Annotated in this window: 45 protein-coding genes (1 of these 45 only partly in view); 24 read left to right on the top strand and 21 right to left on the bottom strand. The window is 70.5% G+C overall.

What is annotated here, in order from left to right; translation table 11 throughout:
• The 3 genes in view from ACGFI2_RS25810 to ACGFI2_RS25800 are tightly spaced (each overlapping or abutting the next) and all read left to right on the top strand, a layout consistent with a single transcriptional unit that may run on beyond the window.
• Positions 1-578, top strand: partial view of a helix-turn-helix transcriptional regulator gene (locus ACGFI2_RS25810; RefSeq protein ID WP_393521557.1) — the 3' portion only. It extends 55 nt beyond the left edge of the window; only the last 578 of its 633 coding nucleotides appear in the window; the start codon falls outside the window, past its left edge; it ends in the stop codon at positions 576-578.
• Positions 578-916 carry a cupin domain-containing protein gene (locus ACGFI2_RS25805; RefSeq protein WP_393521555.1) on the top strand — a complete coding sequence of 113 codons (339 nt, stop codon included), beginning with the start codon at positions 578-580 and terminating at the stop codon, positions 914-916. Before ACGFI2_RS25810 ends, ACGFI2_RS25805 begins: the two co-directional genes overlap by 1 nt.
• On the top strand, positions 913-1,479 hold the full coding sequence (locus ACGFI2_RS25800; RefSeq protein ID WP_393521553.1) for a hypothetical protein: 567 nt from the start codon (positions 913-915) through the stop codon (positions 1,477-1,479). Before ACGFI2_RS25805 ends, ACGFI2_RS25800 begins: the two co-directional genes overlap by 4 nt.
• 143 nt (positions 1,480-1,622) lie before the next feature.
• Here the strand turns inward: ACGFI2_RS25800 and aceE are convergent, their stop codons facing one another.
• From aceE to ACGFI2_RS25785, 3 genes are read right to left on the bottom strand one after another with little or no spacing between them, the layout of a single operon-like run.
• The gene (gene aceE / locus ACGFI2_RS25795) at positions 1,623-4,376 is read right to left on the bottom strand and encodes a pyruvate dehydrogenase (acetyl-transferring), homodimeric type (RefSeq protein ID WP_393521551.1); all 2,754 of its coding nucleotides are present in this window, start codon (positions 4,374-4,376) and stop codon (positions 1,623-1,625) included.
• A gap of 46 nt (positions 4,377-4,422) precedes the next feature.
• The gene (locus ACGFI2_RS25790) at positions 4,423-4,857 is read right to left on the bottom strand and encodes a hypothetical protein (protein WP_393521549.1); all 435 of its coding nucleotides are present in this window, start codon (positions 4,855-4,857) and stop codon (positions 4,423-4,425) included.
• Between the two features lie 17 nt (positions 4,858-4,874).
• Complete coding sequence (locus ACGFI2_RS25785; RefSeq protein ID WP_393521547.1) at positions 4,875-5,612, bottom strand: helix-turn-helix transcriptional regulator; 738 nt, start codon at positions 5,610-5,612, stop codon at positions 4,875-4,877.
• 76 nt (positions 5,613-5,688) lie between these two features.
• Between ACGFI2_RS25785 and fdxA the strand changes: the two genes are divergently transcribed.
• Entirely contained in the window at positions 5,689-6,030 is a 342-nt protein-coding gene (gene fdxA, locus ACGFI2_RS25780; RefSeq protein ID WP_393521545.1) for a ferredoxin, read from the top strand.
• Between the two features lie 197 nt (positions 6,031-6,227).
• On the top strand, positions 6,228-7,511 hold the full coding sequence (locus ACGFI2_RS25775) for a PucR family transcriptional regulator (protein ID WP_393521543.1): 1,284 nt from the start codon (positions 6,228-6,230) through the stop codon (positions 7,509-7,511).
• A gap of 183 nt (positions 7,512-7,694) precedes the next feature.
• Here the strand turns inward: ACGFI2_RS25775 and ACGFI2_RS25770 are convergent, their stop codons facing one another.
• From ACGFI2_RS25770 to ACGFI2_RS25755, 4 genes are all read right to left on the bottom strand, one after another.
• Complete coding sequence (locus ACGFI2_RS25770; RefSeq protein WP_393521541.1) at positions 7,695-7,853, bottom strand: hypothetical protein; 159 nt, start codon at positions 7,851-7,853, stop codon at positions 7,695-7,697.
• Positions 7,854-7,993: 140 nt separating this feature from the next.
• Positions 7,994-8,797 carry a hypothetical protein gene (locus ACGFI2_RS25765; RefSeq protein WP_393521539.1) on the bottom strand — a complete coding sequence of 268 codons (804 nt, stop codon included), beginning with the start codon at positions 8,795-8,797 and terminating at the stop codon, positions 7,994-7,996.
• Between the two features lie 19 nt (positions 8,798-8,816).
• Positions 8,817-10,112 carry a homoserine dehydrogenase gene (locus ACGFI2_RS25760; RefSeq protein ID WP_393521537.1) on the bottom strand — a complete coding sequence of 432 codons (1,296 nt, stop codon included), beginning with the start codon at positions 10,110-10,112 and terminating at the stop codon, positions 8,817-8,819.
• An 835-nt stretch (positions 10,113-10,947) separates the two neighbouring features.
• Positions 10,948-11,913 (bottom strand): LysR family transcriptional regulator, encoded by a 966-nt coding sequence (locus ACGFI2_RS25755; protein WP_393521535.1) that lies wholly within the window; start codon positions 11,911-11,913, stop codon positions 10,948-10,950.
• Positions 11,914-12,015: 102 nt separating this feature from the next.
• Here ACGFI2_RS25755 and ACGFI2_RS25750 point away from each other — a divergent pair, with 102 nt between their 5' ends.
• Positions 12,016-12,972, top strand: coding sequence for an EamA family transporter (locus ACGFI2_RS25750; protein ID WP_393521533.1), 957 nt, complete (start codon positions 12,016-12,018; stop codon positions 12,970-12,972).
• Between the two features lie 8 nt (positions 12,973-12,980).
• Here ACGFI2_RS25750 and ACGFI2_RS25745 read toward each other — a convergent pair whose 3' ends face one another.
• A complete protein-coding gene (locus ACGFI2_RS25745; protein ID WP_393521531.1) occupies positions 12,981-13,550 on the bottom strand; it encodes a YbaK/EbsC family protein in 570 nt (189 codons plus the stop codon).
• A gap of 310 nt (positions 13,551-13,860) precedes the next feature.
• A complete protein-coding gene (locus tag ACGFI2_RS25740) occupies positions 13,861-16,317 on the bottom strand; it encodes a glycoside hydrolase family 3 N-terminal domain-containing protein (protein ID WP_393521529.1) in 2,457 nt (818 codons plus the stop codon).
• Positions 16,318-16,598: 281 nt separating this feature from the next.
• On the opposite strand from ACGFI2_RS25740, the gene ACGFI2_RS25735 reads away from it, so the two are divergent.
• The 4 genes from ACGFI2_RS25735 to ACGFI2_RS25720 all read left to right on the top strand — a co-directional run bounded on the left by ACGFI2_RS25735 (position 16,599) and on the right by ACGFI2_RS25720 (position 21,776).
• Positions 16,599-18,251, top strand: coding sequence for an Ig-like domain-containing protein (locus tag ACGFI2_RS25735; protein WP_393521527.1), 1,653 nt, complete (start codon positions 16,599-16,601; stop codon positions 18,249-18,251).
• Between the two features lie 377 nt (positions 18,252-18,628).
• Positions 18,629-19,885 (top strand): ABC transporter substrate-binding protein, encoded by a 1,257-nt coding sequence (locus tag ACGFI2_RS25730; protein ID WP_393521525.1) that lies wholly within the window; start codon positions 18,629-18,631, stop codon positions 19,883-19,885.
• Between the two features lie 71 nt (positions 19,886-19,956).
• Entirely contained in the window at positions 19,957-20,910 is a 954-nt protein-coding gene (locus tag ACGFI2_RS25725) for a carbohydrate ABC transporter permease (protein WP_393521565.1), read from the top strand.
• Positions 20,907-21,776, top strand: coding sequence for a carbohydrate ABC transporter permease (locus tag ACGFI2_RS25720; protein ID WP_393521523.1), 870 nt, complete (start codon positions 20,907-20,909; stop codon positions 21,774-21,776). Before ACGFI2_RS25725 ends, ACGFI2_RS25720 begins: the two co-directional genes overlap by 4 nt.
• Before the next feature lie 17 nt (positions 21,777-21,793).
• On the opposite strand, the gene ACGFI2_RS25715 is transcribed toward ACGFI2_RS25720, so the two are convergent.
• On the bottom strand, positions 21,794-23,332 hold the full coding sequence (locus ACGFI2_RS25715) for a glycoside hydrolase family 43 protein (RefSeq protein ID WP_393521521.1): 1,539 nt from the start codon (positions 23,330-23,332) through the stop codon (positions 21,794-21,796).
• Positions 23,333-23,448: 116 nt separating this feature from the next.
• Between ACGFI2_RS25715 and ACGFI2_RS25710 the strand changes: the two genes are divergently transcribed.
• The 3 genes from ACGFI2_RS25710 (at position 23,449) to ACGFI2_RS25700 (ending at position 27,861) form a co-directional block, all read left to right on the top strand.
• The gene (locus ACGFI2_RS25710) at positions 23,449-25,122 is read left to right on the top strand and encodes a CocE/NonD family hydrolase (protein WP_393521519.1); all 1,674 of its coding nucleotides are present in this window, start codon (positions 23,449-23,451) and stop codon (positions 25,120-25,122) included.
• 45 nt (positions 25,123-25,167) lie between these two features.
• Complete coding sequence (locus tag ACGFI2_RS25705) at positions 25,168-27,132, top strand: right-handed parallel beta-helix repeat-containing protein (RefSeq protein WP_393521517.1); 1,965 nt, start codon at positions 25,168-25,170, stop codon at positions 27,130-27,132.
• A gap of 63 nt (positions 27,133-27,195) precedes the next feature.
• Positions 27,196-27,861 carry a Type 1 glutamine amidotransferase-like domain-containing protein gene (locus tag ACGFI2_RS25700; protein WP_393521515.1) on the top strand — a complete coding sequence of 222 codons (666 nt, stop codon included), beginning with the start codon at positions 27,196-27,198 and terminating at the stop codon, positions 27,859-27,861.
• A gap of 46 nt (positions 27,862-27,907) precedes the next feature.
• Here the strand turns inward: ACGFI2_RS25700 and ACGFI2_RS25695 are convergent, their stop codons facing one another.
• Positions 27,908-28,297, bottom strand: a complete 390-nt coding sequence (locus tag ACGFI2_RS25695; RefSeq protein WP_393521513.1) for a hypothetical protein — start codon at positions 28,295-28,297, stop codon at positions 27,908-27,910.
• Between the two features lie 292 nt (positions 28,298-28,589).
• On the opposite strand from ACGFI2_RS25695, the gene ACGFI2_RS25690 reads away from it, so the two are divergent.
• Positions 28,590-30,089: a family 43 glycosylhydrolase gene (locus ACGFI2_RS25690; protein ID WP_393521511.1), complete on the top strand. Its 1,500-nt coding sequence runs from the start codon at positions 28,590-28,592 to the stop codon at positions 30,087-30,089.
• A 284-nt stretch (positions 30,090-30,373) separates the two neighbouring features.
• Positions 30,374-31,201, top strand: coding sequence for an SAM-dependent methyltransferase (locus ACGFI2_RS25685; RefSeq protein WP_393521509.1), 828 nt, complete (start codon positions 30,374-30,376; stop codon positions 31,199-31,201).
• Between the two features lie 189 nt (positions 31,202-31,390).
• Here ACGFI2_RS25685 and ACGFI2_RS25680 read toward each other — a convergent pair whose 3' ends face one another.
• The 3 genes from ACGFI2_RS25680 to ACGFI2_RS25670 form a co-directional block, all read right to left on the bottom strand.
• Positions 31,391-33,223, bottom strand: coding sequence for a VWD domain-containing protein (locus ACGFI2_RS25680; RefSeq protein WP_393521507.1), 1,833 nt, complete (start codon positions 33,221-33,223; stop codon positions 31,391-31,393).
• A gap of 232 nt (positions 33,224-33,455) precedes the next feature.
• Positions 33,456-34,535 (bottom strand): hypothetical protein, encoded by a 1,080-nt coding sequence (locus tag ACGFI2_RS25675; protein WP_393521505.1) that lies wholly within the window; start codon positions 34,533-34,535, stop codon positions 33,456-33,458.
• Positions 34,532-35,860, bottom strand: coding sequence for a toll/interleukin-1 receptor domain-containing protein (locus ACGFI2_RS25670; protein ID WP_393521503.1), 1,329 nt, complete (start codon positions 35,858-35,860; stop codon positions 34,532-34,534). The genes ACGFI2_RS25675 and ACGFI2_RS25670 overlap by 4 nt, the downstream gene beginning before the upstream one ends.
• A 243-nt stretch (positions 35,861-36,103) precedes the next feature.
• Between ACGFI2_RS25670 and ACGFI2_RS25665 the strand changes: the two genes are divergently transcribed.
• The 4 genes from ACGFI2_RS25665 to ACGFI2_RS25650 all read left to right on the top strand — a co-directional run bounded on the left by ACGFI2_RS25665 (position 36,104) and on the right by ACGFI2_RS25650 (position 40,784).
• Positions 36,104-36,820: an SCO2525 family SAM-dependent methyltransferase gene (locus ACGFI2_RS25665; protein WP_393521501.1), complete on the top strand. Its 717-nt coding sequence runs from the start codon at positions 36,104-36,106 to the stop codon at positions 36,818-36,820.
• Positions 36,821-37,051: 231 nt separating this feature from the next.
• Positions 37,052-38,893 (top strand): SCO2524 family protein, encoded by a 1,842-nt coding sequence (locus tag ACGFI2_RS25660; RefSeq protein WP_393521499.1) that lies wholly within the window; start codon positions 37,052-37,054, stop codon positions 38,891-38,893.
• Positions 38,893-39,822: an SCO2523 family variant P-loop protein gene (locus ACGFI2_RS25655; RefSeq protein ID WP_393521497.1), complete on the top strand. Its 930-nt coding sequence runs from the start codon at positions 38,893-38,895 to the stop codon at positions 39,820-39,822. Before ACGFI2_RS25660 ends, ACGFI2_RS25655 begins: the two co-directional genes overlap by 1 nt.
• Positions 39,807-40,784, top strand: a complete 978-nt coding sequence (locus ACGFI2_RS25650; protein WP_393521495.1) for an SCO2522 family protein — start codon at positions 39,807-39,809, stop codon at positions 40,782-40,784. Before ACGFI2_RS25655 ends, ACGFI2_RS25650 begins: the two co-directional genes overlap by 16 nt.
• Before the next feature lie 6 nt (positions 40,785-40,790).
• Here the strand turns inward: ACGFI2_RS25650 and ACGFI2_RS25645 are convergent, their stop codons facing one another.
• On the bottom strand, positions 40,791-41,774 hold the full coding sequence (locus tag ACGFI2_RS25645; protein ID WP_393521493.1) for an SCO2521 family protein: 984 nt from the start codon (positions 41,772-41,774) through the stop codon (positions 40,791-40,793).
• A 266-nt stretch (positions 41,775-42,040) separates the two neighbouring features.
• Between ACGFI2_RS25645 and ACGFI2_RS25640 the strand changes: the two genes are divergently transcribed.
• From ACGFI2_RS25640 to ACGFI2_RS25625, 4 genes are all read left to right on the top strand, one after another.
• Positions 42,041-46,255, top strand: coding sequence for a HEAT repeat domain-containing protein (locus ACGFI2_RS25640; RefSeq protein ID WP_393521491.1), 4,215 nt, complete (start codon positions 42,041-42,043; stop codon positions 46,253-46,255).
• 43 nt (positions 46,256-46,298) lie between these two features.
• Positions 46,299-48,083 carry a RyR domain-containing protein gene (locus tag ACGFI2_RS25635; protein WP_393521489.1) on the top strand — a complete coding sequence of 595 codons (1,785 nt, stop codon included), beginning with the start codon at positions 46,299-46,301 and terminating at the stop codon, positions 48,081-48,083.
• The gene (locus ACGFI2_RS25630; protein ID WP_393521487.1) at positions 48,073-48,585 is read left to right on the top strand and encodes a hypothetical protein; all 513 of its coding nucleotides are present in this window, start codon (positions 48,073-48,075) and stop codon (positions 48,583-48,585) included. Before ACGFI2_RS25635 ends, ACGFI2_RS25630 begins: the two co-directional genes overlap by 11 nt.
• Positions 48,586-48,931: 346 nt before the next feature.
• On the top strand, positions 48,932-50,413 hold the full coding sequence (locus ACGFI2_RS25625) for an endo-1,4-beta-xylanase (protein ID WP_393521486.1): 1,482 nt from the start codon (positions 48,932-48,934) through the stop codon (positions 50,411-50,413).
• A gap of 109 nt (positions 50,414-50,522) precedes the next feature.
• Here ACGFI2_RS25625 and ACGFI2_RS25620 read toward each other — a convergent pair whose 3' ends face one another.
• The 3 genes from ACGFI2_RS25620 to ACGFI2_RS25610 are packed head-to-tail and all read right to left on the bottom strand — an operon-like array spanning position 50,523 to position 53,409.
• Positions 50,523-51,515, bottom strand: a complete 993-nt coding sequence (locus ACGFI2_RS25620) for a TIGR01777 family oxidoreductase (protein ID WP_393521484.1) — start codon at positions 51,513-51,515, stop codon at positions 50,523-50,525.
• A gap of 32 nt (positions 51,516-51,547) precedes the next feature.
• Entirely contained in the window at positions 51,548-52,141 is a 594-nt protein-coding gene (locus tag ACGFI2_RS25615) for a hypothetical protein (RefSeq protein WP_393521483.1), read from the bottom strand.
• A 35-nt stretch (positions 52,142-52,176) separates the two neighbouring features.
• Complete coding sequence (locus ACGFI2_RS25610) at positions 52,177-53,409, bottom strand: RNA-guided endonuclease InsQ/TnpB family protein (RefSeq protein ID WP_393521482.1); 1,233 nt, start codon at positions 53,407-53,409, stop codon at positions 52,177-52,179.
• Between the two features lie 25 nt (positions 53,410-53,434).
• On the opposite strand from ACGFI2_RS25610, the gene tnpA reads away from it, so the two are divergent.
• Positions 53,435-53,902, top strand: coding sequence for an IS200/IS605 family transposase (tnpA, locus tag ACGFI2_RS25605; protein WP_393521563.1), 468 nt, complete (start codon positions 53,435-53,437; stop codon positions 53,900-53,902).
• Here the strand turns inward: tnpA and ACGFI2_RS25600 are convergent.
• From ACGFI2_RS25600 to ACGFI2_RS25590, 3 genes are all read right to left on the bottom strand, one after another.
• Positions 53,888-54,055 (bottom strand): hypothetical protein, encoded by a 168-nt coding sequence (locus ACGFI2_RS25600; RefSeq protein ID WP_393521480.1) that lies wholly within the window; start codon positions 54,053-54,055, stop codon positions 53,888-53,890. The two genes, tnpA and ACGFI2_RS25600, sit on opposite strands and share 15 nt — an antisense overlap.
• Positions 54,056-54,121: 66 nt before the next feature.
• On the bottom strand, positions 54,122-55,531 hold the full coding sequence (locus ACGFI2_RS25595; protein WP_393521478.1) for an FAD-dependent oxidoreductase: 1,410 nt from the start codon (positions 55,529-55,531) through the stop codon (positions 54,122-54,124).
• A 50-nt stretch (positions 55,532-55,581) separates the two neighbouring features.
• On the bottom strand, positions 55,582-57,594 hold the full coding sequence (locus ACGFI2_RS25590) for an ATP-binding protein (RefSeq protein ID WP_393521476.1): 2,013 nt from the start codon (positions 57,592-57,594) through the stop codon (positions 55,582-55,584).
• Positions 57,595-57,671 lie beyond the last annotated feature (77 nt).

Genomic DNA, 57,671 nt, shown 5'->3' with positions numbered 1-57,671 from the left:
AACGGCTCGACATCCACGTCAACACCGCGCGTTTTCATCTCGAGAGCCTGGTCAGCAACGGTCAGGTCGAACGCACGACTGCCGACCCCGGCAGCCCGGGACGTCCACCGCAGCTGTTCCAAGCGGTACGGGGCATGGACCCGATGGGTACGCGGCACTTTCGGGTGCTCGCCGAGGTGCTGGCCGAGGCGATCGCCGCCGATCCTGATCCGAGCGGCCGAGCCTTGGAGGCCGGTCGCTCCTGGGGACGTCACCAGGCGTCCCCCGTCACCGACGCCACCGAACCGGCTGAAGCACCCGAGCCCGGTGAATCCGTCGAGCGGCTGATGCACATGCTCGACGAGTTGGGTTTCGCGCCCGAGCGGGCCCCCGGTAGCGATCGGCCACAGATCGACCTGCGGCAGTGCCCGTTCCTGGAGCTCGCGGTCAGCCGGTCCGACGTGGTGTGTCCGGTCCACCTCGGCCTGATGCAGGGCGCGATGCAGTCGTGGGGCTCGCCCGTCACGGTGGAGCGACTCGACCCCTTTGTTCAACCAGATCTGTGCGTAGCGCACCTCACCTCGATTGGAGCGTCGTGATGGATGTCTTGTCGTTGACCGCCCTGGCCGTTGAGCAGATCGCCGCGGCTCGTGCCTCGTCGGCGGGCCGTAGTGCCCGTACCATCCAAGGCCAACAGACACATGCGCTGCGCCAGACTGTGCTCGCCCTGGCGGCGGGCCGAGCGCTCGGCGAGCACGAAAGCCCCGGTGAGGCAACGCTGCTGGTGCTGGCGGGGCGGGTCCGGCTGAGTGCCGGCGACGACTCCTGGGAAGCGGCCACCGGTGACTATCTGGTCATCCCGCCGGCCCGTCACGATCTGGCCGCGATCGAGGATTCCGCGGTGTTGCTCAGCGTTGTCACGGCCGCCCGAGGATGACCGCCTCGTCCGGACCGGCCGACCCGGACGAGGCGCCGACGCAGAAGTGGAGCGCGACGGCGCCGCCCGGCTCGCGGCGCGGTGCACATCCGAGCCCGGCAACCGTCCTGGCCGCGACCGGCGTCTGTTCCGTCGTGCTCGGTGGCCTGGTCGCCGCGGTCACCGGACCCCTCGAGCTGGCTCACGGCAGCTGGCTCGCGGCCTATCTGGTGCTGGTCGGTGGCGTAGCACAGTGCGCCATGGGCCAGGCCCGGTCCCGGCGCCCCGACGTGATGCGGGCACGCGGCGGCTGGGTGCAGGTCGGTTGCTGGAATCTGGGCAGTGCCGTGGTGATCGGCGCAACCCTGGCCGGTCAACCCGTGGCGGTCGACCTCGGCTCGGCCCTGCTGGTCATCGCGTTGGCGATCGCGTTCCGCGCCACACGCCCCGGTGCTGGTACGGCTGCTCGCCCGGCCACCGGCGGGATGTCACCGCTGACCAACCTTGCCTACCGGACGCTGCTGCTCGTGCTGGCGCTCAGCATCCCGGTCGGCATGGCGCTGTCACAAGTGCGGCACTCCTGAACGCCACCGGTTGCTCTTGAGCAGCGTCTCAGGCGCCGGACACCGAGGCGACACCGAGCGGGCCACGCAGAACACGCAGACCTCCGCCGACCGAGGCGCCCTGGTGAACCCGCCGGTGAACTGCAGGTGGGCCGCCCTCCTCTCTACTCGGCGAAGTGTTCGGTGTCGACAGCGCTGGAAGCGGCGTCGATCTCGGTCAGCCGGTACAGCGCGATTGCCTTGTTCGGCGCGGAGTCGTCGATTTCCGCACGGTCGGCGAGTTGGGTGAGTACCCGTAGCACGATCGAGGGCGCGTCGACGTGGAAGTGGCGGCGCAGTGCCCCGCGGGTGTCGGAGTGCCCGAAACCGTCGGTGCCCAGAGAGGACCACGGGCCGGGGACGAACGGTGCGATCTGGTCGGGGACGGCCCGCATCCAGTCGGACACGGCGATGACCGGGCCGGGCGCCGCGGTCAGGCGGTCGGTGACGTACGGGATTCTGCGGGGTTGGCCGGGGTGGGTGAGGTTCCAGGCATCGGCGGCGAGGGCGTCGCGACGCAGTTCGGTCCAAGAGGTCACCGACCAGACGTCGGCGGCGACGCCCCAGTCGTCGCGCAGCAGGAGCTGCGCCTGCAGCGCCCACTGCATCGCGATGCCGGAGGCGAGGATCTGCGCGCGCGGCCCGTCAACGTCGCCGGCGGGGCGGTAGCGGTGCATGCCGGCCAGGATGCCGTCGACGTCCACGTCGGCCGGCTCGGCGGGTTGGCTGATGGGTTCGTTGTAGAGGGTGAGGTAGTAGAAGACGTCGGGGTCTTCCCCGTCGCGGGTTTCGCCGTACATGCGGCGCAGTCCGTCGCGGGTGATGTGGCCGAGTTCGAACGCGAAGGCGGCATCGTAGGCGACACAGGCCGGGTTGGTGGCGGCCAGCAGCAGCGAATGCCCGTCCTCGTGTTGCAGGCCCTCACCGTTGAGCGTGGTCCGGCCGGCGGTGGCGCCGAGCAGGAAGCCGCGGGTCATCTGGTCGGCGGCCGCCCACAGGCCGTCGCCGGTGCGTTGGAACCCGAACATGGAGTAGAAGATGTAGAGCGGGATCATCGGCTCGCCGTGGGTGGCATACGAGGTGCCGGCCGCGGTCCAGGACGCCGTGGCGCCGGCTTCGGTGATGCCTTCATGCAACAGGACGCCCGTGGTGTCCTCCTGGTAGCTGAGCATGAGTTCCCGGTCCACCGACAGATAGTGCTGTCCGTGCGGGGAGTAGATCTTCTTGGACCGGAACAGGGCGTCCAAGCCGAACGTGCGGGCCTCGTCCGGAATGATCGGCACCAACCGGTGACCGATGTGCGGGTCTTTCATCAGGTCTTTGAGCAGCCGCACAATCGCCATCGTCGTGGCGACCTGCTGCCGTCCGGAACCGCGGGCGGCTACCGCGTACGCCGCGGTGGCCGGCAGTGCGAGCGGCCGACTCGGCACGGTCCGCGCCGGCAGGTATCCGCCGAGGGCGCTACGCCGTTCGTGCAGGTACTCCAGCTCCGGGGACCGCTCGGGCAGCCGCTGGTAGGGCGGCAGGGTCTCGTCGAGAGCTGAATCCGGGATGTCCAGATGCAGGCGGTCCCGGAAGCCCTTGAGGTCCTCGAGGGTGAGCTTCTTCATCTGGTGGGTGGCGTTGCGTCCCTCGAAATGCGACCCGAGGGTCCATCCCTTGATCGTTTTGGCGAGGATGACGGTCGGCTGGCCGGTGTGGTTCACGGCGGCCCGGTACGCCGCGTACAGCTTGCGGTAGTCGTGGCCGCCGCGGCTGAGCCCCCAGATCTGCTCGTCCGACAGGTCCGCGACCAGGGCGGCGGTGCGTGGGTCGCGGCCGAAGAAGTTTTCCCGCACGAACGCGCCAGATTCGGCCTTGTAGGTCTGGTAGTCGCCGTCCGGGGTGACGTTCATGAGGTTGACCAGCGCACCGTCGGTGTCGGCGGCGAGCAGCGGGTCCCACTGCCGGCCCCAGACCACCTTGATGACGTTCCAGCCGGCGCCGCGGAAGAACGCCTCCAACTCCTGGATGATCTTGCCGTTGCCGCGGACCGGACCGTCGAGGCGCTGAAGGTTGCAGTTGATGACGAAGGTGAGGTTGTCCAGCTCCTCACGGGCGGCCACGCCGATCGCCCCGAGCGCTTCGATCTCGTCCATCTCGCCGTCGCCGAGGAACGCCCACACCCGCTGCGCGCTGGTGTCCTTGATGCCGCGGTGGTGCAGGTAGCGGTTGAACCGGGCCTGGTAGATGGCGTTGAGCGCGCCGAGGCCCATCGAGACGGTCGGGAACTGCCAGAAGTTGCGCATCAGCCGCGGGTGCGGGTAGGACGGCAGACCACCGCCGGGATGCGACAGTTCCTGGCGGAACCCGTCGAGTTGGTGTTCGGTCAGCCGGCCCTCGAGGAAGGCCCGCGCGTAGATGCCCGGGGAGGCGTGGCCCTGGAAGTAGATCTGGTCGCCGCCGCCCTCGGCGGCGCGGCCGTGGAAGAAGTGGTTGAAACCGACTTCGTACAGCGATGCGGCCGAGGCGTAGGTGGAGATGTGTCCGCCGACCCCGATCCCGGGCCGCTGCGCCCGGTGCACCATGATCGCGGCGTTCCATCTGATGTGGGCGCGAATGCGCCGCTCGATGTCCTCGTCGCCGGGAAACGGCGGTTCCAGAGCGGGCGGGATGGTGTTGAGGTAGTCGGTGCTGTGCAGGCTGGGCACGCCGACGTGCTGTTCGCGGGCTCGTTGCAGCGTGCTGAGCATCAGATACCGGGCCCGGTTGGCTCCGGCGTGCTCCACGACCGCGTCTAGTGACTCCCGCCATTCCTGAGTCTCGGCGGGGTCCACATCGTGAAGCTGGCTGGGCAGTCCGTCGCTGATCAGCGGCTGTCGGTGGGTTTCTGCGGTCATGGCGTGGGACCCTTTCTCACCGCGTTGCGGGCGTCGGGTGGCGGGCTCAGGGCACCAGTCGCAGCGCGAGCACGATCCCGAACGTGGGCAGGAGCAGGACTTTGGCGCACTCGGCGGCGATGTAGGCGAGGTGCAGGTGCGATCGTGGTGGCTCATGCCCTTGGACGAGTTGTCGGGCACGCCGGTCCAGCCGGGGACGCACCACCGCTACCTGGACGACCAACAGCGTCCAGAGGGCGATCAGCATCGTCGTCGGGACGCCTTCGACGCTGGATCTGCCGGCCGTGCTCGTGAGCACGGTCAGCGTCAAGGTGGCGGCGAGAACGAGTTCCGCGGCGTTGAGTACCCGAAAGACCAGCCGGCCGATGCCGAGCCCGAGCGGCACCGTGATGCCGGGCGCGCGGAATTTCAACGGGGTCTCCAAGAAGGAGATCGCCAGGACCATGCCCAGCCAGACGAACGGGACGGCGATGATCACCACGGCAGCAGGTCGCGCGGTCACGGCTTGCCCCCGACACCCGGCGACGGCGGAGCCTGCAGTCCTTCGACCGGCGCTGTCGCGGGAGAGATCTGGGCCAGGCACAGATGCGGCTCGACGAACGGTCGCAGGCTGACGGCCGCGGGTGGGGCGTCGACGTCGGCGAGAGTCCGCCGAAGCAGACCAAGATGCACCGAGCAGACGACATCCGGGTGCGTGGCGGCGACCGCGCGAAACGGGCAGGCATGCAGCCGGATCTGGAGGTTGTCACCGTCGCGGGCGAGGTCTGGGTCGAAGCCCAACTCGGCGAACACCGCGTTCACGTGCACCGCGGCCTCGGTCAGCGTCGCCGCGGCGGCCGCCGGACCGGGTCTGCGTTGTCCGCCCCAGTCCCAGCCGGCCCGTTCGGCGCGCCGCGCGCGTTGGTCACCGTCCCCGGCGGCCCACTGGGAGGCGAGGATCCCGGACAGCAGCTGGTAACCGGAGGAACCGTCGGCGGCGTGACTGGCCGGCAGGTAGAGCCGACGGGGACGCCCCCGCGTGCCGGACCGGTCGGCCCGGCTGATCACCAGACCGGCGTCGGTGAGCACATCCAGGTGGAACCGGATCGTCGTGACGTGCAACCCGCACGCCGCGGCGAGTTCGCGCACGTCCAACGGCCGCTCGCTGGCGCGCAAGGCGTCCAGCAGCCGCAGCCGGCTCGCGACGGCAAGCGCCCCGTGCGTCTGGCTGCGCTCACCTGCTCGGTCGTCGTTCACCCTTCCACCATAATAGAAATGATGCTGATAGTCTAAAATAGGCGAGCGGACACCCGCCGAAGAAGGGGAGGCCGACATGACGTACGTGATCGCGGAGCCCTGCATCGACGTCGTCGACCGGGCCTGCGTCGAGGAATGCCCCGTCGACTGCATCTACGAGGGGAACCGGGCGCTGTACATCCACCCGGACGAGTGCGTGGACTGCGGCGCCTGCGAGCCGGTCTGCCCGGTCGAGGCGATCTTCTACGAGGACGACCTGCCCGCCCAGTGGTCGGTATTCGCCGACGACAACGCCCGGTTCTTCACCGAACCGCTGCCCGGGGCAGCGACGGCCCTGGACTCACCCGGCGGTGCCGCCAAACTCGGCCGAGTGGGAGTGGACACCTCGCTCGTCGGCGGCCACCCGCCTCCCGCCTGACTCCGCTTCCTCGGCCGGCGTTTATCGGCCGCGCGACAGCGGCGCGTGGGTGTCGTTGCCGGTCGGTGTCCCGAACCGTCGTGCCTCGCGCGGTGACGCGGGTCGCTGATCCGGTGGTATCCGTACGCGGAGGACAGCTGAACCGTCCTCCGCGTCGAGGGCGGTGGTGCGATTGCCTACGCCGGGCACCGCAACGGGTGGCCGTGGCAACGGCGGTTGGGGAAGGCGAGGCAGAGATGATCGACAGTACGCGGCGGCGCGGCGGGAGCCGGCCGGCCACAGCCGGACCGGACGACGCATGGCTGGTCGAGGTCGCCGAAGGGGCCAGCCGCGACGCCGGCGGGGTCCCGGTGGAGTTGCTCGGCGACTACCTGTCGCTGCTCGCTGATGCGGCCACCCACGGACGCCAAGCCAAACGTGGAGAGCTGGACGCGGTCGGTCTGCTCGGCCGGCGCGCCGCCGAGCAGGGCATCTCCGCGGGCCGAGTGGTGCAGTTGTACCTTTCCGCCGCTCGGCGGCTCTGGCAGGACCTGCCAATGGTCGTGCGCTCCCGCGACAACAAAGCGGTACGCGCCGCCGCCAGCGCCGTCCTGCAGGTCATCGACGAGGCGGTCGCGACACTCGCTGACGGTTACGCGGTGGCCCGCCGAGACCTGGTCCGCCGGGAGGAAACCTTGCGGCGTGAGCTGGTCGACGACCTGCTGCGCGGTGACTCCGACCTCGGCACCCTGGTGGAACGCGCCGAACCGTTCGGTCTCGACCTCGCCCGGGTCCACCAGGTGGCCCTGGCCGCGCCGAGCCGACGGCTACCGGACGCCGACGCGGCGATCAGCGCCCTGGAGGCGGTCATCTTCGACCGACTCGGCGACCGCGACGTCCTCGTCGCGACCAAGGACGGCCTACTGGTCGTGCTGGCACCGGCCGACGCGGCAGCAGCCGGCCGGCCGCCGTCCGCTCTCGACCCCAGCAACGAAATCGGCCGGCTCATGCATCGCGAGCTGAACCGGCTGCGCCGAGGCCGTCCCTGGCGGGTCGCCGTCGGCCGGCCCCACCCGGGCCTGTACGGCATCGCCCGCTCCTACGAGGAGGCCCGCGAGGCGCTCGCGATGGCCGGCCGGCTACACACCGACACCCCCGTCATCAACGCCCACGATCTGCTCATCTACCGAGTCCTGCTACGCGACCAGCCTGCCATCGTGGACCTCGTCCAAGCCGTACTCAGCCCCCTGACCCACTCCCGCTTCGGCGCCAGCCCCCTGCTGGACACCCTGAACGCCTACTTCGCCACGGGTGGCGTCGCCACCGAATCGGCGAAACGCCTTCATGTGGCCGTACGCACCGTCACCTACCGCCTGGACCGGGTCAAGACTTTGACCGGCTACGACCCGGCCGACCCCGCCCACCGCTTCACCCTGCAGGCGGCGGTACTCGGCGCCAAGATGCTCAACTGGCCGCAAGAGCCCCTACCCAATCCGGCCTGACCCCGCCGGACGTCGAGTACAGCGCGTCTCCGAAACGGGGACTGACCAGGCAACCCCACACGCGAGCCTGCTCAGTGCAACACCAACACCTTCAGCCCCATCTGCACGATCTTTGACTGCCGCCCACCGGCAACTCGCGACCGACCGGGTCCGCCGGGCGGGCAAGGTGTGATGCGACGCTGCCTACTGGGTGGCCCGCCATAGGCCGCGCATGCCGCCGGCCGAGCCGTGCCCGACGGCGTCGAACAGAGCCAGGTGGGCGGTGTCGGCGTTGACGGCAACGTGCGAATTGCTCAGCAACTGCCGCGACGCCTTCAGGCCGTCCATGTCTACCCCACCCATCGCGTGACCGTCGCTGCGTCGCCGTCTCGTCACGTCGGCCGGCGCCATCGCACCACATCATTGTCGCCACCAAGCACTGTCTGGCAAACCCGGCTCGGGTACGCACAAGCACTCCGATCGCGCCAGCCGCCCTCGCCGGCTCAGCGGACAGGACGCGGGAAACGGATGACGTTGTCTGGGATCTCGTCCGAGCCGCTGTCGTCGGCGGCGTGATCCGATCCCGCCGCGTCGAGTGCATACCTTGATTCAGGCGCTGCGCGGAGAACGGCGTTGGCGAGGGCCAGGTTGGTGACCAGGTGCCGCAACTCGACCAACTCGGCCGCTTGATTCGCGACCGTCTTCTGGAGCCTGGCGAGGGTGTCCTCGAGCCGTTTCTCGGTTTCTGGGATCTGCGAGAGTTCGGCGCGGACCCGCGCGTAGAACTCGGTCTTCAGGTTGGAATGCCGCTTGAGCAGGGCCGGCCGGTGGACGCCGGCCTCGACGGCCACCGGCCGGACCCAGCCGATGCCCTCGTGCGGCGACTGCTCGACGCGGTCGACGACGAACTGGATCGGCTGGGGGAGGCGCTGACCGCAGCGGGACGGGCCATGCCGGGTGCTGCCCGAGCGCTCACCGCGCTCGCCGGCTGCCCCAATGTCCGGCAGACCGTGCTCACCGGCAACACCCGCCGGTCGGCTGCGGCAAAGCTGCGCGCCTTCGGCCTCGACCGGCATCTGGACCTGGCCATCGGGCGTACGGTCGACGCCTACCTCGGCCCCGGCCCGGCGGGTGCCTACCACGCCGCCGCGAGCGGCAAGACCCAGGTGATCGGCACGTTCTCCAGCAGTGGCGATGGTCTGGAGGGGCGGATCGGCGCCACCGTGCGCAAGGAGAGCGGCCTGATCGAGCCCGTCGCCAAGGCGCTCAACGTCGTCATGGCCGACGGCCTGGTCGCCGTGCCCCACTTCCCGAGCGGGGCACAGCTCAAGCCTCCACGATGCGGAGAATGCCGCCGACGCCGAGGACGCTGTCGAGGCCGCACAGTTCCGCCACGGCCTGCCGCATCGCGCCTTCCTCGGCCCGGTGCGTGATGAAGACGACGCGCGCCTTCGAGGCACGGTCCTCCTGGGTGATGGAGCGGATCGACACCTGGTGGCGGCCCAACACCCCCGACACCTCGGACAGGACGCCCGGCGCGTCGGTGACCTCCAACTTGAGGTAGTGGGGGTGCGCCAGTCGTTCAGTCGGTCGCAGCACCGCGGAGCTGCCGAGCGGCACCCTCCGGTGGGTGCCGCGTCGCAGGTGGTCCGCCGCGGTGACGAGGTCGCCGAGCAGAGCCGACGCGGAGGGCAACCGCCCCGCGCCGTGACCGTAGAACATCTGGTCGCCGGCCGCGCCGCCCTTGAGGAACACCGCGTTGTACGTGTGGCGCACGTTGGCGAGGGGATGGTTCTTGTCCACCAGGGCGGGAAAGACCTGGACGCCGATTTCGCGCTCGCCGGAGCCGGCCGCCCCGAAGACCTCGGCCTTGGCGATCGATTTGATCACGTATCCGAAACGCGCCGCGATGTCGAAGTCGTCGCGATCGAGCTTGTCGATCCCCTCGCGCTCGACGTCGTCGACGGCGATCGCGCGTTTGAAGGCGAGCGAGGCGAGGATGGCCAGCTTCGACGCGGAGTCCGCGCCCGTCACGTCGTTCGTGGGATCGGGCTCGGCGTAGCCCTCCTCCTGTGCCTGGCGCAGGGCCTCGGCGTAGCCGAGCCCTTCTTCGGACATGCGCGTCAGCATGTAGTTGGAGGTGCCGTTGACAATGCCGAGGACGCTGGTGATGTCCTCGCCGAGGAACGATTCCCGGAGTACGCGCAGGATCGGCACGGACGCCACGGCGGCAGTCTCGAAGAAGAGGTCGACGCCGCTGGCGTCGGCCGCGGAGTACAGCTCCGGGCCGTGCTTGGCGATCAGTTCCTTGTTGGCGGTGACGACCGGCTTGCCGGCGCGGAGCGCGGCGAGCACGTACGTGCGGGCGGGCTCGATGCCGCTCATCACCTCGACCACCACGTCGATGTCGTCGGCGTCGGTGATCGCCCGCACGTCGTCGGTGATGAGCGGGGCCAGCAGGCCCGAGCGCTTCTTCCCCGCGTCCCGTACGGCGATGCGCTTGAGTATCAGATCGATGCCGCTGATTTCCCAGATATCGGGAGCCCGACCCAGGAGAAATTCGGCGAAAGCCGCTCCGACGTTGCCGCAACCGAGCATACCCACGTTCACGGGACGATCCATGGCGGGAGCATATACGCCTGCTTCGTCCGGTCACCGCCACTCTGCTGCGCCGTCTTGGATGGTGAAACCCGGCCGTAAAGAAAAGATCTTCTGCGCGGGCGCTCGACGGCCGTCGGCGGGGAAGTCGGTCGGAAGAGGCGGAACCCGCGGGACCAAACGAGCCGACCAGTGGGGACGCCGCTTCGGTGCGTCCGCAGGCCATCGCGACGGGGGCGTCCACCATCTCACGGACGTCGAAGTCTCCTACGCGGAGCAGTAGTCGGCACATGAGCGATCAGCTCTCCCATCGGTCGACGACGACGGACCGCAGGTTCTTGAGCAAGTCGTCAACGTGATGGCCGCGGAGCGGAGGGCGGTCAACGCGTTCCGCCGGGATGCGACCCGGCTGGGGGAGCGCTCGACTGTGGGAGTCACCATTGAGATCGATCACCTTCCCTGTAGCTGTCCCGTCAGGGACCGCACGCGATAGGGCAGGCGCATATGACCGACGACCGGGCGAAGGTTCGGGGGAAATTGCCCGGGCGTACGGATATGGCGTGCCTCTACTGTGTTGCTGGCATCGGGTGTCTGTCGTCGTCCGTCACGACCGGACCCGGGAAATGAGAAGCCGAACAGCTATCCGATGAGACTTCGTTTGGCATCGGCAATGACCTCGGCGACCCCCCATGGAGCGGCCCTGTTACTGAACCTCAATTGAGCCCCCGTTTGGCAACCCGTTCGATGCCTACGATGGGGGAGGGAGTGCCAGGTGGTCAAGTCGCAATCTCGGAGTTTGAACGCGGCCCCGCCCAAGCGCATCACTTCGACCTATCGGAAATGGCCGAAAGGGTCCTGGTCAGCCAGTCGTCGAACGTCGTGAGGACATCGCGACATTCGGGGAGTCAAAGTGGGTGGCCCAGGCAGCGGATGCTTCGTGCAACGCGTCGAGGGCGGCGGTGATCGCCGGCCGGTCGCTGGTGCTCGCCCGCCACACGGCCATGATCTGCCGGGAGCTGGTTGGCCGCAGCGGCAGTGCCACGACCTCCGACGGCAGGCGCCCACGGCCCAGCCGGGGTAGCAACGCGACGCCCAGCCCGGCAGCCACCAACGACACCTGGGACTGGTACTCGTCCACCTGGCAGGTGATGTCGGGCTGCCGGCTCCGCTCGGCGAAAGTCCGCAGCAGCCACGCGTGGCACATCGATCCAGGTCGCTGGCTGATCCACCGCTCGGCGACCAGGTCATCGGCGGAAACCTCGCCCCGGCCGGCCAGTGGATGCCCGGCCGGCAGGAGCACGTCGGCGACGTCGTCGCCCAACGGGGTGCACCGCAAGCCGTCGGGGAGGACCAGCGGGGTGTTGTGCCAGTCGTGCACGACGGCGACGTCCACCTCTCCCTCGGCCACCAGGTCGACGCCGCGGAGCGGGTCCACCTCCGACACGTGGAGGTCCAGGCCGGAGTGCCGGCGGGTCAGCTGCACCAGCACGTCCGGCAGGAGTCCTCGGCAGGCCGTCGGGAAGGCGGCGAGCGTGAGGCGGCCGGTCGGCTTTCCGTGCTGGAGTTTCAGTCGGGTCTCCGCCCGCTCCAGCGCCGCCAGCACCTCCTCCGCCGTCTGCGCGAGGATCTGCCCGGCGGGGGTCAGCGCCACCCGGCGTCCCTCGCGGTCGAGAAGGGGGGCGCCGGCCTCCCGCTCCAGCTTGGCGATCTGCTGTGACACGGCGGACGGCGTGTAGCCGAGCGCCGACGCGGCCCCGCTGATGGAACCGAAGGTCGCCACGGCGTGCAGCGCACGCAGCCGGCCCAGATCGTGTAATGAAGCCATGCTAACGAACTCCCATTAGAAAGTGTCAGCCTTCGGGTCCTTGGCGGCGACGCCGGATGAGACATCATGGGTCGGGTCCGGTGGCGCGTGCCGGGTAGGAGGATGGGCGGTGAGAAGATCGCGATGAAGCCCACTCATGTCGGGCTGGTCGTTTTCGTCGCGGCGGTCTGGGGCGTGAATTTCGTTGTCATCGATGTGGGACTGCAAGATTTCCCGCCGCTGCTCTTCGGCGCCCTGCGCTTTATCCTCGCCGCGATACCGGCGGTTTTCTTCGTCGGTTCGCCACGGGTCGCCTGGCGATGGGTTCTCATCGTCGGAATAGTGCTCGGCGTGCTGAAGTTCAGTTTCCTCTTTATCGGGATGCACGTCGGCATGCCGGCCGGACTTGCTTCCCTGGTGTTGCAGAGTCAGGCGGCGTTCACCATTGTTCTTGCCACTCTGCTGCTGCGCGAGCGGCCCAGGGTGGTGCAGTTGGCCGGCCTGGGCGTCGCCACGGCCGGGATCGTCCTGGTGGGCACGCGGCTCGGTGGGACGACGCCGGTCGCCGGGTTCCTGTTGGTGCTGACTGCTGCCGCCTGCTGGGGACTGGCGAACATCGCGACCCGCAAGGCCAACCCGCCGGACATGTTCCGGTTCATGGTCTGGGTGAGCGTGGTTCCTCCCCTTCCGTTGCTGATCCTTTCGGCCGTCTTCGAGGGCGTTCAGGAGGACCTCGCCGCGCTGCGCTCGCTGTCGGTGTCCGGCGTGGTCGCCGCCGTGTACGTGGCCTGGGTGGCGACGCTGCTAGGTTACGCGATCTGGGGATACCTGATCCGGATCCACGGAGCCACCGCGGTGGCCCCCTACGCGTTGCTGATACCGGTGTTCGGTCTGGGCGCCGCGGCCGTCTTCCAGGGTGAGCCCGTTACCGCCGTCACGATCCTGGCCAGCGTGCTGGTCATCTCCGGCGTCGCGGTCGGCGCGGTGCGCCTACCGCGGCCGTCGTCGTCCGAAGCCACCGTGCCGGTCCGCGGCACCGACGACGCCATTCCGGTCCTCACGGCGCGGCGTCTGCCGTAGGCCGCCCGCTACCAGGGCGGCTCGCCGGTCCGTTGTACCCCGGGCTCCGGCTCGGCGATGGCGTGCACCGAAGGCTGCGCCAGTCGGACGTAGTCGGCGGTCCGCAGGCTGACGGAGCGTTCCAGCGAGCCCGCGTTGAAGAAGACCTTCTCGTGCTCCAGCAGCCCGGGATCGACGATCAGGTCCAACGCCGGACCGAACGCGAAGGGCACGATGGTGCCGCTTGGCGACCCGGTCAACCGCTCGGCCGTCGCCGCATCGGCGAACATGGCGTGCCGCGCCTGGTACTGCTCCTTCAGCCGGTCGAGGTTCAGACGCTGGTCCCCGGGCACGACCGCCAGGACGTACCGGAACTCCTTCTTGGTGATCTTGAGGCGCGCGACTATGCACTTGGCCGCCTGCCCTGCGGGGTGGCCCCGCAGGGCGCTGACTTCGGTGGTGCGCCCCTCCGGCCGGTGATCGAGGGAACGGTAGTCGGCACCCCCCTCGTCGAGCAACGCGATCAGCCGCTGCTCGGCGGTGCCGTCCGTGCCATCTGTGCCGGTAGGTGCGAGCCGGAGTTCTTCGTGCATTTCCATGCTTTAGTGCTCCCTCGTCATTTTGCCGGTCCGGGCGCGCAGCCGGTGGCTCCAAGCCGGGGATGTCTCTCTGGTCTGCCCATCCACTGCGGGGACGGCAGCATCGGCTCGAAAATCTGCCACCCGGCGTCGGTCAGCGGTGCGTTGGCCGGCGGCGCCCTCCGGTACCGCTGACCCGGTCATGCCGCTTCCGACTGGGCCGGCTGCCGACGGGCCGACAGTCCACCGCCGGCGGTGTGCCGGGGTGTCAACAGGTGACGACACCGACACACCGCAGGCGGTGCGGAACGGATCTGCTTCGGCTATCCGGTCATCCAGCGGTGCACGGTGCCCCGTTGAGCGTGAACGAGGCCGGTCGTGGGTTGGTGCCGCTGTAGGTGCCGTTGAAGCCGAGCCCGGTGGACGCGCCGGCCGGCAGCGAGCCGTTCCAGGCGGCGTTGCTCGCCGTCACTGCCGTGCCGCTCTGCGACCAGGTGGCGGACCAGCCCTGGGTGACCCGCTGGCCGGCGTCGGGGAATGCGAAGCGCAGCGTCCAACCGGACAGGTCGGTGGTGCCGGTGTTGCGCACGGTGATGGTGGCGCTGAACCCGCCGCCCCAGTCGTTGGTCGCGTAGGTGACCTGGCAGGCGGCCGTGCCGGGCGTCGGCGTCGGCGTGGGCGTGGGCGTGGGCGTGGGGTCCACCCCCGTGGCCTGTACCACGACCGGGGGCGAGGCCGGCGAGGTGTTACCGGCGGCGTCGGCCGCGACCACGAAGAACTGCCGCGACGCGCCGGGAACCAGCCCGCTGATCGTGACGGACGGGGTGGCCGTCCGGCCGTACACCGTGTCGGAGGTGCCGACCAGCTCGTGGACGACGTACTCCCGTACCCCCACGTCATCGGTGGACGGCGACCAGGTCAGCGTGGCGGACGTGCCGCTGACGGTGGCGCGCAGGTTTGTCGGCGCGGTCGGCGGGGTGGTGTCCGGCGCCGGGTTGCCGTAGCTCAGCCCGTAGCCGTACGGGAACAGCGGGGCCTTGCCGTCGCCGTCGTTGATCGGCTGCTGGCTGACCGACTGCATCCAGGTCACCGGCAGCTTCCCGGTGGGCTGGCGCACGGCGAACAGCACGTCCGCCACGCCCTGGCCCTCGGTACCGGGCAGCCAGGCGGCCACCAGGGCGTTCCAGTTCGGCACCTGTGCCGCGATGTCCAGCGGGCGGCCGGAGACCAGCACGACCACCACCGGCACGCCGGCCGCGCGCAGCGTGTTGATGGTGTTCAGGTCGGTGGTGTCCAGACCCATGCCGGCGGGCCGGTCGCCCTGGCCCTCGGCGTACGGCGTCTCGCCGACCACCGCGACCGCGACGTCGTAGGAGGAGTCGATGCCGCTGCCGTTGAGGCTGTAGGTCACGGTGCCGGCCGAGCCCACGGTGTTCCGGATGCCCTGCAGGATCGTCGTGCCCGGGGTGGTGTTGCCGCTGCCGCCCTGCCAGCTGACGGTCCACCCGCCGCTCTGGTTGCCGATGTTGTCGGCGTTCCTGCCGGCGACGAAGATCCGGCTGTTGGTGCGCAGCGGCAGCGCGCCGCCGTTCTTCAGCAGCACCTGCGACTTGGCCACCGCCTCGCGGGCCAACTCGCGGTGTGCCGCGCTGCCCAGGGTGCCCGCGTACGAGCGGTCCGCGAGGGGGCGCTCGAAGAGGCCCAGCTCGAACTTCTTGGTCAGGATCCGCCGGTTGGCGTCGTCGATGCGCGACATGGGCACCCGGCCGGCCTGCACCTCGGCGCGCAGGAGCGTGATGAAGGACTGCCAACCGTCGGGCGCCATCACCATGTCGATGCCGGCGTTGACCGCCTGCGCCACCTCGGCGCCGGTGAAGCCGGGAGCGCCGTCGATCTGGTCGATGCCGTTCCAGTCGGAGACCACGAAGCCGGTGAAGCCCAGCTCGTTCTTCAGCAGGTCGGTGATCAGGTAGCGGTTGCCGTGCAGCTTCTGCCCGTTCCAGCTGCTGTACGAGATCATGATCGAGCCCACGCCCCTGCGGATGGCCTCCACGAACGGCGGCAGGTGGACGGCCCGCAGCTCCGCCTCGGAGAGCTGGGCGTTGCCCTGGTCGGTGCCGTTCGTGGTCCCCCCGTCGCCGACGTAGTGCTTGGCGGTGGCCAGCACGCTGGCCGGTCCGCCGAGCGTGGTGCCCTGGTAGCCGGTGACGATGCTGCTCATCTGCGTCGCCAACTCGGGCTTCTCGCCGAACGACTCGTAGGTGCGGCCCCAGCGGTCGTTGCGGGCCACGCAGAGGCAGGGCGAAAAGGTCCAGTCCACGCCGGTGCCGGTGACCTCCTCGGCGGTCGCCCGGCCGATCCGCTCGGCCAGGCCCGCGTCGCGGGTGGCACCCAGACCGATGTTGTGCGGGAAGATCGTCGCGCCGACCACGTTGTTGTGTCCATGCACGGCATCCGAGCCGTAGAGCATCGGGATGCCGAGCGGCGTGGCCAGCCCGCCCCGCTGGAAGGCGTCGTACATGTCGGCCCAGCCGGCCGGGGTGTTCGGTGACGGTGCCGAGCCGCCGCCGGAAAGGATGGAGCCGAGCCGGTGGGCGGTCACGTCGGCTGGACTGACCTTGGCGCGCTCGGCCTGGGTCATCTGGCCGATCTTCTCGTCCAGCGACATTCGCGACAGCAGATCCACCACCCGCTGAGCCACGGGCAGGGACGGATCCTGATAGGGCAGCGTCTGAGCCGCCGCGACCGGGGCCAGGGTCAGGCCGGTTGCGGCGAGCGCGACCGCCATGGCCCCGCCGACGACGGCTGTCCGGGTACGAGGTGGGCGCGTGGATCTGCGGAGCCGGATGCGCATGAGCATTCCCTTCGGGAATCGTGGTGGTGCCCTGAGGTTGCCCTGTGCCCGGATCTCGGCTCTGCCTCATGATGCCACGCCACGCGCCCTCCTTCGTGGACGGCCGCACAGTGGGGTCCACGCTGCCGGCTGCCCGGCGGGCATCGCGGTATTGACAGACCGCGCCCCGACCGCCGAGGCTGTATCGAGCGACGTCTATCAACAAATGCGGGGGCATGATGCGACGCAGGATCTTCGCGCTGGCCACGGCCGCCGCGGTCGTCGTCGGCGGGGCCATGACGACGGTGCTGCCGCCGGCCTACGCCGCGACGGCGTGCACGGTGGACTACAAGATCACCCGGGAGTGGTCCACCGGCTTCTGGGCCGAGCTCACCGTCACCAACCTGGGTTCTCCCGTCACCGACTGGGGGCTGCGGTTCCGGCAGGCCAACGGCCAGGTGATCACCATGGGCCTCGACCGACTGCCGGACGGATACACGCTCGGCAGCGGCGAGTTGTACCCGATAACCACGCTCCGCCCACCGGCGGGGTCCACGCTGCCGACCGGCGCCTCGGTGACGGTGCGGTTCGGCGGAAACTACCGGGGCGCGGACCCCGAGCCGACCGACTGGCTGTTGAGCGGCCAGCCGTGCAACGTGGACGTCACCAGCCCGCCCCCCTCGTCGCCGCCGGCCGCCTCGGGGAGCCCACAGCCCAGCCCCAGCCTCAGCCCCAGCCCACTGCCGGGCGGGCCGTCGGTGGCGCTCACCTCGCCCCTGCCCGACGACTTCTTCGCCGCGCCGGGCGTCATCCCGATCCGTGCGGAGGCCACGGCGGCGGCCGGCCGGCGGATCGAGCGGGTCGAGTTCCGGGAGCGCGGCACGTTGCTCGCCGTGGACACCACCGCGCCGTACGCGTTCGACTGGCGCGGCGTGCCGCCGAACAGCGGTACCCGCGTCACCGCCACCGCCTACGACAGCAGCGGCGCCCAGGCCACCGCCGAGGTCCGCGGTGTCCGGGTGCTCCCGCCGCCGGCACCCGGCGCCGCACCCGCACTGAAGGCATTCGGCAACGGCATCCGCACGGTCACGGCCGACCCGAGGCCGTACCGGCCACGCGGAATCATCCGGTCGGCCGGGCCCGACGAGTGCGCGTGGGGACCGATCCGTTGGGACGGCCCGGTCGACGACGCGTCCGTAGGCGCGCTGCGGGCCCGCGGCGTCAACGCGGTGCGGCTCGTGTTGAGCGACGCCTGCTACGTCTACACCGGCAGCCCTACCGACAGGCAGAACCGCGTCGGCTACCTCGACGAGGTGGCCCGGTACGTCGACCGGCTCGTCCGGGCCGGCATCACACCCGTCGTGTCGCTGCGCCAGAGCGACGATCTCGCCGCCCGCTCTTTCTGGAGCGCGGCGGCGGAGGTGTTCGGCGACGACAACGCGGTGGTCTTCGACATCTCGCCCTACAACTTCCCGGCGGCCGGCGGCACCGATCCCGCGGCGGTCTGGACCTGCTGGCGCGACGGCGGTTCCGCGTGCCTGGGCACCAGCCTGCCGAACTTCGGCGTGCAGGAGCAGATCCGCCTGCTTCGCGTCCGAGGCTCGTTCAACCTGGTCCTCGCCGCCGGGATCGACGGTGGCAACGACCTGCGCCGGTGGCTGGAATACCGCCCGGCCGACCCGGACGGCCGCAGCGTGGCCGCCGCCTGGCGCGTCGACGGCCGCTCGGCCTGCGCCACGCCGGCCTGCTGGCAGTCCACCCTGCTCCCGGTCGCCGCCCAGGTGCCGCTGATCGCTACCGACGTCAGCGCCGGCGCGGCGGCGCCGACGTTCGTGCCGCGGACGGTCGCCTGGCTCGACCAGCACGGTATCGGCCACCTGCGCCGGTGACCGGGGGAGGGTAAGCACCCCGGCAGCCGGCCAGGTGAGCTACCTACAAGAGAGCCGCTGGTGGCGTCCTTCGCGCGGAGTCGGGCTACCTGCTCCGAAAGTTTCGGCGCTGTGCCGGTCGGGAAGCCGCCCTGCCGTCCGGCGCTCGTGCTGGCAGCGAGGTCGTTGACGGATGACGGGGCTCTTAGTAGCCTCAGCGCACCGAATCATGGCATGTAAATATCTCGATAACTTTCGGAGGCGACGATCTCGCCGACGACGGGACCGCGGCGGCCATCGTCGGCTTCTGCCCGCGTGTCCCCGCTGGCGAGAACCCGTCGCCCTGATTCGCCGCGGTCACCCGACCACCGCCGCTCACGATCACCGATGGAGGGCCGTTGAAACGCGTCCGGACCACCGTAGCCGTCTTCGCCACCGCCGCGCTCCTCCTTGCCGGCTGTGGCGGATCAGATGGCAAGTCCGACTCGAAGACCTTCGAGTTCTGGTCGTTTGCCAACATCAACCAGAAGGCCGACGTCGACGTCTACACCAAGGCGCACCCGGATGTGCGCGTCAAGCTCACCGAGGTGGGCAGCACGACCGAGACCGCGCAGGCGCTCACCGCCGCGCTGGCCGGTGGCAAGGTGCCCGACCTGGTGCTGATCCAGGCCGACGACCTGCCGAAGTTCATGCAGTCGTCGGACAACTTCGTCGACCTCACCACGCTCGGCGCGAACGACATCAAGGGCAACTACCTCGACTGGGTGATGGCACAGTCGACGACCGGGGACGGCAAGATCATCGGGGTGCCGACCGACGTCGGCGGCTTGGCGGTCGCCTACCGTACGGATCTGTTCAAGGCGGCCGGCCTGCCCACCGACCGGGAAGAGGTCGCCAAGCTCTGGCCGACGTGGGACGAGTTCATCAACGTCGGCAGGAACTACGTCCAGAAGACCGGGAAACCGTTCGTGGACAACACGCCGACAAGCGTCTTCTTCCAGGCGGTCAACCAGGGCAGCCAGCGCTACTACAGCGCCGACCGCAAGCTGGACTACGACAACGAGCAGGTCAAGGCCGCGTTCGACGTGACGCTGAAGGCCTTCACCGCGGGTATCTCCGCCAAGCAGGGGTCGTTCTCGTCCGGCTGGACCGCGGCCATGAAGAAGGGCGACTACGCGGTGGTGTGCTCGCCGTCCTGGATGCTCAGCCAGATGAAGACGAACGCTCCCGAGACGAACGGCAAGTGGGACATCGCCACCATTCCCGGGGGTTCGGGGAACTGGGGCGGCAGTTTCCTCGCCATCCCCAAGCGCGCCAAGAACGCGAAGGCGGCGTGGAACTACATCTCCGAAATGCAGTCGCCGAAGGGGCAGTTGGACCACTTCCTGATGCAGGGGTCGCTGCCCACCACGCCGTCGGTCTACACGGACCCGCAGTTGGTCGGAAAGACCGACCCGTTCTTCAGCAACGCGCCGATCGGCAAGATCTACACCCAGTCGGTGCTGGGGATCAAGCCCTTCTACTTCGGTCCGCAGGACGGCCCCGTCGGCACCGAGTTCCTTAACACGCTCACCAGCGTCGAGCAGGGCAAGGTGAATCCGGCGAACGCCTGGGAAACCGCGTTGAAAAACGTCAAGAACGCCGTACGCGAATGACGGAGGGCTGAGGCGCGGCGGCCGGGCCCTGCCCGGCTGCCGCCCATCGGGAGGGTGATGCTTTGACCACCATGCTCGGCCCGGCCACGGCCGCACCGGACGTCCGGGGACCCGTTCGCAACCGGCGAATCCGGCAGGGCGCACGGGAGTTCCTGGCGCCGTACGCGTACATCTCGCCGTTCTTCGTGCTGTTCCTGATCTTCGGCCTGTTCCCGTTGCTGTTCACCTTCTACATCTCGCTGTTCGACTGGGACCCCATCGGCGAGCACCGCTTCGTGGGGTTGGACAACTTCGCCGAACTCCTGCACGACCCGCGCTTCTGGGGGGCGCTGCGGAACACGTTCAGCATCTGGTTGCTGTCGACGGTGCCGCAGTTGCTCCTGGCGCTCGGCCTGGCGCACCTGCTCAACCACGCGCGGCTGCGGCTGGCCGCGTTGTTCCGGATGTCGGTGCTCGTTCCCTACGTCACCTCGGTGGCAGCCACCACGATCGTCTTCGCCCAGATGTTCGACCGGGACTACGGCATGATCAACTGGTTCCTCGGGCTGCTGGGCTTCGAGCACATCGACTTCACGGCGTCGCTTTGGGGCAGCCACATCATGATCGCCACGATGATCGCCTGGCGCTGGACCGGATACAACACACTGCTGTACCTCGCCGCGCTACAGGCGGTTCCCCGGGAGCTGTACGAGGCCGCCGCCGCCGACGGTGCGAACGGCTGGAAACAGTTCCTGCACATCAGCATCCCCTCGTTGCGGCCGATCATCGTGTTCACCGTCGTGACGTCGACGATCGGCGGGCTGCAGGTCTTCACCGAGCCGCTGCTGGCCAACCCGGTGGGCGGACTCACGTGCGGGGCGGCGCGGCAGTGCCAGACCGTCACCCTCTACCTCTACGAGCAGTCCTTCGGGCAGTTCCACTTCGGCTACGGCGCGGCGGTCGGCGTCGCGCTCTTCGTCATCGTGGTGGCCTTCTCCGGACTCAACTATCTGCTGACCACCCGCATCCGGTCGGAGCGCCCATGAAGCCCGCACCCTCGACCGCCGCACCCACGCGGGCCCGGCGGCGCCCGGCCAACCGCGTCCCGCTCCCGGTGTACGCGCTGCTCACCCTCATGGCGCTGCTCAGCGTCTTTCCGCTCTACTGGATGTTCGTGGTGGCGACGACGGACTCCGCCACCGCGACGACCCTCCCCCCGACGCTCACACCCGGCGGCAACTTCCTGCACCTGGCGGAGCTGGTCTTCACCATCGTGCCGTTCGTGCAGTCCCTGCTCAACAGCGTCATCGTGGCCACCACGATCGCGGTGGGCCAGGCGGTGCTCTGCGCGTTGGCCGGCTTCGCCTTCGCCAAGCTGTCCTTCCCGGGCCGCAACACGCTGTTCCTCATCGTCGTGCTGACCATGACGGTGCCGGCGCAGTTGGCCGTGGTGCCGCAGTACCTGATCATCTCCGAGCTGAACTGGGTCGACAGTCTTCAGGCGGTGATCGTTCCGGGGCTGGTCAGCGCGTTCGGCATCTTCTGGATGCGCCAGCACATCGGTAACGTCATCAACGACGAGCTGATGCAGGCGGCGCGGGTGGACGGCGCGACCACCTGGCAGATCTTCTGGCGGATAGCCTTCCCGCTGGTCCGCCCGGCGGCGTACGTACTGGGGCTGTTCACGTTCGTCTACGCGTGGAACGACTTCCTGTGGCCGTTCATCGTGTTGAAGTCGCCGGAGAACTACACCGTCCAGATCGCCATCAAGGCACTGCAGCAGAACCGGGACATCGATCTGGGCCTGGCCATGTCCGGCTCCTTCCTGGCCACCATTCCGCTGCTGGTGTTGTTCGTCTTCGTCGGACGCCGTCTGGTGCAGGGAATCATGGAAGGCGCGTTCAAGGGGTGAGGTCCCCTGCCGTCTCGTCAGCCGGCCGCCCGGTAGTCGAACCAGTCGAACCTGGCGGTTCCCTCGGTGACGTACATGCCGATGACCCGTCCGGTGAACCCGGAGGCGACCTCGGTGGACAGGTAGCGCCCGTCGAGCTCCGCCAGGGACGACCAGCCGTCTCCGGTCTCGACCTCGAACCTGATCGTGTCACTGCCGGCAGCGATGACGCCCACGAGGCCCGCCTCTGCGAGACCGTCGGACGAGGTGACCGTCGGGGGCAGCACGTCGGCGGTCCGGATGCTCAGTGCCACGGTCACCGCCCCCGCCGGCACGGGACACTCCCCGAACACCTGACGGAACGGCCCGACCCGGCCGATGACCCGAGCCTGTCCCCGGGCGAGTTCCAGGTCGTAATGGTGGGCCTCGTCGATCCTGATCGTCAGGCCGGCGCGGCCGGAGCCGGGATCGACGCGGGCGCTGACCCGGCAGTCGTGGTGCTGCTGGCGGCGGCCGACGACGGTGGCGCCGCTCCGGTCGAGACTGTCGCCGGTCGCGTGCAGGGTCAGCCAGCCGGGCCGGTCGGTCAACGACCAGACCGAGGCGGGCCGGCTACGGGGCGAGATCCACTGTGCCCCCAGCCGCTTCTCGTCGAAGTCGTCCCGGTCGTCCCACCGGCTCGTCCTCGCCGAGTCGATCTCGGACGAGACAGGATCGACCACCGGCCACCCGTCGATCCAGCGCACCGGCACCAGGAACGTCTCCCGCCCCAGTATGTGGTAGGGCGGCCAGTGGCCCCTGGGCCGGATGCCCAGCAGGACCATCCACCAGCTGCCGTCAGCGGCCTCCACCATGTCGGCATGTCCGGTCGCCTGCACCGGCCGGTCGGTACCGCGATGCGTCAGGATCGGATTGGCCGGCCCGGGCTGGAACGGCCCGCGCGGCGAGCGCGCGCGGGCGACGCTCACCGCGTGGCCGGTGTGGGTGCCACCCTCCGAGACGAGCAGGTACCACCAGTCGCCGACCCGGTACAGATGCGGCGCCTCGGGGTACTGGCCACCCGTGCCCGACCACATCGGCACCGGCCCTTCGAGGACCTCTCCCGTACGTGGGTCGATCCGGTACGACTCGACCCCGGACACCGTCATCCAGCAGTTGCCGTCGTCGTCCCACGCCAGCGACGGGTCCACGTGGGGCAGGTCCAGGTAGACCGGATCCGACCATGGGCCGGCGGGATCGGTCGCCGTGACGATCAGGTGCCGACCCAGCGTGACGTTCGTCGTGACGACCCAGAACCGGTCGTCGTGGTAGCGGATCGTCGGCGCGTAGATGCCCCGCGAGGCCGGCGTGTCGGCGGGCAACCGAAGCTGACCGGCGCGGTCGAGCACATTGCCGATCTGGCGCCAGCTGAACAGGTCCCGACTGTGAAAGATCGGGACACCGGGCATGTACTCGAAGCTCGAGCAGACGAGGTAGTAGTCGTCACCGGCGCGACAGATACTCGGATCGGGCCAGAAGCCCGGGAGGATCGGGTTGCGGTGGCTGAGGGAATCACCGCACGCAGGCTCCGGTTCCATGTCCGCTCCTTCTCGCACGATCACCACGACGGCACAAGTGTCGATGTCGCGACCCGCCTCGGGCAAGCCGCGGGCGCTCGACGTCGCGAACTCGGCACCGGAACCGAGGACGAGTGATGACGAGCCTCCGCCGCCTCCTGTCCGGCCGGCTCCGGCGCGCCCGTCGCGACGCGGCCACGGAGCCCACGTACGCCTTCACCGTGCGGCGCAGGCTGCGCGTGCCGATGGACGACGGCGTCGAGCTGCTCGCCGACCTCTACCTGCCGGTCGGCGCGGCGGGACCGCCGTTGCCCACTGTCGTCGTCCGCTCGCCGTACGGCCGGCACGGCTCGCTCACCCACGCGCCGGCGCTGGCCGGCGAGGGGTTCACGGTTCTGGTGCAGAGCTGCCGCGGTACGGGCGGCTCCGGTGGCAGCTTCCGGCCCCAGCTCGACGAGCAGCGCGACGGCATGGCCACCCACCGGTGGGTACGCCGCCAGCCGTGGTTCACCGGCACTGTCGCGACGTACGGGGAGAGCTACCTCGGCTACACCCAGTGGGCCGTGGCGGGACGGATGTGCCGGGACGATCCCGGTAACGCCCCGGACGCCCTGTGCCTGAACGTCACGATGGCCGACTTCGGCGCGGTCACCTGGAACAACGGCGCCTTCTCGCTGGGCGGCTCGCTCGGCTGGTCGCGCCTGATGGCCCTGCGCGGCATGCGCGGCGCCCTGGTCAGGGCGCGGCTCGCGCGGCGGCCGGACCGGAAGCTGGCCGAAGCCTTCGACGTCCTGCCCCTGTCCCGCGGCGACACCGCGGTGGCCGGCCACCCGATCAGTTGGTACCAGGACTGGCTGGCCCACGAGAAGCTCTCCGACGACTACTGGGCCCGGCAGTCGCACACCGCGTCGGTGCCCGACGTCACCGCACCCGTGTACCTGGCCACCGGCTGGTACGACATCTTCCTTCCCTGGCAGTTGCGCAACTACGCCCAACTCGCCGCGGCCGGTCGCCCACCGCGGCTCACCGTCGGCCCGTGGGGCCACAGCAGCGATCAGAGTCCGTTTCTCGCCGAGTCGATCGCGTTCCTCAAGGAACACTTCGCCGGTACGCCCTCGGCCCGGCCGGCGCCCGTGCGCGCCTTCCTCACCGGCGCGGAACAGTGGCGCGAGCTACCCGCGTGGCCACCGCCGGGCACCGCCGCGCGGCGGTGGTACCTGCATCCGCACGGGCTGCTCGACGCGGCCGTCCCCGACGGGGGCAGCACCCGCTACACCTACGATCCCGACCAGCCCACACCCGCACTCGGTGGTCCCGGCCCGGGCCCGGCCCCCGGACCGGTCGACAACAGCGCCCACGAACGCCGTGCGGACGTGGTCGTCTTCCGCAGTCCACCGCTGGCTCACGCTGTCGTCCTCGCCGGGGAGCCGATCGCCCATGTCCGGTTCCGCTCGACGGCAGCCAGCGCGGACGTGTTCGTCCGGATCTGCGACGTGCACCCCGACGGCCGCTCCCTGAGCGTCTGCGACGGCATCCGCCGCATCGGCGGCGTCGGCACCGCGGCTACCGACCCGCGGCCCGACGAGGACGGCTTCGTCGAGCTGGACGTGCCGCTGTGGCCGGCGTTCCACCGGTTCGCCGCCGGCCATCGCATCGCCGTGCAGGTCAGCTCCGGAGCGCATCCGCGCTACGCCCGCAATCCGGGCAGCGGCGAACCCGCCGCCACCGCGGCCACCACGGTACGGGCGCAGCAGGAGATCTCCCACGACGGCGCCCACCCGTCCCGGATCGATCTACCGGTGTGGACGTGACCGGGCGCGAACGTGTCGAACCACTCGTCTAGGAGGGCTCCCCGGATGGCATCCGTGTTCCATGTGGCGATAACCGGTTCGGATCGCGCCGACGGCTGCGCCGAGCGGCCGTTCCGGACGATCAACCGGGCGGCCGGCGTCGCGCAGCCCGGTGACACGGTGACGGTGCACGCGGGGGAGTACCGCGAGTGGGTGAAGCCGCGCCGTGGCGGTCTCAGCGACTCCCGCCGCATCACCTACGAACCGGCGCCCGGCGAGCACGTGGTGATCAAGGGATCGGAACGCGTCACGGGCTGGGAGCCGCTCGGCGGGACGGTATGGCGGGCGGTCGTCGACAACGCGCTGTTCGGCTCGTTCAACCCGTTCGCCGAGGAGGTGGCCGGCGACTGGATCGTGTCCGGCAAGGGTGCGCCACGCAGGCACCTCGGCGACGTCTACCTGAACGGCCTGAGCTTCTTCGAGGTGGCAAGCCGGGCGGAGGTCGACGATCCGCCCCGGCGCACCGAGGTCGTCGACGACTGGACCAGGGTGACCCACCCGGTCGCCGATCCCGACCAGACCCAGCTCGTCTGGTATGCCGAGGTCGCAGAGCAGACGACGATCTGGGCCAACTTCCAGGGCGCCGACCCGAACACGGAACTGGTCGAGATCAACGTACGCCGCAGCGTCTTCTACCCGGAACAGCCGCACCTGGACTACATCACGGTCCGTGGCTTCGAGCTGGCGCACGCGGCCAGCCCGTGGGCGCCGCCGACTGCCGACCAGCCGGGCCTGATCGGGCCCAACTGGGCGAAGGGGTGGGTCATCGAGGACAACGTGATCCACGACGCCAAGTGCGCGGCGATCTCGATCGGGAAGGAGGGATCGACCGGGCAGAACCACTCGGCTCTCCGCGGTGACAAGCCGGGCTACCAGTACCAGTTGGAGTCGGTCTTCGCGGCCCGCCAGATCGGGTGGGACCGGGAGCACATCGGCTCGCACGTGATCCGCCGCAACACGATCTACGACTGCGGCCAGAACGCGATAGTGGGTCACCTCGGATGCGCGTTCTCCACGATCGAGGACAACCACATCCACGGCATCGGCGTGAAGCGCGAGTTCTACGGGTACGAGATCGCCGGCATCAAACTGCACGCCGCCATCGACGTGGTGATCCGGCACAACCGGATCCACGGCTGCTCGCTCGGCACCTGGCTGGACTGGCAGGCGCAGGGAACCCGGCTCTCACGCAACGTCTACCACGACAACTGCCGGGACCTCTTCGTCGAGGTCAGCCACGGCCCCTACCTGGTGGAACACAACATCTTCGGCTCGCCCGCCTCGCTGGAGCTGTTCAGCCAGGGAGGCGCCTTCGTCCACAACCTGATCTGTGGCACGTTGCGGCTGGAGCCGGTGCTGGACCGCGCCACGCCGTATCACCGGCCGCACAGCACCCAGGTCGCCGGCTACGCGGTGATCTACGGCGGCGACGACAGGTACGTGGGGAACCTCTTCCTGGGCGGCGACCCGGGCGCGGCGTACGGGGCGGGCGCGGAGGGCGAGGGGCCACCGCTGGCCGGCACCGCCGGATATGACGGCCATCCCGCGTCGTTCGAGGAGTACCTGGCCCGCCTCGCCGACCAGCCGCCCAGCGACCAGCAGAAGTACGTCGAGGTGAAACAACCGGTGTACGCCCGCGCGAACGCCTACGCCGCGGGCGCCCGGCCGTTCGAGGGTGAGCGTGAGCCGTCGGTACTGGGTGCCGCGACAGCGACCGTTGTCGACGAGGATGACGCGGTCTGGCTCGTCACCGATCTCCCCGCAGCGTTCGACGAGGCCCGTGTCGGTGTGGTCACCGGCCGGGATCTGGAACGGGTCCGTTGCGCCGACGCGGAGTTCGAGGAGGTGGACGGCAGCCCGGCGGTCATGGACATCGACCTGTCGGGCGCACCCCGGCGACCCGGACGAGACGGCGCCGTCGGCCCGATCGCGGGCCTTCGGTCCGGGGCGCGCCGCACGCGCGTCTTCTGACGACGGACGCGCTCCGTACGATCATCAGGCGCGTCACCTTCCGCTGACGGGTTTGGAGGCACGTTGAAGCTCTTGCTGACGTCCGGCGGGGTCACGAACCCCAGCATCCACTCGGCGCTCCTGGAGCTTCTCGGTAAGCCGGCCTCCGAGTGCCGCGCCCTTTGCATCCCGACGGCGCAGTGGGGTCACCCGATGTGCGGACCGACATCGGTGCGGGGCTTGGTGGCCGCCGAGCCCGCGGCCGATTGGCAGTACCTGACCGGCCTGGGTTGGGCCTCGCTCGGGGTCCTCGAGCTCACGGCGCTGCCCAGCATCGGCGCGGAGCGGTGGATTCCCTGGGTCCGGGAGACCGATGTGCTGCTCGTCGACGGCGGCGACGCGACATACCTGTGTCACTGGATGCGAGAGTCCGGGCTTGCCGATCTGCTGCCCTCATTGCCCGACACCGTCTGGGTGGGGGTGAGCGCGGGAAGCATGGTGATGACGCCCCGGATCGGCGCGTACTTCGTCGAATGGACGTCGGCGCCGGACGACCAGACGTTGGGGGTCGTCGACTTCGCGATCTTCCCGCACCTGAATCTCTTCCCGACGAACACCCTGGCCGACGCCGAGCGGTGGGCGGCCGACATCGGCGTCCCGGCCTACGCCATCGACGAACAGACGGCCATCAAGGTCGTCGACGGCTCCGTCGAAGTGATTTCTGAAGGACAGTGGACGAAGTTCGGGTGATCGTCACCTCGGCGGCCGTCCGGATCTGCCGACGGAACCGCTCCGGTCAGCCGCCCGGACAGCGGGTGTCACCGCCGCTGTGTTCCACGCAGTGCCCCGGCGGTCCGGGCGTCGTCGCTGCCGGCGCCGGGGCGAGGTCCCGGCCGGCGAGCACGGCGAACGGTACGGCGGGCACGGCGATCACGATGGCCAGCACCAGGAAGACGACCGCGGTCCGGACCAGCCGCAGCCGGTACGCGACGAGCGCGATGAGGGCCGGTCCGACGGTCGCCACCGACGCGGCGACCAGCAGGGCCAGGCTCGCCCGACGCTTGAGGTCCGCGAACTCGCCGGGCTGGTCGCCGTAGCTGACGCTCCACTGCTGCAGGCCGATGCCCGCCCACCACATGGCCGTCGCGATCAGCCCGCAGACCCAGACGAGGACCAGGAATCCCACGATCGGGCCACCCCGTCGACCTGTGCCGACCGCCTCAGACGTCATGCGCTCCAGCCTGGCTGGCCCGGCCCGGCCGGGCATGAGTCGGCGTACTCAGCTGTGCTCGGCGAGGGCCCGGACGCGACGGCCACCCGCGCACGACGACCGGCGGGCAAGGGCTCCCGCTTCGGTACGCCTTGACAGGCGTCGATGTTAACGCGAACATTCCAACCAGCGCGCGGGAGGTGTCGATGGCAGCGGATCCGCACGCCCGCCGCCACCGACCGAAGATCTCGCCGACCCGGGAGGGCGCATGCCGCTTCGACACCTTCTCCGCACAGCCGACCGCCCGGCGCTCGCCGCCGCCCCGGTCCGCCGGCGCCTGCGGCCGATCCTGGCCGCGGTGCTCGCCGTGCTCGCCGTGTCGGCCGGTCTGCCGGTGGCCGGGCCCGCGCAGGCCGCACCCCCGGTGAACTACACCAACCCGCTGGTGAATCAGCGGGCCGACCCGCACATCGTCAAGCACACCGATGGCTACTACTACATGACGGCGACGGTGCCGCAGTACGACCGGATCGTGCTCCGACGGGCCACCACCCTGCAAGGACTGGCCACCGCCGCGGAGACGACGATCTGGCGCCGGCACACCAGCGGGGAGATGGGCGCCCACATCTGGGCTCCGGAGATCCACTTCATCAACGACAGGTGGTACGTCTACTTCGCCGCCGGACGGGCCGACGACGTGTGGCGGATCCGGATGTACGTGCTGGAGAACTCGAGCGGGAACCCGATGTCCGGCTCGTGGACCGAACGCGGCCGCATCACCACGCCCTGGGACACGTTCAGCCTGGACGCCTCGACGTTCGTGGTCAACGGGACGCGGTACCTGACCTGGGCCCAGCAGGAGCCCGGCATCGCCACCAACTCCAACGTCTACCTCGCCCGGCTGGGCGCCAACCCGTGGCAGATCACCGGCCCGGTGACCCGGCTGGTGGTGCCGACGTACGACTGGGAGACCCGGGGTTACCGGGTCGCCGAAGGCCCGGCGGTGATCCAGCGCGACGGCCGGGTGTTCCTCACCTACTCGGCCAGCGCCACGGACGCCAACTACTGCCTCGGCCTGCTGAGCGCCTCCGCCGGCGCGAACCTGCTCGACGCCGCCGCCTGGCGCAAAAGCCCGACCCCGGTGTTCACCAGCAACGCGGCCACGGGCCAGTACGGCCCCGGACACAACTCCTTCACCGTGTCCGAGGACGGGCTGAGCGACATCCTGGTCTACCACGACCGCAACTACCGGGACATCATCGGTGACCCGCTCAACGACCCGAACCGCCGGACCCGGATCCAGAAGCTCTACTGGAACGCCGACGGCAACCCGAACTTCGGCATCCCGGTGGCCGACGGGGTCACGCCGGTCCGGCTGCGGGCACACGACCTGACCGCCGGCTACGTTCGCCACTACGACTATCGCGCCCGGGTCGAGCCGAACGTGACCAACCTGGCCGACTCGCAGTTCCGTATCGTTCCCGGTCTCGCCGGCGGGGGGACCGTGTCGCTGGAGTCGGCCAACTTCCCCGGGTACTTCCTGCGCCACCGTGACTTCGCCCTCCGGGTCGAGCGGGACGACGGATCGGCCCTGTTCGACGGCGATGCGAGCTTCCACCGGCAGAGCGGCCTGGCCGACGACGCCGGATTTTCCCTGGAGTCGCAGAACTTCCCCGGACGATACGTGCGTCACCGCGACGGTCTGCTCTACGTGGAGACGGTCACCTCAAGTGCCGACCGCGCCTCGGCCACCTTCCACCTCGAGTAGTGACCGGGTGATTCCGCGCTGACCAGCCTGCCTACCCGCCACCTCGCCAGACCCTCGTGCCGGGCCTGGCGTGGCGGCCTCGGTGGCCCAGGACGCCGGAGCGCCCCGTTCGGCCCGACACGCCGGTCACCGCCATCCGGCGTGCCTGCTGGTCGCGGGCCTGATCCGCTGGGAGCGATACCAACGGGGCGACAGTCCACACGGTCCGGTCGCTACACTCCCGGACAAGGCCCGGAACAGCCCACAGAGCCCGGTGCGCCGACTCGAATCGGATGGAGATGCCGTTGACCCGCGACAAGGCCGCACCCCCCGGAATCGACCGCACTGTTCCCAGCGTGGCCCGGGTCTACGACTACTTCCTGGGCGGCAAGGACAACTTCGAGGTCGACCGGAAGGTCGCCGAGCACGCCCTGCGGATCACTCCGGACGGGCCGGCCGCCGGCCAGGCGAACCGGGCCTTCCTGCGCCGGGTGATCCGGTTCCTCGTCACCGAGGCCGGCATCGACCAGTTCCTCGACATCGGGTCCGGACTGCCCACCCAGGGCAACGTGCACGAGGTCGCCACCGAGCACAACCCGAACGCCCGGGTGGTGTACGTGGACAACGACCCGATCGTCCTGACGCACGGGCGGGCCCTGCTCGCCGCGGAGGGCACCGCGACGGTGATCCAGGCCGACATCCGGCGACCGCAGGAGATCCTCCACGATCCGGACGCCCGCCGGTTCCTCGACTTCGACCGGCCGATCGGGTTGTTGCTCTTCGCGATCCTGCACCACCTCGGCGACGACGAGGAGCCGCGAGCGGTGTCGACGGAGTTGATCGACGCGCTGCCGTCGGGCAGTTACGTGGCGATCTCGCATTTCCGTGATCCGGGTGAGCGGGACCCGGAAGGCTCCCGTAAGGCCCGCGAGGTCGAGCGGGTCTTCAACGAGTCGCTGGGCACCGGTCGCTGGCGCACCGACGAGGAGATCCTCTCCTTCGCCGATGGGCTGACGGTGCTGGAGCCGGGGCTGGTGCCGCTGGCCGAGTGGCGTCCGGATCCGGGCACGCCCGCGCCGAAGCAGACCGACACCTACCACACCTTCGTCGGACTGCTTGCCCGCAAACCGTAGTCCGTCGCGAGGCAACCCCGATCACCTGGTCGTCAGGCGCCGGCACACACCACTCGGGCCGGCGCGCGACCTGCTGACGGCGGGGCGGGTCCCGCGCCGTACCAGACGGCGCGGGACCACGTGCGGGCCTTGGCGGGCGCCGGGGGCGGCCCGTGGCGCGGGGCCGCTCCCGGGTGCCGTCGCTACCGGTTACCGGTTGCCGTCGACGACCGGCGGCACCAGGCCGACGTACGTCAGGGCGGCCCGGCCGCCGACGACCGCGACGTCGAGCGTGCAGGCGTCGAGCCACTCCTGCCGCACCTTGTACTGCAGGCAGGTGGCCTCCGCCCGCTTGCGGAGATCCTCGTTGAGGTCGCGGGCGAAGAACGGCGCGGACGGGCTGCCCGAGGAGACCGCGCCGCAGGGAGCGAGCAGGGTCCGGATCGGGGCGACCCGCCAACTGGCGCCGAACCGCTGGTAGAGGTCGTCGAAGGAGAGCGGGACGGCGAACTGGGTGCCGTCCTTGGCGGCGAGCCGCTTGGGATCACCGTCGGGGTTGCCGAGCAGGCCGACCACCGGTGTCGGATACGTGCCGAGGCCGACCGTCACGTCGATGTAGCCGCTGTTGACCGTCACCCGGATGCTGTTGCCGCCGGCGTCGGTCACCACGTAGACGTTGCCGGTGCGGTGGATGTCCACCCCGGACGGCAGGTGCAGCGCACCGCCGGGGACGACGTCCCTGGTCCGGCCGTCCACCACGAGGGCCTGCCCGTCGCAGAGCGCCACCTTGGTGCTGCCCATCCGCGTCGCGACGGAGCGGTCGACGGAGGCGTTGGGCCAGGTCGGCGCTCCGGACGCCTTGCGGGTCTGCACCTCGAAACCGCTACCGGCCTGCGCCTCGACGAAGTCGCCCGAGGCCTGGAAGTCGTACAGCAGGCCGGCGAACGTGTGTTGGTGGGTGTCCCCGATGACGGAGGCCGCCGCGCAGTTCGTCGCCGCGCCGCCCGCGGTGTTCTCCACGAAGACCACGGCCGGGCCGGGCGCGGTGGCGGCCGGCGCGGGGGAGCCGAAGTTCAGGTTGTTGGTCTCGCCGGTGAAGCCCTCGGCCGCGCAGATCGGGGCGGCGGTGCCGCCGTAGGTGATCCTCGTCCGGACGTTCAGCGACGCGCCCGCGTTGAAGGTGGCGGCGCCTCCGCCGTCGCTGTTGCCGCCGTAGCCGAACACGTTGAACTCGGACTTGGTCCAACCGGCCGCCGCGTTGACCGAGTTGGAGCCCGCCGCCGTGTACGCCGTCGCCCCGACGAACAGGGTGGCGCTGTCACTGGTCGCGCTGACCGTGCCGGTCAGCCGCAGCGCCCCCAGGTTGGTGATCGGCTGGTTGGGCACGGCGGTCGCGCCCGGGCTGTTGCGATAGCAGTAGATGTCGGGGTCGCCGGTGAACGAGAACTGGGTCCAGCCGCCGGCCGGGCAGGCCGCGTTGTACTGGAGCAGCCAGTACTGGATGAACACCTGGCCGCTGGAGCCGTTGTTGGCGTAGACGAACTGCTCCCAGCCCCGGCATCCCGCGTTGGGTGACCCGGCGCAGGCCGTGCTGGCGAAGAAGTCGGTGTTGATCTGGAGGGTGTAGGCGTCCGCGACGGGCGGACCGGCGTTGGCGATGGGTGAGCTCTCGCTCGTCACGTTCACGATGTTCTCGAACGTGCCGGACGACTCGGAGATGAATCCGCTCGGCGCCTGGGCGGAGATGTCGTTGCCGTTACCCACCACCAGTGGGCGGATGCTGCGCTTGGGAGTCATCGGGATCGCCGGCGCGGAGACGCAGTCGGACCGCTGCCAGGCCAGTCGCGGATAGTCGGCGGTGAAGCATCCCTTCGCCGACGGGTGCGGGACGGTCGTGATCTCCGTCTGCCACGCCTTCAGGCTCGCGGACGAGGGCGCCGCGTTCGCCGTCGCGGCCGATCCGCCCACCGCGATCAGCACCGCCAGCGCCGTGACGCCGGTCAGTCTGCGGGTCGCCCCGCGTGTTCGAGCAAATAGCCCCATCGCCGTTCCATTCACTAGCCGGCAGTGACGTCGCCGGACAGGGAAAGGCAACCATCGATGAGCGCCTGGAGACTCTTTGTGACGGCGTTGTGACAGGGCGGGAATGTTCGCCATCGGAATCGCGCCGGGCGCCGTCGCCTGGCCGCCAGTGTCCGGGCCCGGACAGCGTCCACCGTCCCGCGTCGGCCCGCCGGATGATGGGGTGGCGCCGACGTCCCGTTGCGGGGGCACGTCAGGGTGCTGCCCTGCCGTCAGTGGTGGTGGCGTCGACAGGCTGGGTCCGGACCACGTCGGTGCCGCGTAGCTTGGTCAGCACGGCGTCGAAGGCGAGCCCGGCCGCGAACCCGACCGGCACGACGAAATATCCGAGTCGAGCGGCGCTGTCTCCCTGGAGCAGATTCGGGTTGGTGGTGAGCTGCGCCGCGAGGAACAGCACCGCGGACAGTCCACCGGCGGCAGCGCCGAACACGGCGGCACGCAGCCACTCGCCCACCTCGTCGAAGACGTTGCGGATCAGTGCGCCGGACATCGCCGCGCACAGCGGTCCGAAGACCAGCAGCGTCACCGCCGCCCAGGTGCCGGGGCGCCACGCGGTGGCCGCGGGCAGCGCCGCGAGGCCGGCCGTCAGGAGGACCAGCGCGGACAGCAGACTCCAGGCGCGGCGGCGGGTCTCGGCCGCTGCCTGACGCCGCACCTGTTCCTGCTCGCTCAGGCGCCGCTCGTGTTGTCGTAGCAGTGACCCGACGATCGCCTCTGCTGAGCCGGGACGCCACGTCGACACCATCGCTGACAGGTCCTCCTCGGACGCGGCGTCCGGCTCGCCGTGCATGCGATGCCAGGCCTTCTCCGCGGCGCCCCCGAACGTGCCGACAGGCGCGACCGCTGCTCGCCGGGACAGCGCGATCAGCCCGGCGATGAACGTCGACCGGCCGCCGCCGATGAGCAGAGTCGCATCGACGTGCAACAGCACGCGGTAGAACGAGACCTCCCAGTCCGGGGTGGGCTCGGGTCGGGTGTCGAAGAGTTCGGGGTGGGCGCGCGCCTCGGGGAATTCGGTGGGGCCGGCCCGGTACGGGCCACGCACCTCGACGGACCCCGGCCTTGCCAGGCCGGATCGCACGTAGCCGCGCACCACGGCGGCCTCGATGAAGCCCTCGTCGCTGCTGAACACCACCAGCCCGCAGCCACGCTGGGCGAGTTCCCGCCCGATCTCCTCGGCAGCCCGGGCGGCCACCGCCACGTCCCGCAGAGGTGGATCGTAGGACCGCCCCGTCGCCAGACTGCCCACCACCGCAACCGTCGGCGCGCTCATGCCACCTCCCGGGCGATGCCGGCGACGATCTCGGACGGCGGCATCCGGGTGGCGCGCCGATATTCCAACTGGCTGAACAGGTCCACGCTCGCGTCGGCGAGCAGTACCGGAAATACCCGCATCCGACCGCTGAGAGCGGCGTCCATCATCCGTCGCCCTTCTTCCATGCAGTAGGAACTCGCGACATAGTTCGGCGACAGCAGTGGCACTCCGATCGCGGCTGTGGCCAGGCTCGCCAGCATGTGGTCGAGCCATTGCGCGCCGTGCGGTATCGCGGCCGGCTTCCGGTAGTCGAAGACCTCCTTGAAGGTGCTGCCGAGCTCGGCGCCGATCCGATCGGCGTACTCGCTGTCCTCGTTGGCGTAGCTGAGGAACACGAGGTGGTTCAGCTTGGCCGCCGACCGGAAATAGCGCTGCGCGTCGACCCGGTTGTCGATGAGACTGGGCTCGCCGACGACCTGTCCGATCCGTTCCTCCAACGCCGTCCGCAGGGCCTCCGGCTCGCTCCAGCGCACCACATCCTTTGTGTAGTGTGGGGCGAGTTCGCCGTACACCAGTTTCTCGGACGCGGCGTCCGGAGCGCCGTCCACCGGCCCGATCCGCAAGACCGGCATCCCGTGGCCCCGCAGGAACGCCACTGCCGCCACGGCCGACGGTTGGCTCGTGTCGACCAGCACCCAGTCGCACCGCCGCAGTCGCGCGATGAAGCTGCCGTCGATGGCGATGGGCCAGGGCAGTGCCTCCACCGCATAGTTGCACGCCTCGACGGCGGCTTCGACCGGGCCGCGCGCGGCGCTTGTCGGTGGCACGAGCAGGCCGACCGCGTCCGCGTCGCGCGCGGGCCGCTTCACCGGACGGTTGCCGATCGACCGGCAGAACGCGGCGAACTCGTCGCGAAGGTGCCGCCGCGCCGTCTCCATGCCGTGGCTGAGGATCTCCTGGGCCGAGTATCGGAGGCTGACGACGCCCGGCGGCCCGTACAGCCTGTTCCCGAACCGCCGGTCGATGAACAGAACCGACGGCTTGCGGTAACGCATCGCCATGTCGAGCTCCAGCTTGAAGTACCGGGTGGCCCGCATCAGATTCGTGGCCGGCGGATGCTCGAACGGATCGTCACTCAACGAGTAGATGCCGGCGAACATCTCGACGTCGCGGATCATGCGCTCCAGGCGAGTCGTGCTCGTCGCCCTCAGTCCTCGGTCGACCTCGAACTGAACGTCGGCGACCTGGTCGATCAGGTCGAAGAACTGCAGGTTCACCGCGGGTGACCGGTAGCGGTGGCTGAGGAACACCTTGACGTTGAGCCGGTCACCCGTGGCGGTCACCCGGTGACAATCGCAAGCACCGGTACGACCGTCAAGAACCTCAGGTCTTGTCCAAGGGGAGTGCCGCCACTTGCGGGCAACCATCGGGTTCGATAGACAATTGTCGTGCACTCTGCGCGCCGGAGCGACAACCGAGTGTGATCTGCTGAGACCGATGGAGGCACGTCCATGGCGTTGAGCCCGGCGGCCGGCGGTTGTGGCGATTCGTCCGCGTCATCCGCGCCGATCCCGTCCCCGAGGCCGGTGAACGCCGACGTCGAGTGGGACGGGTTCGACCCGCAGGCATACGTCCGGCACAACTACGCGGACCTGCGCTCCGACGACCGGGAGTTGCTCCGCCGGACCCGAGACTTCTTCGCCGACGCGAAGCTGGCCGAGGCGCGCTGTGTCGACGTCGGATCGGGCGCCAACCTCTACCCGGCCCTGACGCTCCTGCCGTTCGCGCACACCGTCGACCTGTGTGAGTGGTCCACGTCCAACGTGCGCTGGCTGCGTGCGCAGGTCGACGGCTACGACGAACTCTGGGACCCGTACTGGCAGGTCTGCGCCGAGCACCCGGCGTACGCGGCGCTGCCCGATCCGCGACGGCGTCTGGCGCAGGTCGCCCGGGTCTGCCGGACCAGCGTCTTCGACCTGCCGCGGCACACCTGGGACGCGGACACGATGTTCTTCGTGGCCTGCTCCATCTCGGCCGACCGGGCGGAGGCCGAACGCGCCGTCGCCCGGTTCCTGCGGGCGCTGCGCCCCGGCGCGCCCTTCGCCGTGGCGGTCATGCTCGGGTCCGCCGGCTACCGCGTCGGCCCGCGCTCCTTCCCGGCGGTGGCGCTGCAACGCGTCGAGGTGGTGGCCGGCATCGCGGCCGGCGCGTACGACGTGACGGTCCACGAGGAGCGGCCCCGACCGCCGTTGCGCGACGGATACCTGAGCATGCTGCTGGCCACCGGCCGCGCCCGCGGATAGCGCCGGTGCGCATCGCCAGCGTCGCCGGGTCGACGCCCCGGCCTGCCGGGGAGGGCCTCCGGTGTCACTTCCCGCGGGCTCGCCGACACGCGGCCGGCAGAGCGTCACCGGTGGCGCTCGACCGGCCCGTTACCATGACACCACACATCGGTGCCGGTCATCGTGGATCATCACGCGCACGGCAACACCAGCGGTTCCGAGTCGGCGACTACATGCAGACGGCGGTGGATCATGCGGATACAGCCGCGCCAGGAGATCCTCGACATCTGGCGGGCCACGGTGCGGAGCTGTTGGGAGAACGGTGAGTGGCACTGGGGCGGCCGAAGCGGTAGCAATTCCATCAGCGACGCCGAGCAGCTACTGATCTTGCTCCTTCCCGCGGCCAAGGTCCCCGTGCTGTCGCTCGACGACCCCGACCGTGCCGACGACGAGGTGATCGACGCCCTCAGCCCCATCGGTGGGGCGATCGAGATTCCCCGCCGGCTGGTCAGCGTCATGATCGACTACTTCCGGCGGTACGCCGCCGAGGACGGCACGCCCATCTTCAGCGGCGGCAGCTATCTCACCCCGACCGAGGGCGGCCCGGAACTCACCGAAGAACAACGGTCCCTGGACATCGTCGACTCGTTCGCCGTCTCCGTCACCCTCACGTTGGCGACGATCGGTTTCGTCAAGGTCTACCGCAGAGCCACCCAACGACGGGACCTGCTCGCGCAACTGGACGACCTGGAGGCGATGGCCGGCGTCCGGCTCACCGCCGCCATGGTGGGCCTGCTGCGCAGCTTCAGCACCTTCGTCTTCACCTCCGGCGACGAGTACGGCCGCCGGCTGTGCGACATGGTCAACCAGGACGAGCTGCCGCGCCGGGAACTCGTCGCGGCGCTGCGCGAGCAGTTGCGGGACACGATGGCCAGCCTGCGCAGCGTGGTCATCGGGTCCGGCCGGGTCACCGAAGACCTCGACAACAGCGAGATGCTCTTCGAGTGCGGCTGGTCGTGGGGCACCATCGCCGGCGCCGAGGAGGTGCCCACCACCGAGCCGATCGGCAGGCAACGCGACGGCTCGGCCGAGAACGCCCCCTACCTCTACTTCACGGTCATCGCGATGGACGCCATCGAGGACCTGAACTCCGAACGCACCCGCCTGCTCGGCCTGCTGAACGAGGAGCAACAGCGGCTGTCCCGGGCCCTGCAACTACGCTGGGAGCTGACCCGGACCTACTGGGCCACGGTGGCGACCTTCGGCAACCGGCGGCGGTGGCCCATCGAGGACATCCCGTGGCGCACGACCGACGGCGACCGCACCGACTACTACACCCTCCAGACGACGTCGCTGGCGGTCAAGGGGCTGCTCGCCGTCGGACGCGGCGGCGACGAGGAGCTCGGCCGGATCGCGGCGGTGCTGGTGGAACTGGCGCAGCGGGCACGGGTCACCCGTCGCGCGTCGCCCGGCGAGCCGGCGCTGCTCGTGCACGCCCCCGGCAAGCGGGTCATCCTCAACGACGACACGTCAAAGCCGATCATGACGTGGAACGTGAACGAGTTCTCCACCGTGCTGCTGCAGCGGGCGACCACCGTCGCCGGCCTGCTGAGCAACGCCCGGCGGCGCAGCGAACTGCTCGAGCTGGCCGACGAGGTGTGGGACCACCTACTGCTGCGCCGCATCCCCGACGGCCGGCACCGAGGGCTGTGGGACCACGCCGGCGGCGCCTTCCCCGGGCTGGCTGACAAACCGGACGCTCCTTCCTGGTACCTGACCGAGCGGGTGGTGCACGCGCTTGTCAACGCCGGTCAACTGCTCTGGGAACGGCCGTTCCCGCGCGCCGGCGGGCTCGCCGCGTACGCGCAGGACCTGATCGACGAGGCGGAGTACCTGTTCGACCGCGAGCTGATGCGCGGCACGTTCGCCGGCGAGGCGATGCAGCGCAGCATGCGCAGCATCCGGGCCAGCCTGCGGCGGGCGCAGCTGCTGGTGGACGAACGCCCGGGCACGGCGGCCGCCCTGGCGAACACGCTGCTGCTCCTGCTCAACGACGTCACCACCGGGCAGCAGAAGGCCAGCGAGGGGATCTGATGCTGGTCTTCGTCACGTCGCACAAGGGTGGCACCGGTCGCTCGGTGACCGCCGCGAACATCGCCTACCGCAGCGCCCTGTCCGGCCGCCCCACCTGCTACCTGGACTACGACTTCGGCTCGCCGACCGCCGGCATCACGTTCCAGATCCCGCACGCCGTCAACGGGGTGGAGGGCGCCGGGCCCAACGGCGGCGGCCTGCACCGCTACCTGCGCGGAGAGATCCCGTTCCCCGAACAGTTGGACGTCTGGAGCACCTCGGAGCGGGCCAGCCTGCGCCAGCGGCCCATCGGCTCGGGCCCGCTGGTGCTCCTGCCCGGCCAGCGCAACGGCAGCGAGTTCGGTTTCACCAACGACATCGCCAGGCGCTGCGCCGAGCTCTTCCTCCGGCTGGAGGAGGAGTTCGACCTGACGCTCGTCGACCTCAGCGCCGGCCGCTCGTACGCCAGCCAGATCGCGTTGGCCGCCACCGCGACACCCACCCTGCGCAAGGTGACCGCGCGCTGGTTGGTCTTCCATCGCTGGACCCCCCAGCACGTCACCGCGGCGGCGGATCTCGCCTTCGAGGCGGGCGGCATCCTCGCGATGGGCAAGGAGTACGGCCACGAGCCGGAGCGGCTGAGGGAGTCGCTGCGCTTCATCCGCACGGCCGTGATCGACTCCCGCGGCCCCGAGGTCGGCCACCTCGACCTCGCGCAGCAGGCATTCCTGCGCAAGTGCGACACGGAGCTGTCCGAGCTGGCCCGCCGCCGAGGCGTCGGGCGCACGACGTTGCTCGGCGCGGTGCCGCTGGACCCGTTGTTGCAGTGGCGGGAACAGCTCATCTCGGACCATGACGTACAAGCCAAGATCGCGAATGTGAAGACGGTGGACGCCATCGTGGATCTGACCGAGAAGCTCTTCGACGAGACCGCATGGGAAACCGTGTGATCGACGTGGATGTCAGGTTCCAGGAGGCAGCTGCGGTGCGTCGGACAGAGAGCGTGGCGTACTCACACTTGTCGGTCGAGTTGGGGCACTTCTACGCGGAGGATTTCGGCGCCGGCTGCCAGGAACTGCGGCGCAAATTCGCGCGCATCGCCGACTGGGCCCCGGCGATCCCGGCCCTGGCCCGCCAGGGTCTGCCGGCGGACCGCCCGCCGCGGATCAGCACCTGCTTCATGGTGGACGACTACTTCCACCGATTCGGCTCGCCACGCGAGGTCATTCCTCAGGTGCAGAGCGCGGCGGCGGAGCTCGGCCTGGTGCTGGACTACGTGGCCCGGGAGTCCAGCTTCGCCCGGCACGGCGGCGTCGAACTCGCCCAGATGGTGGTCGACACCCTCGTGGTGGAGCCACCCCGGCACACCACCGGGAGCCGACCTCCGCTCAGCGAGTCCGGATGGCTGTCCAACGGCATGCGCTCGCCCGGCTACGTGGACGCGCCGGCGATGACCCTGCCCCGCCCCTGGTCGCCGCCGGTCCAGTCCGGTGACCCCCGGCATTCCATCTTCGTCGACATAGAGCTGTGGTCCGGCGAGCCGAACACCCGGGTGTGGGCGTGCGCGCTGCTCGCGTCGGTCTGGCAGATGACCCGGCTGGGCGTGCTGCGACACGGTGGGCAGACCCTGATGCAACCGAGCCGGCTCACCGGCGAGCTACCCGCCGACTGGGACGAGTTGCCGGCGGTCGTCCAGCTCAACCCGACCGCCGCGCCGTTCTGCGCGTACCGCACCCTGACCCTCATGGACACCCAGTACCTGCCGGTCGAGCTGGCGGTACGGACCATCCTCGGCCAGGTGGCGGTACCGCCGGCGGTGGCGCAACAGGTCGCCCGGCGGGCCGGTGGCGAGGCCCTGCACCTGCCCGGCGAACTCGTCGACCGACTGAGTTACGTGTTCATCGGCGGGTGAGCGCGGTCAGCGCGGGCACGGTTGGTCGACCGACATGCGGCCCGCCAGGTCGCGCAGCAGCGCCATGTTGCCCACGCTGATCTGATCCCGGATCCAGTTCACCGAGGAGTGCCACTGCCGGCTGAATCCGGGCACCTGCTCCAACCGGTCCCAGATCGGCCGCAGCCGCGGGTTGACCCGCGCGCCGGGCAACCACAGGTGCAGCAGGTGCTCCAGCACGGGACGCAACCGCTCGACGTGCTCCTGCCCGGAGGACGACCGGGTGACGGCGGCCTCCACCAGGGAGGAGAGCATGGTCAGCAGCCAGTCGTGCAACGCGAGATCCTCGCAGAGGCCGGCCACCGCCGCCGGCAGGTCCTGCGGGGCGAGGACCAGTTCGACCGTACGCAGGGTCGGGGAGTCCACGGTGACGACGGCCGAGACCTCCCGGTCCGGCTGCTGGCCCACCTGCGCGGTCCAGCGCAGCCGGGTACGCGCCGCGCGCAGCGGCGGACGGCGGTCCAGCAGGTCGGACATCTGCACCCCGTCGAGCACCCGTCCGGTGATCGCCTCCAGGTTCAGCACGTCCGCCTCGTTGCCGTGCAGGAAACCCGCGGTCAGGTCGGCGCTGTTCAGCTTGCCGACCGTCTCCAGGACGCCCGGGTGGGCCAGGTAGTGCGACCACGGCTGGCGACGTGCGCCGGCGACGACCTGGATGACCGACGACGCCTGCACGATCCGGCCGCCGGTGATGATGGCCCGGGTGACCACGGCGCCCACCCCCCGCAACTGCCGCCGCTTGGCGCTGGGCAGCCAGCAGTCCACGCCGGTGCGCACGTCGGGTGAGACCGCGTAGAGCGACGGGCGGCGGGAGGTCAGCACCGCCTCGCCCTCGACCAGGCTGAGCACCTCCGAACTCTGCTCCTGAGCCAGCGCCGTGCTGTGCTGCAGCAGGTTGGTGTGCACCTCACCGATCGTGATCATGGCCGCCTCCGCATCGATGCCGTCCACCCGCAATCATCCTGCGGAATGTGACCCCCGCCGATTCACTCTCGTCGTGACCCGCGCCGACACCGAGTCGAGTGAGGAAGTCCGACTCCCGCGGCATCGGGATTCGGCCCGCGGATCGGCACCTGCCCTGGGGGCATCATAGGCCCGGCAACGACGGGAATCCCATGCGCGGCAAAGCGGTGCGAGGCGTTCGCCGGGCGTACGAACGTGACGTCGGCTGATATTTTCGATAGTGCGGTCGCCAGCTACCCCTGGAGTTGCCGTTCATGAAGGTCTACATTTCGGCCACCCAAAAAGACCTGCTGGAATATCGCGCTGCCGTACACGCAGTGGCACGTCGTCTGGAGATCGACGACGTCGCCATGGAGGCGTACGGCGCCGACGTCCGGCCTCCGCTCGACCGATGCCTGGCCGACGTGCGCCGCTGCGACCTCTACATCGGACTGTTTGCCTGGCGCTACGGATTCCGCCCGCCGGGTCAGGAATCCTCCATCACCGAACTGGAGTACCGCGAGGCGCTCGCGGCCGGAAAACCCTGCCTGGTCTTCCTCGTCGCCGAGGAGACCCCCTGGCCGGTCGACCTGGTCGACCGGGGCGCCGACGGGGAACGGATCGTCGAACTGCGCCGCGAACTCAAGGAACGACACCTGTGCGCCTTCTTCACCAGCGTCGACGACCTGACCGCCAAGGTCACCGCGGCGCTGGCCGACGTACGCAGCGGACGTTCCCCCGCACGCGGACCCGCCGACCCGGACACCCACCTGCCCGAAGCCGTCCGCGTCCACTACTACAAGCAACTGGCGCTCAGATACCAGGCCGTCCCGGTCGACGCCGTCTCACCACTCCCCACCATCGGCTACCTCACCGTCGGGCTGCCGAAGGTGTTCGTCGAGCCCCGGGTGCACGAGGAGGCCCGCCCGGAGATGCCACTGGCCTGGTGGCGGTGGGCCGGCGCCACACCGGGCGGCGACACCGGCGGACTGCCCGGCGTGGTGAACCCGGAAGAGGTCGAACGACTCTGGGAGGAGTACGCGGCCAAGGACGCGCTCTCGTTGTTCGACGTGGTCTGCGACCCCGGCCGCCGGACGATCGTCCTGCTCGGCGACCCCGGCTCCGGCAAGTCGGCGGCCGCACGGTACCTGGCGTTGGCGCTGGCCGGAGCCTGCGACCAACCCCGACTCGCGGCGCTGGACCGGTACCTGCCCGTGCTGATCGAGCTGCGCTCCTACGCCGCGCACCGCGGCGACGGGCGCTGCGACGGCCTGCTCGACTACGTCGGCCACCGGCACCAACAGGGGCTGACCGGAATCGACCAGGAGGTGCTGGAGCCGTACCTGCGCCAGGGCGGCCAGGCCCTCTTCCTCTTCGACGGCCTCGACGAGGTGTTCGACCCGGCCCAGCGCGAAGAGGTGGCCGCGCAGATCGCCACCTTCGCCGACGAGTACCCGGGCGTGCTGTCGGTGGTCACCTCGCGGGCGGCCGGCTACCAGCGACACACCTTCGCCAACGCCGGCTTCGACCACTTCACCCTCGAGGACCTCGACGACGAACAGATCACCCAGTTCCTCGACAACTGGTACCGCTACGTGATGCCCACCCCGGCCGTCGAGGCGCAACGACAACGACGGCAGCTCCTCGACGTGCTGCGCGACTCCCGGGCGATGCACGAGTTCGCCGGCAACCCACTGCTGCTGATGCTCATGACGATCGTCGGTCGCAGCCACCCCCTGCCCCGCAACCGGCGCCGCCTGTACGCGCACGTCACCGACGTCCTCATCTCCGAGTGGGACGTGACCAAACAACTGCGCGAGAGCCACGGCGACGTACCCTCGCTGGACCTGCAGGCGAAGCGCCGACTGCTGTGCCATCTCGCATTCCGGATGCAGTTCCGGGAATCGGGACCGGCCGGCAACTACATCGACTCCGACGAACTGGCCCGTATCTTCCGGGACCACCTCGTCGCGTTCTACGGTTTCGAGAACGAGCGGGCGCTCGCCATGGCCTACTCGATGATCGACAAACTGCGCCAGCGAAGCTTCATCCTGGAACGGTACGGGCTGCGACTGTTCGGGTTCGTGCACCGCGCGTTCCTGGAATTCTTCTGCGCCGAGGAGATCGTGGACAGGATCGAGAACGACCCCGACGCCTGGGACCTCGACCGGCTCCGCGCCCTCTTCCGCGACCATTGGGCCGACCCGTCCTGGCGGGAGGTGCTCCGGCTCGTCGCCGGCGCGCTGCCCGCCCGGATCGCCAACGACCTGATCACCCTGCTCGCCACCGAGAGCACGCAACCCTGGCCGCCGCTGAACCTGACCGCCCCGCCCTGGAACCTCGTGCTTGCCGCGCAGTGCGTGGCCGAGACGCCACAGCCCGCCGAACTGACCGAAGCGGGCAACGCCGTGCTGCGCCGGGTCGTGCTGCTGGTCGAACACGGCATCTCCGTCGACGACCCCAATCTGGCGGACCTCACCGAACAGGAGCTGCTCTCCGCCATCCGGGCACTCGGGTCGAACTGGCCCGGCCGGCACACCTTCCTGAACTGGTACCGCCGCCGCGGCGTCCGAACCAGCTGGCGCTCCGGCTCCGCCTTCGCCACCCGGATCGCCGCGGCGCTGTCCACCCCCGAGGAATACCTGGAGGAACTGCTCGTCCGGGAACTCCAGCAGGGCCGCGAGCGGCAGGCCCGCCTCACCCTGGTCGCCGGGCTCGCCGAAGCCGCCGGCCGGCTGGACGCCACCGACGGCGGCCGCCGCCGCTACCGGGACCTGCTGATCGACCAGGCCCGAGCCGAGGTCTCCACCGCCGTCCGGCAGGCCGCCGTGCGAGCCCTGGTCACCCACTTCGGCGCCGACCTCGACCTCGCCGACGAGCTGCGCGACCTCGCCGACTCACCCGACCCCGCGGTCCGCGCGCTGGCCGTGCAGTCCCTCGGCGGTCGCGCCGAACTCACCGACGACATCCGCAGCGCTCTGCTCCGGGCCACCGAGGACACCGCCACGACGGTACGCCGAGCCGCCGTCGCCGTGCTCACCGCGCGCTGCACCGAACTGCCGGACGCACCCGGCACCCTCCAGCGACTACTCGCCACCGACCCCGATCCCGCAGTCGTGCAGAACGCGCTGACGGCCCTGCTGGCCCTGCCCGAGCACGCCGACACCGCCCGCACCCGCGCGCTGCAGCGAATGACCGGCGACTCCCCGGACGAGGTACGGCGCTGCCTGGTGACCAGACTTCTGCCGGGGCGCTCCGGCCCGGAGGAGACCGACCTGTTGCTGAAGCTGGCCGGCTCGGACGGCTCCGCCCGGCTCCGCGCCACCGCCGTGCAGCGGCTGGCGCTCGTACCGGATCCGGACGGACGCTGCCGGACCCGGCTGATCGACCAGATCGAACACGACGAGGACGCCTCCGTGCGGGCTGCCGCGGTGACCGCGCTGATCGACCGGGACAGCACCGACGAGACCTGCCGAACCGTGGTGGCGCACGCGGCTCGCGTCGACGAGGACGCCACGGTGCGCCTCGCCGCGGTACGCGCCCTGGCCGAGGCCCGCCTGGACCCCCGCACCGGAGAACTGCTGCTGGACAGCGCCCGACGCGACCCGACGGCGAGCGTCCGGCTCGCCGCCGTCGACCTGCTCACCGGCCGACAACTGTTCGGCCCCGCCACCCGCGACCTGCTCATCGGCCGGGCCTTCCAGGAGCGCGACGCGCTCGTCCGGCTGCGGGTCACCCGCAGCCTGGCCCGTCTCGCCGATCCGCCCGACCCCGCCGTGCGGGAGTGCCTGGCCGAACAGGTCAGTCGAGATCCCGACCCGAACGTGCTGCGCGCGGCCGCCGACGCGCTCGCCCGGCACGGCGAGGTCGCGGGCCTCGTGGAGACACTGTGCCGGCGGGCCCGCCGGGACAGCTACGTCGGCATCCGGCTGGCCGCGGTGCGGACGCTCTGCCGGTACGGCAGCCCCGACGTGGTGACCGACGTGCTGCTGGAATGCGTCGAGTCGGACACCGACCCGACCGTGTTCGACGCCGCGGTCTGCTGCCTGACCGAGCGGGGGACCGCCTCCATGGCGGTGACGCTGCGGCTGATGCGCCGCCTGGCCGACCAGGACCCGGCGATCCGGGCCCGCATCGCCGCCGCGCTCGGCGAGCACTTCGGCGCCGACCCCGAGGTTCAGGTGCTGCTCGTCGGACTGGTCCGCGACGACCCGGCCCTTGAGGTCCGGCGCCGGGCGGTGGAGCAGCTCGGCGCGACCCTGGCCGGCCGCGCCGGAGTGCCGGAGCTGCTGCTCCGGCTGGCCGCCGACGACGACTGGGAGATCCGCCGGACCGCGCTGCTCGCGCTGACCCGACACCACTACCGGAACCCCCGGACCCGAGAGCTGCTCATCCGGCTCGGCCGCCAGAAGGACGACGACAACGTACGGCGACTGGCCGGGCAACTACTGGCCACGCTGCCCGACACCACGCCCGACGACTTCCCGTGATCGAGCCCGCTCCGGACCGACCTCGTCAAATACCATCAACCTCATGACGGACCCGGTCGTCGGCTCGCCCCGCCAGACCGGGTGGTGGTTGCGAGGATTGTTCGGCCTCATCGGCCTGACCGCCCTCATCCTCGGCCACATCGGGTTCGAGAGCCTGCTCCGGGTTCGTCCGGACACCGTCCACGACCGCTACGACGTGCTCTACTACGACCTGCAACTCTTCGTCTTCGGCGCCGAACCCTTCCAGAACCCCGGCCCCTACCCCTGGCAGTTGCAGATCGCCCGGTTCGCCGCCCCGCTGTTCACCCTCCTCGCCGTGGCCGAGGCCGGTCGCCTGCTGCTGGCCGCCGAGAGCCGTCGCCTGCGCGCCCGACAGGCCCGTGGCCACGTCCTCGTCTGCGGCGACTCCCAGTTCGCCCACATGCTCGCCGACCGGCTCTTCGCCGACGGCGAGAGCGTCGTCGTCGTACGCTCCGTACCATTCGGTCCGCTGGAGTACCGCCGCCGCCGCTACCTCGGCGTGGTCGGCGACCCGACCAACCCGGAAGTGCTGCGCGGCGCCGGCCTGCCCCGGGCGCACACCATCTACGCCTGCAGCGAGGACGACGACCGCAACCACGCCATCGCCAACACCGCCAGCCGTCTCGTCCAGGACCGACGGGAACCACCCCGGGTCTACGTCCTGGTCCACGACTCCGAGATGTGCCTGGCGCTACAGGCCCGCCGACTCGGCGCGGCCGGATCCAGCCGGCTGCGACTGGACTACTTCCACGTCGACGACGTCGCCGCCCGCGCCCTGCACCAGCACCACCCGCTGCCCCACGTCACCGATCGACCTACCCGGGTGCTCATCGCCGGCACCGGCACCTTCCGCCGGGCCCTCCTGGTGGAGACGGCGCGGCACTGGCGAGCCTGCCGCGCCGACGCGCCACCGCTGCGCATCGACCTCGCGGCCCCGGACGCCCGCTCCGAACTCGACGTCGCGACGGCACGCTACCCGCTCCTGAGCACCGCCTGCCGGCTCACCGCACACGACGTCGACCTCGACGGCATCGTCACGCTGGACCGGCTCGGCCAGGGCAGCTACGACCGCATCTACGTCTGCGCGCCGGAGGAGGTCACTGGCCTGCAGTTCGTGCTGGACTCACCCGCCCTCTGGCAGGGCGCCCGGAGTTCGGTCTTCGTGCCGGTCTACCGGCAGGCGGCGCTCGCCGCGGCATTCCACGGCGACTCCCGTCACGACCTGCTCGACGAGGTGCACGGCAAGCTCCGCCTCTATCCGGTTCTGACCCGTGCCTGCGAGGCCCGGTTGATCGGCGACGACCTCACCGAGCGGCTGGCCCAGTTGATCCATGAGCGCTACCTCGAGGCCCAGCAGCGAGTCGGCCTGCGCCTCGGCGACGCCCCGGCGATGGTGCACTGGTCACGACTGCCCGAGTCGCTGCGGCGGGCCAACCGGGCCCACGTCCAGGACATCGCCGCGAAGCTGTTGGATCTCGGCTGTGTGGTGGCGCCCCGGCGCGGCGCCGGCGACGCTTCCGCCGGGCAGGCCATCGACGACCGGATCGAGGAACTCGCCCGCCGCGAGCACGAACGGTGGTGCCGGGAACGGCGCGGCGAGGGCTGGCGGTACGGCGTGCGCCGCGACGACCTGCACCAGCGCCATCCCGCCCTGCGGCCCTGGGACGACCTGCCTCCCGAGCTGAAGGAGCAGAACCGCGAGGAGATCCGGGCGCTGCCCGACGTGCTCTCCGACAGCGGGTTCGAGCTGATCCGACTGGCACCCTCGGTTCCGGCGCAGCGGAGCGGGCCGGCGGATGACGAGTGACGCCGCACCGGTCCGCGTCGGCGTGACCGGACACATCAACCTGACCCACGACACGGAGCTGCTCGTCGCCGACGCGCTCCGCGCCGAGCTGCGCCGGATCAGCGACCGGCCGGTGCACGGCGTCACCTGCCTGGCGGCCGGCACCGACCAGGTCTTCGCGCGCACGGTCCTGGAGCTGGGCGGCACGTACGACGTGGTGCTGCCGGCCCGCGACTATCGGGCCGCGGTGATCGGTCCGGAGCACTGGGCGACCTTCGACGAGTTGCTCGCCCGGGCGGGAGCGGTGATCCACACCGGGTACGACCTCTCGGGCACCCCCGCCTTCGTGGCGGCCAACCAGGAGCTGGTGCGACGGGTGGACCGACTGCTGGCGGTCTGGGACGGGGCGCCGGGCTGCCACGAGGCGTCGACCGACCGGACCATCGACTCCGCGCGCGGCCGGGGCATCCCGACCACGGTCCTCTGGCCCGCCGGGGCCCGCCGCGCGCCGTCCGGCGACTGACACGCCGGCCCGGTCCGGTGGTCCCCGCCGCCCGGCAGGCCGCCGACGGGGGCGCCGGCGGAGGGGCTCCCACTCCGCGACATGCCGTCGCGGATCGAATTGATTCGATATAGCATCGCGGCAGGGCAGCTTCACTCCGCACCGGCGCACGGCGCGGGGTGCACGCCATCCACCGGTGCGCCGGGCAGCCGGTGGATGGCCACCGATTCGGGCGCGGCCGGCTCGTCGCCGGCTCGACGCCGTCTGCGCGTGCTGGTCCAGTGAGCGCGGTGCTCCGGTCGTCGACCGTGCGGCTCCGTGTCTCGTGCGCCAACGGACCGGACGGAACACCGAGGAGAGAGCACAGATGAACGACGTACCCGCGCAACCGAAACACCGAAGCCGGGGTGCCGCCAGGCTGCTCGTCGGCGGGGCCTGTGCCCTGGCGATCGCGGTGTCCTCGATGGCCATGGCGACCTTCGCCCGTGCCGATCTGAGTGGACCGCCCGGGACCACGTTGAAGGCTGCCGCCGAGCGCAGCGGCCGATACTTCGGCGCCGCCATGGGAGGTGACCGGCTCAACGACTCGGGCTTCCTGACCATTGCGAACCGCGAGTTCGACATGATGACGGCCGTCAACGAGATGAAGCCGGACGCGACCGAGCCCAACCGGGGCCAGTTCGACTTCCGCGCCGGTGACGCGATCTACAACTGGGCCACCCAGCACGGCATGCGGGTCCGTGGTCACACGCTGGCCTGGCATGCTCAGCAGCCGAGGTTCTGGGGAAGTCTCAGCGGCAGCGCCCTGCGGACCGCGATGATCGACCACATCAACGGCGTGATGGCTCACTACAAGGGCAAGCTCGCCTACTGGGACGTGGTGAACGAGGCCTTCGCGGAGAACGGCAGCCGGCGGTCGTCGAACCTGCAGTCCACCGGGAACGACTGGATCGAGGTGGCGTTCCGGACGGCGCGCGCCGCCGACCCGAGCGTGAAGCTCTGCTACAACGACTACAACATCGAGAACTGGACGTACGCCAAGACGCAGGGCGTCTACAACATGATCAAGGACTTCAAGGCCCGCGGCGTCCCGGTCGACTGCGTCGGCCTGCAGACCCACTTCACCGGTGGCAGCTCGCTGCCGGGCAACTTCCAGCAGACGCTGTCCAGCTTCGCCGCCCTCGACGTCGACGTGGCGCTGACCGAGGCCGACGTCACCAACGCCTCGACCAGCCAGTACCAGGGCCTGACCCAGGCATGCGTGAACGTCCCGCGCTGTGTCGGCATCACGACGTGGGGCATCCGGGACAGCGACTCCTGGCGCGGCAGCGAGAACCCGCTGCTGTTCGACCGCAACAGCAGCCCCAAGGCGGCGTACACCGCCGTCCTCAACGCGCTGAACGCCGCCTCCACCACGGTGCCGGGCACCACCACCCCGCCGCCGACCACCGTGCCGCCGACCACGGTGCCACCGACCACCGTGCCGCCGACCACGGTGCCACCGACCACGGTGCCGCCGACCACGCCGCCCGCGACCGGGCAGCCGGGTGCCTGCACCGCGACGTACCGCATGATCAACAGTTGGAGCGGCGGCTTCCAGGGAGAGGTCACCGTGGCCAACAACGGCTCCGCCGCCCTCAGCGGCTGGACCGTACGGCTGACGCTGGCCGGCGGGCAGACCCTCGCCAACGTCTGGAACGGCATCAACACCGGCACCAGCGGGGCGGTCAGCGTTCGCAACGCCGACTACAACGGGTCGCTCGGCGGGAACGCCTCGACCACCTTCGGCTTCCTCGTGAACGGCAGCAGCAACGCGGCACCCGGCAACCTCTCCTGCACCAGCCCCTGACCGGGAACCCGCACAGCCCGTGTCCGGACGCCGGCCGGGCCCGGAGCCGCCGGCTCCGGGCCCGGTGCGGTCGGCCGCCATCACGGCGATGACCACCGATGCCGCCGGTTCAGCGTGTGTCGGACACCCGGCCGTGGTGGCGGACTTCGGCGCGAGGCCGCTGGTTGCGGCGACGCCGTGACGTCAGGTCCACGGCCGCGGCCCGCCATCGTGGATGGACGAAGGTAAATCCGGCGGCGGACAGCCGCCCAGGGGTCACCCGCCGGCTCTTCAGCAGCAGCTCGGTGTCGGTCCGGATCGCGAGAGCGCCGACCTCCGCCATCCATCCGGTGGCCGGCAGGCCGACCGGCATCCGCCAGGCCGACCGCAGCTCTCGCATGAATTCCCGCTGTGGCAGCGGGTCCGGCGCGGCGAGGTTCACGGGCCCGGTGAGGTCGTCACGGTCGATCAGGAATCGGACCGCGCGGACGAAGTCCTGGTCGTGGATCCACGAGACGTACTGCCGGCCACCCGCGACCGGTCCGCCGAGTCCGAGCCGCGCGAGCCAGCTCAGCACGTCGAACACGCCACCGCGGTCAGGGCTCATCACCATCGCCGAGCGGAGGGCGACCTTGCGCGTGTGCGGAGTCGCCGCCCGCTCCTGTGCGGCTTCCCAGTTCCGGGCGATCTCGACGCTGTAGGCCCAGTACCCGGGCACGCCCCGCTCGTCGCCGCCGATCCGGCCGTCGTGCTCGTCGTTGGCCCCGTCGAAGCGGTGCGCGTAGATCGTCGCGGTGCTCATCTGCATCCACAGCTTCGGCGGTCGGGCCGCCCGGGCGATGGCCTCGCCGACGACCCGCGTCGACTCCACCCGCGAGTTCATCATGGCTTCGAGGTTCGCTGCGGTGTACCGACAGCTCACACTGCGCCCGGCCAGATTGATGACCACGTCGCTGCCGTTGATCTCCGTGGCCCAGTGGCCGAGCGTGCGGCCGTCCCAATGAACCTGACGCCCGCCCTTCGGCGAGCGCGTCAACAGCACGACGTCGTGGCCCGCCGAGGTCAACGCCCGATCCAGGATCGTGCCGACCTGCCCGGTGCCACCGGGAATGACGATCTTCATGATCCTCCGTGGCAAGCGCTATTTGAACACGTTCAACTCGAACGTACACCGGGGGAGGACGACTGGTCCATCGCCTCCTGGGCGCCGAGATGCCAGGGACGGGGCGTGCCTGACCTGACCACTCCCGGTGGCGCCACCGCCCCGGCGGACCGTTCCACCGCGCCGGACCGGAAGCGGCTCCACCGGTACAGCACGGTCAGCAGGCCGCCGGCGAGCACCGGGATCACCAGCGTGGCCCCGCCGAGCACCGCCCACGCGCCCGATCGCCCGCCGCCCAGGTGCGGGACCGCCACGGCCGCCACGGCGCCCAGCGTCAGCGCCCCCCAGCCGAACACGAGAGCCGTGGCCGTCCCGTGGTCCCGGAGCCACCGGCGCGCGCCACGGTCGCGGCGGGCCCGCAGTGCCGGCAGGACCTCGTCCAGCAGGAGCCGCAGGGCCCGGTCGAGCGCCGCCGGATCGGCCGGCGACGGCTCGGCACCCTCGCGTACGACGCGGCGCAGGGTGCCGCGGACCTTGACGACCGGATCGTCGGCGGGCACCTCGTCCGGTGGCCACTGCTCGTCGAACCGGCGTCGCCGCACGCTGCGGACGGTGGCCCAGGTGACCATGGCGACCGGGACCGGCATGCCCAGCAGCCATCCCAGTTGACATCCTTTCCGCCCTAGAGGACGGAGATTCCCTCCACGCTGCGGGTGGAACGCGCAACGTCCGGGTGGGTTACCGCTTCTCTGCGCGGTGCCGGGACGAGTCCTGGTCTTGCCTGCACTCCACGGTCGTTGAAGTCCGCCTGTCCGGCGGCCTTGATGTTCCTCGCCGCGTTGACGTCCCGGTCGTGGTGACTGCCGCACGGGCAGTCCCACTCCCGGACGTTCAACGCCGTCTTCTCGTTGATCCGGCCGCAGTCGGAGCACATCCGGGTGGACGGGAGGAACCGGTCCACCCGGCCGAAGGTACGCCCGTACCGGGCCGCTTTGTACTCCAGCATGCCGGTGAAGCTGGCCCATCCGGCGTCGTGCACGGATTTGGCGAGCCGGGTCCGGCCGAGACCGACGACGCACAGGTCCTCGACGTACACCGCTTGGTTGTCGCGGATGATCGCCGTGGACAGCTTGTGCTGCCAGTCGCGCCGGGTGTTGGCCACCCGCGCATGAGCGCGGGCGACCTGAGTAACGGCTTTCTTGCGGCGGTTGCTGCCCTTCTGCTTCCGGAAGAGGGCCTGCTGCAACCGCTTGAGCTTGCGGGCCGCGCGGCGCAGGAACTTCGGCGCGCTCACCTTCGTCCCGTCGGACATGACCGCGAAGTGGGTCAGCCCGAGATCGATGCCGATCTCCGGCTCGACCGGCGGCAGCGTCTCGTCCTCGCCGATGGTCACGACGAACGAGGCGAAGTACCGGCCTGCCGCGTCCTTGATGATCGTGACGCTGGACGGATCCGAGGGCAGCGACCTGGACCAGCGGACCGGCAGGTCGCCGATCTTCGGCAGCCGCAGGCGGCCGTTGTCGAGGATCTTGAACCTGCTGTTCATGGTGAACCGGATCGCCTGCCGGTTGTCCTTGCGGGACCGGTACCGGGGTGGGGCGACCTTGCGGCCCTTGCGCTTGCCGGACAGCGAGTTGAAGAAGTTGCGGTAGGCGGTGTTCAGGTCCGCGAGGGCTTGTTGCAACACCACGGCGGACACCTCGCCCAGCCAGGCCCGGTCCTCGGTGGCCTTGGCCGCTGTGATGATCAGCTTCGACAGGTCGCCGTCCGAGATGTATTTCTCGCCTGCCTCGCGGGCCTGCTGACGCAGCCGCAGCGCATCGTTGAAAACCACGCGGGCACACCCGAACGCCTGCGCCAGCGCGGTGCGCTGGGCGGCGTCCGGGGTGACCCGGAAGTTGTAACGGAGCTGCATGGACGACATTGTGCCATGTTGGTTTATGGTCGAACTTCAAGGCATCCGCACTGGCAGGCACTGTGTTTTTGCCATGCATGTCCATTTGGTTTTCGTGACGAAGTTCCGGCACAAGGTGTTCGCTGACCGGCACCTGACCCGCATGGAAGCGATCATGCGAGACGTGTGCGCCGACTTCGAGGCCGAGCTGGTCGAGTTCAACGGCGACAACAACGTCCACCTGCTGGTCAACTTTCCGCCCAAGGTGGCCGTGGCCCGCCTGGTCAACAGCCTCAAGGGCGTATCCTCCCGCCGCCTGCGACAAGAGTTTCCCGACCTGGTGCGCTACTACTACCGTGCCAACAAACTCTGGTCCGGCTCGTACTTCGCCGGGTCCGTCGGCGGCGCGCCGCTGAGCGACATCAAGCAGTACATCGAGCAGCAGAACCGTCCCGGTCAAGGCACTGCTCGGGCCTGGCGGCCCTCCCAGCGCGGGCCTTCACCCCCGGCCTGAAGGCCGGAGCACTGGCCCGCATTCCGGTAGCAGGTAGGACAGGAGGGTGCTGATGAAGACCGTGGCCATCACCAGCGTGGACCACACGCCGAGCGTCAGCAGCGCCGGTGGCTCGCCGCCAGGCTGCGTGGTCACCGACGCGAACCAGGTCACGCACGTCGATGCTATGCGACCGGGCCAACCGGTGTCGTCCGTCCGGCGGCCGGCCGGCGGGTGTCCTCATCTCAGCGCCTCGAGAAGTTCGCCGCGGGACGGGCCCGGTAGCGGGTAACGGCCGGCGCCGCCACCGAGCGCGAGGGCCCGGTCGAGCACGCCGGGCGCGGCGAACACCTCGTCGGGTGTGGCGATGAACGAGGCGAGGGCGGTGTGCGCCCGGGTCAGTTCCGGGTCGGCGAGGCTCGCCGCGAACAGCGCCGCACCGGCCTGCCAGCGCGGGTCGGCCGTGCGGTACGGCTGCCCCGCCGCGTCGGCGTCCAGTTCGGCGAGACGATGCCGGTCGTACCACAGTGTCGCCCGGTAGAGCGGTTCGACCGTCCGTGTGGTGGCCTCGTCGAACCGGCGGGCGAACGTGTCGTGGTCTCGCGGATCCGTCTCGCGCAGCAGGTCCCGCAGCAGGATCGCCTGGATCAGCGCCATCGACGCCCCGCGCCCCAGTGACGGGTTGGTGCAGGCGCAGGCGTCCCCGACCGGCACCACGCCGGTGGCCACCGGTCGGCCGTCGACGACGAGCCGGCGGTGGCGGTCCTCGATGCCGGCCATGACGTCGACGCCGGAGATCGGCTCGCCGTCCGCCCAGTGCGCCGCGAGCGGGTAGCGGGTGAGCGCGGCGTGCCAACGGTCCGGATCCCGTAGCGGGCGCAATGCCCGGTCCCGGCCGCTCGTGGTCAGCACGACGCTCCAGGTGTCGTTGTCGCCGGGCAGCGTCAGGACCGACAGGGAGTCGTAGTGGTGCAGGAAGTTCGTCAGCGCGGCGGGCAGCCCACCGGAACGCGACCGGAAGTGCCGGGCGTAGTACCGGAAGCCGGAGTCCTCGCGCTGCTCGAACGGCGGGTGCGCGCCGGTGGCGGACAGCCACGCCCCGAGCGCCGAACGCCGCCCGCCGCAGTCCACGACGAGGTCGGCGGGGACGGTCCCGCCGCCGGTGGTCAGCACGCCTGTGACATGCGGTGTGCCGGGCCGCCGGTCGGTGGTGAGGCCGGTGACGGCGACGCCGCGGCGGATCGTCACGCCGGCCGTCTCGGCCGCGCCGGCGAGCACGGCCTCCAGCACGGGGCGTCGGGCGGTGACCGTGTCGAACCGGGCGTCGCCGGCGCGCAGCGGGCCGCGCCGCGCCTCGGGCAGCGCCGCCAGGGTGTTGATCCGCAGTGCTCCGGCGGTCAGCAGCGGGCCGGCGACGTCGGGCAGGTGCGCCCGGATCAGCGCCCACCAGCGCGGGAGCATGAAGTGCGGCAGGTGGAACTGGTTCACGCCGTGCCGCTGCCAGCCGTCCCACGCGGTCCCGGCGTGTGCGACCGGCGGCGGCTGCGCGGGATCGCGTTCGAGCACCGTCACCCGGTGCCCGTCGTCGGCGAGCAGCATCGCCGTGGTGAGGCCGGCGAGGCCGGCGCCGGGTACGAGAATGTGGGCCATGCCGGGAAGGATCGGTCCGGGTGGTGCTCACTCTCCAGACCACTACCTGCTCAATCTCCGCCCAGCCGCGGGTCCCGGACGGTCCCGATCTCCACCGCCCACAACAGTTCCGTCACCGCGTCGATGGCCCGGGCCAGGTGGCGACGGTACGTGCTGAACGGCAGCCCGAGCAGATCGGCCGCGATCTCCTGGCTCGGGGCGGGGCGGACGAAGGTGCGGGTGAGCACCGCGCGCAGCCGTTCCCCCCTGGGCTCGGCGGCCAGCCGGTCCACCGCCGCCAGCAGACTCGCCCGCAACGCGGCCGGTTCACCGCCCAGCACCGTGCCGAGCAGCGGATTGCCGGCCAGTCGCTCCGGGCGGCCCAGCCGCGGCAGGGCGGAGCGGACCGCCGCGGCGAACGCGGCCCGGTCCAACGGCGGCGGCAGCAGCGCCGAGTCCGGTGGCGGGCCGGTGCCGCCCGAGTGCTCCCGCTCGGCCATCAGGTCCCACCAACGGTCGGCGGGGAAGCGTCGCCAGTCGTGCCCGTACCCGATGTGTCGCTGCCCGTCGACCTCCACCGCCACCAGCGGCCGGAAGCCGAGGTAGTCGAAGAACGGCGCCCAGTATCCGGTGTCGCTGACCGTCAGGAACGACCAGGCCGACGCCTCGGTCGACCAGTTGATGATCGAGGTGACCGAGCCGGCGAGCACGGCGTGCGGGTCCCGCTGCTGCTCGTGGAGCCCGGCCAGGAAACGGGCGATCTCGACGCGTTCGCCGGGCCGCGTCGGCGCGGTGCGCGCCACCTGGTCGAGCACCGCGCGCACCACCGGGTCCTGCTGCTCCAGCGCCGAGCCGCTCGGGCAGAACACGTGGTACACGAGGGCGACGGCCCCTGCCTCGGTGCGGGCCACGTTGAGATGCTCGGGCGCCTCGGCGAACCACCGCGCGGCGAGTCCGGCACTGGCGACGCCGAGCGCTCGCTCCACCATGGCCACGAGCGGGCCGTGCTCCTCGGGCCGGGCCGGTGTGACCGCGGCCGATCCCGACGCGCGCAGGCCGTGGTACGCGGCCGTCAACGGACTGCGCCGGTGCAGGTACGCCAGGTGCTGGGCGAGCAGCTGGCGGTCCATGCCGCCGGCCGCCCGGATGCCGGCGAGCACGTGATCGTGGATGGCCCGGTGCAGTGACCGGTACCGGGCCGGGAAACGCCGTTCGAACTCCGCGTCCAACACGTCCCGGGTGAGGTCGTGCGGGCTGAGCCCGGTCGGCCGGCTGACGACGAAGGGCCGCCGGCACAGCCACGCCCAGACGTCCGGCGCCGCGTCGCCGACCGTCTCACGCAGCAGGTCCTCCGTGGTCAGCCACGCCATCGCGCAGGTGGCCAGGCCGACCGTGTGCGCGTCCGACGGCGCGTCACGCGACAGCGACTCCAGCAGCACGGTGATCAGATCCGGCACCTCGGCCAGGGTTTCCGGGACCGTACCGGCCAGGGCCACGTCGGCGAGCAGCGCCAGGGCGAGCGGGTGGCCCCGCCCCAGCCGGGTCAACCGCTCCCGGTCGGCCGGCGCGACCCCGGCGCGGGCCAGCAATTCGGCGCTGTCGGCGTCGTCGAGGTGACCCAGCGGGTGCACGGCCACGACCTGGCGCCAACCCGGGTCGGTACGCCAGGCCGGTGCGGGCGGGTCGCGACCGGCGAGCACCACCACGTCACCGGCCGGTAGGGACGGGATCAGCTCCCGGCGCAGCCAACCGTCGATCGGTGCGAGCTGCTCGTACCCGTCGATCAGCAGGACCGTGCCGTCTCGGGCGCCCCCGGTCGGCAGGGCCGCCGTCAGCGCCTCGGGCGATGGTTCCAGCTCCCGCCCGTCCAGCAGCACGGTGACCCGGCCGGCGTTCCTGGCCCGGGCGCGCATCTCCAGCAGCAGCGTGGACTTGCCGATGCCGCCCGGCCCGTGCAGAAACAGCACCCGCCGCGCCGAGCGCCCGGCGAGGGCCGCCAGGTAGCCGGCGAGTTCGGTCCGGCGACCGACGAAGGCCCGCCGCCGGGCACTGTCCACGACGTCGGCAAAGCTGTTCGCCTCCACCCGCCAAGTGTCGGCCAGAGCAGGGCCGACCGCCAGCATCCGGGCGGCCTGCGCGAGCCTGGCGGGGTGTGGGCGCG

It is taken from the genome of Micromonospora sp. NPDC049282, assembly GCF_043197045.1.
GTDB lineage: Bacteria > Actinomycetota > Actinomycetes > Mycobacteriales > Micromonosporaceae > Micromonospora.
Note: the sequence above shows the minus strand (reverse complement) of the source record. Positions and strands in the feature narration are given on the sequence as shown.

What these genes read in the sequence shown, in the direction of transcription:
- ACGFI2_RS25805 (WP_393521555.1), top strand. Translation starts at nt 578, where the DNA reads ATGGATGTCTTGTCGTTGACCGCCCTGGCCGTTGAGCAGATCGCCGCG.
- ACGFI2_RS25800 (WP_393521553.1), top strand. Translation starts at nt 913, where the DNA reads ATGACCGCCTCGTCCGGACCGGCCGACCCGGACGAGGCGCCGACGCAG.
- aceE (WP_393521551.1), bottom strand. Translation starts at nt 4,376, where the DNA reads ATGACCGCAGAAACCCACCGACAGCCGCTGATCAGCGACGGACTGCCC.
- fdxA (WP_393521545.1), top strand. Translation starts at nt 5,689, where the DNA reads ATGACGTACGTGATCGCGGAGCCCTGCATCGACGTCGTCGACCGGGCC.
- ACGFI2_RS25770 (WP_393521541.1), bottom strand. Translation starts at nt 7,853, where the DNA reads ATGGGTGGGGTAGACATGGACGGCCTGAAGGCGTCGCGGCAGTTGCTG.
- ACGFI2_RS25760 (WP_393521537.1), bottom strand. Translation starts at nt 10,112, where the DNA reads ATGGATCGTCCCGTGAACGTGGGTATGCTCGGTTGCGGCAACGTCGGA.
- ACGFI2_RS25755 (WP_393521535.1), bottom strand. Translation starts at nt 11,913, where the DNA reads ATGGCTTCATTACACGATCTGGGCCGGCTGCGTGCGCTGCACGCCGTG.
- ACGFI2_RS25750 (WP_393521533.1), top strand. Translation starts at nt 12,016, where the DNA reads ATGGGCGGTGAGAAGATCGCGATGAAGCCCACTCATGTCGGGCTGGTC.
- ACGFI2_RS25745 (WP_393521531.1), bottom strand. Translation starts at nt 13,550, where the DNA reads ATGGAAATGCACGAAGAACTCCGGCTCGCACCTACCGGCACAGATGGC.
- ACGFI2_RS25740 (WP_393521529.1), bottom strand. Translation starts at nt 16,317, where the DNA reads ATGGCGGTCGCGCTCGCCGCAACCGGCCTGACCCTGGCCCCGGTCGCG.
- ACGFI2_RS25735 (WP_393521527.1), top strand. Translation starts at nt 16,599, where the DNA reads ATGATGCGACGCAGGATCTTCGCGCTGGCCACGGCCGCCGCGGTCGTC.
- ACGFI2_RS25725 (WP_393521565.1), top strand. Translation starts at nt 19,957, where the DNA reads ATGCTCGGCCCGGCCACGGCCGCACCGGACGTCCGGGGACCCGTTCGC.
- ACGFI2_RS25720 (WP_393521523.1), top strand. Translation starts at nt 20,907, where the DNA reads ATGAAGCCCGCACCCTCGACCGCCGCACCCACGCGGGCCCGGCGGCGC.
- ACGFI2_RS25715 (WP_393521521.1), bottom strand. Translation starts at nt 23,332, where the DNA reads ATGGAACCGGAGCCTGCGTGCGGTGATTCCCTCAGCCACCGCAACCCG.
- ACGFI2_RS25710 (WP_393521519.1), top strand. Translation starts at nt 23,449, where the DNA reads ATGACGAGCCTCCGCCGCCTCCTGTCCGGCCGGCTCCGGCGCGCCCGT.
- ACGFI2_RS25705 (WP_393521517.1), top strand. Translation starts at nt 25,168, where the DNA reads ATGGCATCCGTGTTCCATGTGGCGATAACCGGTTCGGATCGCGCCGAC.
- ACGFI2_RS25690 (WP_393521511.1), top strand. Translation starts at nt 28,590, where the DNA reads ATGCCGCTTCGACACCTTCTCCGCACAGCCGACCGCCCGGCGCTCGCC.
- ACGFI2_RS25680 (WP_393521507.1), bottom strand. Translation starts at nt 33,223, where the DNA reads ATGGGGCTATTTGCTCGAACACGCGGGGCGACCCGCAGACTGACCGGC.
- ACGFI2_RS25675 (WP_393521505.1), bottom strand. Translation starts at nt 34,535, where the DNA reads ATGAGCGCGCCGACGGTTGCGGTGGTGGGCAGTCTGGCGACGGGGCGG.
- ACGFI2_RS25660 (WP_393521499.1), top strand. Translation starts at nt 37,052, where the DNA reads ATGCGGATACAGCCGCGCCAGGAGATCCTCGACATCTGGCGGGCCACG.
- ACGFI2_RS25655 (WP_393521497.1), top strand. Translation starts at nt 38,893, where the DNA reads ATGCTGGTCTTCGTCACGTCGCACAAGGGTGGCACCGGTCGCTCGGTG.
- ACGFI2_RS25650 (WP_393521495.1), top strand. Translation starts at nt 39,807, where the DNA reads ATGGGAAACCGTGTGATCGACGTGGATGTCAGGTTCCAGGAGGCAGCT.
- ACGFI2_RS25640 (WP_393521491.1), top strand. Translation starts at nt 42,041, where the DNA reads ATGAAGGTCTACATTTCGGCCACCCAAAAAGACCTGCTGGAATATCGC.
- ACGFI2_RS25635 (WP_393521489.1), top strand. Translation starts at nt 46,299, where the DNA reads ATGACGGACCCGGTCGTCGGCTCGCCCCGCCAGACCGGGTGGTGGTTG.
- ACGFI2_RS25630 (WP_393521487.1), top strand. Translation starts at nt 48,073, where the DNA reads ATGACGAGTGACGCCGCACCGGTCCGCGTCGGCGTGACCGGACACATC.
- ACGFI2_RS25625 (WP_393521486.1), top strand. Translation starts at nt 48,932, where the DNA reads ATGAACGACGTACCCGCGCAACCGAAACACCGAAGCCGGGGTGCCGCC.
- ACGFI2_RS25620 (WP_393521484.1), bottom strand. Translation starts at nt 51,515, where the DNA reads ATGAAGATCGTCATTCCCGGTGGCACCGGGCAGGTCGGCACGATCCTG.
- ACGFI2_RS25615 (WP_393521483.1), bottom strand. Translation starts at nt 52,141, where the DNA reads ATGCCGGTCCCGGTCGCCATGGTCACCTGGGCCACCGTCCGCAGCGTG.
- ACGFI2_RS25610 (WP_393521482.1), bottom strand. Translation starts at nt 53,409, where the DNA reads ATGCAGCTCCGTTACAACTTCCGGGTCACCCCGGACGCCGCCCAGCGC.
- tnpA (WP_393521563.1), top strand. Translation starts at nt 53,435, where the DNA reads ATGGTCGAACTTCAAGGCATCCGCACTGGCAGGCACTGTGTTTTTGCC.
- ACGFI2_RS25595 (WP_393521478.1), bottom strand. Translation starts at nt 55,531, where the DNA reads ATGGCCCACATTCTCGTACCCGGCGCCGGCCTCGCCGGCCTCACCACG.